General features: G+C 73.7%; 56 protein-coding genes, 1 tRNA gene and 1 pseudogene (1 of these 58 only partly in view). 34 read left to right on the top strand and 24 right to left on the bottom strand.

Annotation, left to right across the window (positions count from 1 at the left end; translation table 11 throughout):
- A protein-coding gene (locus ACZ37P_RS12275; RefSeq protein ID WP_467346317.1) for an MFS transporter crosses the window boundary here: on the bottom strand, nucleotides 1–887 show its 5' portion. It extends 517 nt beyond the left edge of the window; the window shows 887 of its 1404 coding nt (coding positions 1–887); it begins with the start codon at nucleotides 885–887; its stop codon lies beyond the left edge, outside the window.
- A 379-nt stretch (nucleotides 888–1266) separates the two neighbouring features.
- On the opposite strand from ACZ37P_RS12275, the gene ACZ37P_RS12270 reads away from it, so the two are divergent.
- On the top strand, nucleotides 1267–2208 hold the full coding sequence (locus ACZ37P_RS12270) for a helix-turn-helix transcriptional regulator (RefSeq protein WP_467346316.1): 942 nt from the start codon (nucleotides 1267–1269) through the stop codon (nucleotides 2206–2208).
- Nucleotides 2209–2276: 68 nt separating this feature from the next.
- Nucleotides 2277–2534 carry a lipopolysaccharide assembly protein LapA domain-containing protein gene (locus ACZ37P_RS12265; protein WP_391049575.1) on the top strand — a complete coding sequence of 86 codons (258 nt, stop codon included), beginning with the start codon at nucleotides 2277–2279 and terminating at the stop codon, nucleotides 2532–2534.
- Between the two features lie 130 nt (nucleotides 2535–2664).
- Here ACZ37P_RS12265 and ACZ37P_RS12260 read toward each other — a convergent pair whose 3' ends face one another.
- Nucleotides 2665–3156, bottom strand: coding sequence for a GNAT family N-acetyltransferase (locus tag ACZ37P_RS12260; RefSeq protein ID WP_467346314.1), 492 nt, complete (start codon nucleotides 3154–3156; stop codon nucleotides 2665–2667).
- A gap of 89 nt (nucleotides 3157–3245) precedes the next feature.
- Here ACZ37P_RS12260 and ACZ37P_RS12255 point away from each other — a divergent pair, with 89 nt between their 5' ends.
- The 10 genes from ACZ37P_RS12255 (at nucleotide 3246) to ACZ37P_RS12210 (ending at nucleotide 11577) form a co-directional block, all read left to right on the top strand.
- Nucleotides 3246–4058: an exodeoxyribonuclease III gene (locus ACZ37P_RS12255; protein WP_467346312.1), complete on the top strand. Its 813-nt coding sequence runs from the start codon at nucleotides 3246–3248 to the stop codon at nucleotides 4056–4058.
- Between the two features lie 112 nt (nucleotides 4059–4170).
- Nucleotides 4171–4908 carry a Mut7-C RNAse domain-containing protein gene (locus tag ACZ37P_RS12250; RefSeq protein ID WP_355339223.1) on the top strand — a complete coding sequence of 246 codons (738 nt, stop codon included), beginning with the start codon at nucleotides 4171–4173 and terminating at the stop codon, nucleotides 4906–4908.
- A 245-nt stretch (nucleotides 4909–5153) separates the two neighbouring features.
- Nucleotides 5154–5831 (top strand): ArsR/SmtB family transcription factor, encoded by a 678-nt coding sequence (locus ACZ37P_RS12245; protein ID WP_467346311.1) that lies wholly within the window; start codon nucleotides 5154–5156, stop codon nucleotides 5829–5831.
- Entirely contained in the window at nucleotides 5828–6373 is a 546-nt protein-coding gene (locus ACZ37P_RS12240) for a dihydrofolate reductase family protein (protein WP_401719454.1), read from the top strand. Before ACZ37P_RS12245 ends, ACZ37P_RS12240 begins: the two co-directional genes overlap by 4 nt.
- A 72-nt stretch (nucleotides 6374–6445) precedes the next feature.
- A complete protein-coding gene (locus tag ACZ37P_RS12235; protein ID WP_355339231.1) occupies nucleotides 6446–7174 on the top strand; it encodes an SRPBCC family protein in 729 nt (242 codons plus the stop codon).
- A 178-nt stretch (nucleotides 7175–7352) separates the two neighbouring features.
- Nucleotides 7353–8387 carry a thaumatin family protein gene (locus ACZ37P_RS12230; protein WP_467346308.1) on the top strand — a complete coding sequence of 345 codons (1035 nt, stop codon included), beginning with the start codon at nucleotides 7353–7355 and terminating at the stop codon, nucleotides 8385–8387.
- 354 nt (nucleotides 8388–8741) lie between these two features.
- Nucleotides 8742–9428 (top strand): alpha/beta fold hydrolase, encoded by a 687-nt coding sequence (locus ACZ37P_RS12225; RefSeq protein ID WP_467346307.1) that lies wholly within the window; start codon nucleotides 8742–8744, stop codon nucleotides 9426–9428.
- 176 nt (nucleotides 9429–9604) lie between these two features.
- Nucleotides 9605–9967 carry a DUF1304 domain-containing protein gene (locus ACZ37P_RS12220; RefSeq protein WP_355339239.1) on the top strand — a complete coding sequence of 121 codons (363 nt, stop codon included), beginning with the start codon at nucleotides 9605–9607 and terminating at the stop codon, nucleotides 9965–9967.
- 5 nt (nucleotides 9968–9972) lie between these two features.
- The gene (locus ACZ37P_RS12215; protein ID WP_467346305.1) at nucleotides 9973–10560 is read left to right on the top strand and encodes a TetR family transcriptional regulator; all 588 of its coding nucleotides are present in this window, start codon (nucleotides 9973–9975) and stop codon (nucleotides 10558–10560) included.
- A 216-nt stretch (nucleotides 10561–10776) separates the two neighbouring features.
- On the top strand, nucleotides 10777–11577 hold the full coding sequence (locus ACZ37P_RS12210; protein WP_467346304.1) for a L,D-transpeptidase family protein: 801 nt from the start codon (nucleotides 10777–10779) through the stop codon (nucleotides 11575–11577).
- A gap of 172 nt (nucleotides 11578–11749) precedes the next feature.
- Here the strand turns inward: ACZ37P_RS12210 and ACZ37P_RS12205 are convergent, their stop codons facing one another.
- A complete protein-coding gene (locus ACZ37P_RS12205; RefSeq protein ID WP_467346302.1) occupies nucleotides 11750–12355 on the bottom strand; it encodes a DUF4291 domain-containing protein in 606 nt (201 codons plus the stop codon).
- A 284-nt stretch (nucleotides 12356–12639) separates the two neighbouring features.
- Between ACZ37P_RS12205 and ACZ37P_RS12200 the strand changes: the two genes are divergently transcribed.
- Entirely contained in the window at nucleotides 12640–13029 is a 390-nt protein-coding gene (locus ACZ37P_RS12200) for a nuclear transport factor 2 family protein (RefSeq protein WP_355339250.1), read from the top strand.
- 3 nt (nucleotides 13030–13032) lie between these two features.
- Nucleotides 13033–14031, top strand: a complete 999-nt coding sequence (locus ACZ37P_RS12195) for an LLM class flavin-dependent oxidoreductase (protein ID WP_467346300.1) — start codon at nucleotides 13033–13035, stop codon at nucleotides 14029–14031.
- Nucleotides 14032–14140: 109 nt separating this feature from the next.
- On the opposite strand, the gene ACZ37P_RS12190 is transcribed toward ACZ37P_RS12195, so the two are convergent.
- The 3 genes from ACZ37P_RS12190 to ACZ37P_RS12180 all read right to left on the bottom strand — a co-directional run bounded on the left by ACZ37P_RS12190 (nucleotide 14141) and on the right by ACZ37P_RS12180 (nucleotide 16441).
- Nucleotides 14141–15217, bottom strand: a complete 1077-nt coding sequence (locus tag ACZ37P_RS12190) for a phosphatidylinositol-specific phospholipase C domain-containing protein (protein ID WP_467346299.1) — start codon at nucleotides 15215–15217, stop codon at nucleotides 14141–14143.
- Nucleotides 15218–15407: 190 nt separating this feature from the next.
- Complete coding sequence (locus ACZ37P_RS12185) at nucleotides 15408–15731, bottom strand: AzlD domain-containing protein (RefSeq protein WP_391051310.1); 324 nt, start codon at nucleotides 15729–15731, stop codon at nucleotides 15408–15410.
- On the bottom strand, nucleotides 15728–16441 hold the full coding sequence (locus ACZ37P_RS12180; RefSeq protein ID WP_401855964.1) for an AzlC family ABC transporter permease: 714 nt from the start codon (nucleotides 16439–16441) through the stop codon (nucleotides 15728–15730). The genes ACZ37P_RS12185 and ACZ37P_RS12180 overlap by 4 nt, the downstream gene beginning before the upstream one ends.
- A gap of 79 nt (nucleotides 16442–16520) precedes the next feature.
- On the opposite strand from ACZ37P_RS12180, the gene ACZ37P_RS12175 reads away from it, so the two are divergent.
- Nucleotides 16521–17156 (top strand): helix-turn-helix domain-containing protein, encoded by a 636-nt coding sequence (locus ACZ37P_RS12175; protein ID WP_355339265.1) that lies wholly within the window; start codon nucleotides 16521–16523, stop codon nucleotides 17154–17156.
- Nucleotides 17157–17203: 47 nt separating this feature from the next.
- Here the strand turns inward: ACZ37P_RS12175 and ACZ37P_RS12170 are convergent, their stop codons facing one another.
- Both ACZ37P_RS12170 and ACZ37P_RS12165 read right to left on the bottom strand, forming a co-directional pair.
- Entirely contained in the window at nucleotides 17204–18172 is a 969-nt protein-coding gene (locus ACZ37P_RS12170) for a hypothetical protein (protein WP_467346296.1), read from the bottom strand.
- Nucleotides 18173–18280: 108 nt separating this feature from the next.
- Nucleotides 18281–18748 (bottom strand): hypothetical protein, encoded by a 468-nt coding sequence (locus ACZ37P_RS12165; protein WP_467346295.1) that lies wholly within the window; start codon nucleotides 18746–18748, stop codon nucleotides 18281–18283.
- A 148-nt stretch (nucleotides 18749–18896) separates the two neighbouring features.
- Between ACZ37P_RS12165 and ACZ37P_RS12160 the strand changes: the two genes are divergently transcribed.
- Together ACZ37P_RS12160 and ACZ37P_RS12155 are read left to right on the top strand one after the other, a co-directional pair.
- Nucleotides 18897–19655 carry a crotonase/enoyl-CoA hydratase family protein gene (locus ACZ37P_RS12160; protein ID WP_467346293.1) on the top strand — a complete coding sequence of 253 codons (759 nt, stop codon included), beginning with the start codon at nucleotides 18897–18899 and terminating at the stop codon, nucleotides 19653–19655.
- A 92-nt stretch (nucleotides 19656–19747) separates the two neighbouring features.
- A pseudogene (locus ACZ37P_RS12155) lies at nucleotides 19748–20251 on the top strand (P-loop nucleotide/nucleoside kinase family protein); the annotation flags it as partial.
- 251 nt (nucleotides 20252–20502) lie between these two features.
- On the opposite strand, the gene ACZ37P_RS12150 reads toward ACZ37P_RS12155, so the two are convergent.
- Nucleotides 20503–20997 (bottom strand): anthrone oxygenase family protein, encoded by a 495-nt coding sequence (locus tag ACZ37P_RS12150; RefSeq protein ID WP_401855952.1) that lies wholly within the window; start codon nucleotides 20995–20997, stop codon nucleotides 20503–20505.
- Nucleotides 20998–21369: 372 nt separating this feature from the next.
- Here ACZ37P_RS12150 and ACZ37P_RS12145 point away from each other — a divergent pair, with 372 nt between their 5' ends.
- The 3 genes from ACZ37P_RS12145 (at nucleotide 21370) to alc (ending at nucleotide 24752) form a co-directional block, all read left to right on the top strand.
- A complete protein-coding gene (locus ACZ37P_RS12145; protein WP_467346291.1) occupies nucleotides 21370–22416 on the top strand; it encodes an AraC family transcriptional regulator in 1047 nt (348 codons plus the stop codon).
- A 123-nt stretch (nucleotides 22417–22539) separates the two neighbouring features.
- Nucleotides 22540–23463, top strand: a complete 924-nt coding sequence (locus ACZ37P_RS12140) for a LysR substrate-binding domain-containing protein (RefSeq protein ID WP_355339283.1) — start codon at nucleotides 22540–22542, stop codon at nucleotides 23461–23463.
- A gap of 59 nt (nucleotides 23464–23522) precedes the next feature.
- Complete coding sequence (gene alc / locus ACZ37P_RS12135; protein WP_391163705.1) at nucleotides 23523–24752, top strand: allantoicase; 1230 nt, start codon at nucleotides 23523–23525, stop codon at nucleotides 24750–24752.
- A gap of 73 nt (nucleotides 24753–24825) precedes the next feature.
- Here alc and ACZ37P_RS12130 read toward each other — a convergent pair whose 3' ends face one another.
- The 4 genes from ACZ37P_RS12130 to ACZ37P_RS12115 are packed head-to-tail and all read right to left on the bottom strand — an operon-like array spanning nucleotide 24826 to nucleotide 27935.
- On the bottom strand, nucleotides 24826–25950 hold the full coding sequence (locus tag ACZ37P_RS12130; protein WP_467346290.1) for an aminoglycoside phosphotransferase: 1125 nt from the start codon (nucleotides 25948–25950) through the stop codon (nucleotides 24826–24828).
- A complete protein-coding gene (locus ACZ37P_RS12125) occupies nucleotides 25947–26372 on the bottom strand; it encodes an ankyrin repeat domain-containing protein (RefSeq protein ID WP_355339292.1) in 426 nt (141 codons plus the stop codon). The genes ACZ37P_RS12130 and ACZ37P_RS12125 overlap by 4 nt, the downstream gene beginning before the upstream one ends.
- A 9-nt stretch (nucleotides 26373–26381) precedes the next feature.
- On the bottom strand, nucleotides 26382–27101 hold the full coding sequence (locus ACZ37P_RS12120; RefSeq protein WP_391163708.1) for a hypothetical protein: 720 nt from the start codon (nucleotides 27099–27101) through the stop codon (nucleotides 26382–26384).
- A 33-nt stretch (nucleotides 27102–27134) separates the two neighbouring features.
- A complete protein-coding gene (locus tag ACZ37P_RS12115) occupies nucleotides 27135–27935 on the bottom strand; it encodes a maleylpyruvate isomerase family mycothiol-dependent enzyme (protein ID WP_391051331.1) in 801 nt (266 codons plus the stop codon).
- 274 nt (nucleotides 27936–28209) lie between these two features.
- On the opposite strand from ACZ37P_RS12115, the gene ACZ37P_RS12110 reads away from it, so the two are divergent.
- Nucleotides 28210–30273: a DUF5107 domain-containing protein gene (locus tag ACZ37P_RS12110; RefSeq protein WP_467346288.1), complete on the top strand. Its 2064-nt coding sequence runs from the start codon at nucleotides 28210–28212 to the stop codon at nucleotides 30271–30273.
- Between the two features lie 60 nt (nucleotides 30274–30333).
- Here ACZ37P_RS12110 and ACZ37P_RS12105 read toward each other — a convergent pair whose 3' ends face one another.
- The gene (locus ACZ37P_RS12105) at nucleotides 30334–31329 is read right to left on the bottom strand and encodes a ketopantoate reductase family protein (protein ID WP_467346286.1); all 996 of its coding nucleotides are present in this window, start codon (nucleotides 31327–31329) and stop codon (nucleotides 30334–30336) included.
- Nucleotides 31330–31476: 147 nt separating this feature from the next.
- Here ACZ37P_RS12105 and ACZ37P_RS12100 point away from each other — a divergent pair, with 147 nt between their 5' ends.
- On the top strand, nucleotides 31477–32547 hold the full coding sequence (locus ACZ37P_RS12100) for an RNA ligase (ATP) (RefSeq protein WP_467346284.1): 1071 nt from the start codon (nucleotides 31477–31479) through the stop codon (nucleotides 32545–32547).
- Nucleotides 32548–32667: 120 nt separating this feature from the next.
- Here ACZ37P_RS12100 and ACZ37P_RS12095 read toward each other — a convergent pair whose 3' ends face one another.
- Complete coding sequence (locus ACZ37P_RS12095) at nucleotides 32668–33306, bottom strand: GNAT family N-acetyltransferase (protein ID WP_391051339.1); 639 nt, start codon at nucleotides 33304–33306, stop codon at nucleotides 32668–32670.
- A gap of 138 nt (nucleotides 33307–33444) precedes the next feature.
- Between ACZ37P_RS12095 and ACZ37P_RS12090 the strand changes: the two genes are divergently transcribed.
- Nucleotides 33445–33876, top strand: coding sequence for an SseB family protein (locus tag ACZ37P_RS12090; protein ID WP_355339313.1), 432 nt, complete (start codon nucleotides 33445–33447; stop codon nucleotides 33874–33876).
- 80 nt (nucleotides 33877–33956) lie between these two features.
- Here the strand turns inward: ACZ37P_RS12090 and ACZ37P_RS12085 are convergent, their stop codons facing one another.
- On the bottom strand, nucleotides 33957–35423 hold the full coding sequence (locus ACZ37P_RS12085; RefSeq protein WP_467346283.1) for a phosphatase PAP2 family protein: 1467 nt from the start codon (nucleotides 35421–35423) through the stop codon (nucleotides 33957–33959).
- Between the two features lie 270 nt (nucleotides 35424–35693).
- Here ACZ37P_RS12085 and ACZ37P_RS12080 point away from each other — a divergent pair, with 270 nt between their 5' ends.
- The 3 genes from ACZ37P_RS12080 (at nucleotide 35694) to ACZ37P_RS12070 (ending at nucleotide 39050) form a co-directional block, all read left to right on the top strand.
- On the top strand, nucleotides 35694–36320 hold the full coding sequence (locus ACZ37P_RS12080; RefSeq protein WP_391051485.1) for an HAD family hydrolase: 627 nt from the start codon (nucleotides 35694–35696) through the stop codon (nucleotides 36318–36320).
- A gap of 163 nt (nucleotides 36321–36483) precedes the next feature.
- The gene (locus ACZ37P_RS12075) at nucleotides 36484–37761 is read left to right on the top strand and encodes a pyridoxal phosphate-dependent aminotransferase (RefSeq protein WP_467346282.1); all 1278 of its coding nucleotides are present in this window, start codon (nucleotides 36484–36486) and stop codon (nucleotides 37759–37761) included.
- Between the two features lie 272 nt (nucleotides 37762–38033).
- Entirely contained in the window at nucleotides 38034–39050 is a 1017-nt protein-coding gene (locus ACZ37P_RS12070) for an MBL fold metallo-hydrolase (protein ID WP_355339322.1), read from the top strand.
- Between the two features lie 106 nt (nucleotides 39051–39156).
- On the opposite strand, the gene ACZ37P_RS12065 is transcribed toward ACZ37P_RS12070, so the two are convergent.
- Together ACZ37P_RS12065 and ACZ37P_RS12060 are read right to left on the bottom strand one after the other, a co-directional pair.
- Nucleotides 39157–39783 carry a DedA family protein gene (locus ACZ37P_RS12065; protein ID WP_391163714.1) on the bottom strand — a complete coding sequence of 209 codons (627 nt, stop codon included), beginning with the start codon at nucleotides 39781–39783 and terminating at the stop codon, nucleotides 39157–39159.
- Nucleotides 39780–40586, bottom strand: coding sequence for an MBL fold metallo-hydrolase (locus tag ACZ37P_RS12060; protein WP_467346281.1), 807 nt, complete (start codon nucleotides 40584–40586; stop codon nucleotides 39780–39782). The genes ACZ37P_RS12065 and ACZ37P_RS12060 overlap by 4 nt, the downstream gene beginning before the upstream one ends.
- Nucleotides 40587–40861: 275 nt before the next feature.
- On the opposite strand from ACZ37P_RS12060, the gene ACZ37P_RS12055 reads away from it, so the two are divergent.
- Entirely contained in the window at nucleotides 40862–42991 is a 2130-nt protein-coding gene (locus ACZ37P_RS12055; RefSeq protein ID WP_467346549.1) for a phage holin family protein, read from the top strand.
- A gap of 22 nt (nucleotides 42992–43013) precedes the next feature.
- Here ACZ37P_RS12055 and ACZ37P_RS12050 read toward each other — a convergent pair whose 3' ends face one another.
- Complete coding sequence (locus ACZ37P_RS12050) at nucleotides 43014–43778, bottom strand: SDR family NAD(P)-dependent oxidoreductase (RefSeq protein ID WP_355339331.1); 765 nt, start codon at nucleotides 43776–43778, stop codon at nucleotides 43014–43016.
- 77 nt (nucleotides 43779–43855) lie between these two features.
- Nucleotides 43856–44437 carry a TetR/AcrR family transcriptional regulator gene (locus ACZ37P_RS12045; protein WP_391163718.1) on the bottom strand — a complete coding sequence of 194 codons (582 nt, stop codon included), beginning with the start codon at nucleotides 44435–44437 and terminating at the stop codon, nucleotides 43856–43858.
- A 98-nt stretch (nucleotides 44438–44535) separates the two neighbouring features.
- On the opposite strand from ACZ37P_RS12045, the gene ACZ37P_RS12040 reads away from it, so the two are divergent.
- Complete coding sequence (locus ACZ37P_RS12040) at nucleotides 44536–45258, top strand: Clp protease N-terminal domain-containing protein (protein WP_467346279.1); 723 nt, start codon at nucleotides 44536–44538, stop codon at nucleotides 45256–45258.
- A gap of 55 nt (nucleotides 45259–45313) precedes the next feature.
- Here the strand turns inward: ACZ37P_RS12040 and ACZ37P_RS12035 are convergent, their stop codons facing one another.
- The gene (locus tag ACZ37P_RS12035) at nucleotides 45314–46045 is read right to left on the bottom strand and encodes a class I SAM-dependent methyltransferase (protein WP_391163720.1); all 732 of its coding nucleotides are present in this window, start codon (nucleotides 46043–46045) and stop codon (nucleotides 45314–45316) included.
- 464 nt (nucleotides 46046–46509) lie between these two features.
- Between ACZ37P_RS12035 and ACZ37P_RS12030 the strand changes: the two genes are divergently transcribed.
- Entirely contained in the window at nucleotides 46510–47235 is a 726-nt protein-coding gene (locus tag ACZ37P_RS12030; protein WP_467346277.1) for an SLATT domain-containing protein, read from the top strand.
- Nucleotides 47236–47290: 55 nt separating this feature from the next.
- Here the strand turns inward: ACZ37P_RS12030 and ACZ37P_RS12025 are convergent, their stop codons facing one another.
- A complete protein-coding gene (locus tag ACZ37P_RS12025; protein WP_401311415.1) occupies nucleotides 47291–49117 on the bottom strand; it encodes an AMP-dependent synthetase/ligase in 1827 nt (608 codons plus the stop codon).
- Between the two features lie 344 nt (nucleotides 49118–49461).
- On the bottom strand, nucleotides 49462–50331 hold the full coding sequence (locus ACZ37P_RS12020; RefSeq protein ID WP_467346275.1) for a LysR substrate-binding domain-containing protein: 870 nt from the start codon (nucleotides 50329–50331) through the stop codon (nucleotides 49462–49464).
- Nucleotides 50332–50541: 210 nt separating this feature from the next.
- On the opposite strand from ACZ37P_RS12020, the gene ACZ37P_RS12015 reads away from it, so the two are divergent.
- The gene (locus ACZ37P_RS12015; RefSeq protein ID WP_467346547.1) at nucleotides 50542–51597 is read left to right on the top strand and encodes a bile acid:sodium symporter family protein; all 1056 of its coding nucleotides are present in this window, start codon (nucleotides 50542–50544) and stop codon (nucleotides 51595–51597) included.
- A complete protein-coding gene (locus tag ACZ37P_RS12010; protein WP_401719362.1) occupies nucleotides 51512–52045 on the top strand; it encodes a DinB family protein in 534 nt (177 codons plus the stop codon). The genes ACZ37P_RS12015 and ACZ37P_RS12010 overlap by 86 nt, the downstream gene beginning before the upstream one ends.
- A gap of 65 nt (nucleotides 52046–52110) precedes the next feature.
- On the opposite strand, the gene fdhD is transcribed toward ACZ37P_RS12010, so the two are convergent.
- On the bottom strand, nucleotides 52111–52956 hold the full coding sequence (gene fdhD / locus ACZ37P_RS12005; protein WP_355339355.1) for a formate dehydrogenase accessory sulfurtransferase FdhD: 846 nt from the start codon (nucleotides 52954–52956) through the stop codon (nucleotides 52111–52113).
- A gap of 77 nt (nucleotides 52957–53033) precedes the next feature.
- On the opposite strand from fdhD, the gene ACZ37P_RS12000 reads away from it, so the two are divergent.
- The 3 genes from ACZ37P_RS12000 to ACZ37P_RS11990 all read left to right on the top strand — a co-directional run bounded on the left by ACZ37P_RS12000 (nucleotide 53034) and on the right by ACZ37P_RS11990 (nucleotide 54410).
- Entirely contained in the window at nucleotides 53034–53387 is a 354-nt protein-coding gene (locus tag ACZ37P_RS12000) for a chorismate mutase (RefSeq protein WP_391119403.1), read from the top strand.
- Nucleotides 53388–53509: 122 nt separating this feature from the next.
- Nucleotides 53510–54175, top strand: a complete 666-nt coding sequence (locus ACZ37P_RS11995; RefSeq protein WP_401719356.1) for an NAD(P)-dependent oxidoreductase — start codon at nucleotides 53510–53512, stop codon at nucleotides 54173–54175.
- 150 nt (nucleotides 54176–54325) lie between these two features.
- Nucleotides 54326–54410: transfer RNA gene (locus ACZ37P_RS11990), tRNA-Leu, on the top strand.
- Nucleotides 54411–54514 lie beyond the last annotated feature (104 nt).

The raw sequence follows: 54514 nt of genomic DNA, 5'->3' as shown, positions 1-54514 counted from the left end.
AGCGCCGAGAACCCCAGCACCTTCTGGAGGTAGAGCGTCATCAGGAAGACCAGCGACGTCTCCGTCACGAAGGCGATCAGCCCGGCCGCGTTCCCCCACACCACCGACCGGCGGCGCAGGAACCGTACCGGCACCAGCGGCGCCGGGGCCCGCCGCTCCACCGCGACGAAGGCGGCCAGCAGCGCCGCGCCCACCGGCAGGGCGGTCAGCGTCACCGGGGAGAGCCAGCCGCGCTCGCCCGCCGACGTGAAGCCGTAGACGACGGCGAGCAGCCCGCCGGTGACGGTCACCGCGCCGGGCACGTCGAGCCGGGGCCGTGCGGCGGGGCGGCTCTCGGCGATCAGCGCGGGCGCGGCGAGCAGCACCACGGCGGCCACCGGCACATTGACGAAGAACGCCCAGCGCCAGCTCAGCAGGTCGGTCAGCACCCCGCCGAGCACCGCGCCCGCCGTGAAACCGGCCGACATCAGCGCCCCGTTCAGACCGAGCGCCCGGTCCCGCAGCGGCCCCTGCGGGAACGACGTGGTCAGCAGCGCCATCCCGGCCGGGGTCACGGCCGCCGTCGCGAGACCCTGGGCGACCCGCGCCGCCAGCAGCATCGCCGGACCCGTCGCCAGCCCGCCCGCCAGCGACGACACCCCGAGCACCGCCATCCCGGCCAGGAACACCCGGCGCCGCCCGAACAGGTCCGCGACCCGGCCGAACAGCAGCGTGAATCCGGCGGCGGCCAGCGCGAACGCCGTCGCGATCCACTGGAGATTCGCCAGCGAGAAGCCGAGACCGCGGCCGACCACCGGCAGCGCCACGTTCAGGATCGAGAAGTCCACCGCGATCATGAACTGCGCGCCCAGCAGCAGCATCAGCGTCCAGCGCTGCCGCGCGCTCATCGGCGGCGGGCCGGACCTCGGGGCGGTGTCCGGTGCGCCGGTCCCGTCCGTCCGCGCGCTCCCCGTCCCGGCCGCGCGGCCCGCACCCGTCGTCGGTGCGGGTGCGGATGCCGGTGTGGGTGTGGGTGTGGGTGTGGGTGCCGGTGCGGATGTCGGCGTGGGCGCGGGTGTGGGTGCTGGTGTCGGTGTCGGTGGCGTCATCCTGCGGCCCTCCATAGCGGTGGTGCGGTCACCACGGAAGGCTCGTCGGCGGCGCGGCCCGTACCCAGACCCCCGTTCTTCGTACGCGGGCGGTGCCTACGCGGGCCGTACGTACGTCGGCGGTGCCTACCACCGGCAGGGTCAGGCTCCGCGCCGGGCGCCGGGGCAGACTGGACGCATGGACGGCACCGCGCGCACCCCCTCCGCACTGGGCGAATTCCTCCGCACCCGGCGGGCGCGGCTGCGCCCCGAGGACGTCGGCGTCGTCCCGTACGGTGCCCGGCGCCGCGTACCGGGCCTGCGCCGCGAGGAACTGGCCCAGCTCGCGGGCGTCAGCGTCGCGTACTACACACGGCTCGAACAGGGCCAGAGCGCCAACGCCTCGCAGGCCGTGCTCGACGCGCTCGCCACCGCGCTGCGGCTCACCGACGACGAGCGCGCCCACCTGCGCCACCTCGCGCGCCCCGGCCGCGCGGGACGCCGCGCCCCGCAGCGGGCCGAGACCGTACGGCCCGCCACGCGGCAGCTCATCGCCGCCATGGACGCGGTGCCCGCCGTCGTGATGGGCCGCCGCTACGACGTCCTGGCCTGGAACGCGCTCGGCCACGCCCTCACCGCGGGCCACCTCGACCCCGACGCGCCCGACCGCCCGGCCGACCGCCCCAACGCCCAGCGGATGCTCTTCCTCGACCCGCACACCAGGGAACTGCACCCGCACTGGGACGAGGAGGCCCGGCGCGCCGTCGCCTCCCTGCGGCTGGCGGCGGGCGAGGCGGCCGACGACCGCGGATTCGCCGAACTCGTCGGCGAGCTGTCCATGAAGAGTCCGGAATTCGCCGCCCTGTGGTCCCGCCACCCGGTCAGCAACTGCACCACCGGCACCAAGACCTTCCACCACCCCGTGGTGGGCCGCTTCGACCTCGCCTTCGAGATGCTGCGGACCGCCGACGGCTCGGGCCACCGGCTGCTGCTGTTCAGCGCGGCACCCGGCACCCCGGACGAGGCGGCGCTGCGCCTGCTGGCGGCGAGCGCTCAGGCGAGTACACAGGGAAGCCCGTACGCGAGCACGCAGGTGAGCGCACAGGCGCGCACATCGGACGCGCTCACCCGTTCGGAGTAGTCCGCAGCCCGCCCCGGCGCCCCCGCACCGATCATGAACGCAAGGGGACAGCGCCGAACCGGGAGCAGGTGAGCGTGGTGAGCACCGAGAAGCCGCCGAGCGACAGCAGGTTCGGTTCGCTGGTGACCCCGGGCCGGGTGACCGTGGCCGTGCTCGCGGTCCTCGCCCTGATCTTCATCTTCGAGAACACCCGCGACGTCAAGATCCGGCTGCTGATCCCCGAGGTCACGATGCCGCTGTGGATGGCGCTGCTCGGCTGCTTCATCGTCGGCGCGCTGGCCGGGATGTACCTGCGGCGCGGCGGCCGCAACAGGGGCGGGCGCTGACGCCGGGACCTCGTGCGGGGCGCCGCGATCCGTGGGGTACGCGCGGGTGCGGTGCGATCAGCGGCTTAGACCGGCGTTTTGGATCAGAGGCTTGGACCGGCGGCTTGGACCGGCGGCTTGGACCGGCGGCTTACGGGCCCGGCGGCGCGACCAGCGGCTTGCCGAGGCACACGCTCAGCTCGTCGTGCCGGTAGTAGCCGAATTTCGGCACCGGCAGGTAGCCGCACGAGCGGTACAGCGCGATGGCCTCCGGCTGCCGCTGACCGGTCTCCAGCACCATCCGGGTCCGGCCCCCCGCCGCGGCCGTCCGCTCCAACTCGGCCAGGATCGCGCGGGCGAGACCGCGCCCGCGCGCCCGCGCCACCACGAACATCCGCTTGATCTCCGCGTCGCCGTCCGTGTGCCCGTCGGGCGAGTCGTCCTGGGCGCGCCAGCCGCCACTGGCCACGGCGTGCCCGTCCTCGTCGTAGGCCAGCAGGTACAGCCCGCGCGGCGGGTCGAAATGGGCCGCGTCCATGAAGGTCGAGTCCCCGTCGCCGTACCGCTCCACGTACTCCTGCTGCACCAGGTCGTTGAGCTTCACCGCGTCGGGGTGGTCGTAACGCGTCGTTCTGATCTCCACGCCCGATATCGTACGTGCGCGGTCGTACGCACGTGCGGACGGGGGATACCGAAGCGGTCCCGCCGACCGGCCCCGGTATCGTCCAGCGCATGTCGACCACCGTCACCACCGTGAACGTCAACGGACTCCGCGCCGCCGCCAAGAAAGGCTTCCTGACCTGGCTGGAGGAGACCGAAGCCGACGTGGTCTGCCTCCAGGAGGTCCGCGCGGAGCCCGACCAGCTCACCGTCGAGCTGCGCGACCCGGCGGGCTGGCACGCCTTCCACGCGCCCTCCTCCGCCAAGGGCCGGGCCGGTGTCTCGCTGTACACCCGCGAGGAGCCCAGCGCCGTCCGCGTCGGCTTCGGCGCCACCGAATTCGCCGCCGCCGGGCGCTACCTGGAGGTCGACCTGCCCGGCGCCGGACCCGGTCTGACCGTCGGCAGCCTCTACCTCCCCTCCGGCGAGGTCGGCACCGAGCGCCAGGCGGAGAAGGAGCGCTTCATGAAGGACTTCGCCGTCCACCTCGGCGCGCTCCGCGACCACGCCGCCGAAACCGGCACCCATGCCCTGGTCTGCGGCGACTGGAACATCGCGCACCAGGAAGCGGATCTGAAGAACTGGCGCGGCAACCGCAAATCCGCCGGCTTCCTCCCCGAGGAACGCGCCTGGCTCACCGAACTCTTCGGCCCCGCGGGCTGGACCGACGTCGTCCGCCGCCTCCACCCCGACGTCGAGGGCCCCTACTCCTGGTGGTCCATGCGCGGCCAGGCGTTCGACAACAACACCGGCTGGCGCATCGACCTCCAGGTCGCCACCGAAGCCCTCGCCGCCGCGGCCACCACCGCCGTCGTCGAGCGCGCCGCGAGCTACGACCAGCGCTGGAGCGACCACGCCCCGGTGACGGTGACCTACGACATCTAGGCCACGGCGGCGCGGCGCGCGCGTCACACCCCCGGCTCCACCGTCTCCAAGGCACTGACGAGCGGCGCGGAACTCCGTGGCCGGGCCCGGTGGGCGATGGCATGCTGAGTCCGTGAACGGACCGCACATCACCGTCAGTATCCCGGCTGAGCTGCACCTCTTCGTGGCCGCCGACCGGCGCCGCGAGGAACCCGGCGCCGTGGTCACCGACGGCACGTCGTCACTCGGGCACGTCGTGGAGTCGCTGGGCGTGCCGCTCACCGAGGTCGGCGGGCTGTCCGTCGACGGCCGCGCGGTCCCGAACGCGCACGTCCCGGCGCCGGGCGAGGCGGTACGGGTCCACGCGGTCGTACGGCCGCAGGAGGTGCCGGGCGCGCCGCTGCGCTTTCTGCTCGACGTCCATCTCGGCACGCTGGCACGGCGGTTGCGGCTGCTCGGGGTCGACGCGGCGTACGAGAACGAGGACATCGGCGACCCGGCGCTCGCCGCGCTCTCGGCGAGCGACCGCAGGGTCATGCTCACGCGCGACCGGGGCTTGCTGCGCCGCCGCGAACTGTGGGCGGGCGCGTACGTCTACAGCGACCGCCCGGCCGACCAACTGCGCGACATCCTCCAGCGGTTCGCGCCCGACCTCGCGCCCTGGACCCGCTGCGTCGCCTGCAACGGCCTGCTGACCCCCGCCGACAAGGAGTCCGTCCGCGACCGCCTGGAGGGCGGCACCGAACGCTCCTACGACGTCTTCGCCGCGTGCGCCTCCTGCGGCCGCGTCTACTGGCGCGGCGCCCACCACACCCGCCTCGAAGCCGTCGTCGCCGAAGCACTCCGCGACGCCGCCCCCACCCGGCACTGATCCCGCGCGGCACTGACCCCACCCGCCACTGACCCCGCGCGGACCGGCTCCGCGCGGACCGGCAGCGCGCGCCGGAGCCGCTGGTGGGACCGTCCGGCGCCTCCCATGGGACCGGGCAGTGCCCTGCCCCCATGGGACCGGCCAGTGCCTGCATCAGCCCGACCGATACCCGCGCCGAAGGCCGCTCGCCCACCGACAAGAGAATGCGTCTGGACAAAAAAAGTTTTCGGTGAGACGCTGAAGCCATGTTGGACGTGAGCGTGATCGAGAACCCCGAAGCGGCGGCGACGTCGCTGGACCCGATACGGTCCCGGCTGCTGGCCGAGCTGGCGGCTGGCCCGGCATCGGCGACGATGCTCGCGGCGAGGGTGGGGCTGCCGCGGCAGAAGGTGAACTACCACCTCAAGGCGTTGGAGAAGCACGGCCTGGTCGAGCTGTCGGGCGAGCGCAAGAAGGGCAATGTCACCGAGCGGCTGATGCGGGCGACCGCGGCCTCGTACGTGATCTCGCCGATGGCGCTGGCCGCCGTGCAGCCCGATCCGGCCCGCTTCCGCGACCAGCTCTCGGCGCGCTGGCTGCTGGCTGTCGCCGCCCGGCTGGTGCGGGACGTCGGCACGCTGATCACGGGCGCGGACCGGGCACGGCAGCGGATCGCGACCTTCGCGCTCGACGGCGAGGTCCGCTTCGGCTCGGCGGCGGACCGCGCGGCGTTCGTGGACGAACTGACCCGCGGCATCGCCGCGCTGGTCGCCAAGTACCACGACGAGGAGGCCGAGGGCGGGCGTCCGCACCGGATCGTCGTCGCCCTGCACCCCACGGTGAAGACCCCCGAGGCCCCGGCCGTCACGAGCGGTTGCACCGATACCGCCGCTGTCGAACCGGCCGTCGGCCGGCCCACCACACCCCCTGAGGAAGCGTCATGAGGAAGCTTGTCGTCAGTGAGTTCCTGTCCGCCGACGGAGTCATGGAGGCGCCCCACGAGTGGCACGGGCCGTACTTCGACGACGACATGGCCGGTGCCGTGTCCGCCCAAATGGACGCGTCCGATGCCCTGTTGCTCGGCCGCACCACCTACGACGGCTTCGCCGCCGCTTGGCCCGCGATGGCCGGCCAGCCCGGCGGCGACCACATGAACGGCATCGCCAAATTCGTCGTCTCCAGCACGCTGGAGAAGGCCGAATGGAACAACTCCACCGTCCTCAGCGGAGATCCGGCCGCCGCCGTCCGCGAGCTGAAGCAGCGGGACGGCGCGAACATCACCGTGATGGGCAGCGCGACGCTCGTGCGGTTGCTGCTCGGGCAGGGCCTGGTGGACGAGTTCGACCTGCTGGTGCACCCGATCGTGGTCGGCCGCGGCAAGCGGCTGTTCCAGGACGGCCTGCCGCAGACCCCGTTCACCGTCGTCTCCTCCGAGATGTTCGCGTCCGGCGTCCATCACGTCGTCTACGCGCCGCGGAAGGCGTAGGGCCCGTCCGCCCTCCCGCACCCGCACGGCCCCCATCCGCGTATCCCCTGGAGCAAGGAGCTCTGAACAACCATGTCCAAGCACTTCGAGATCGTCCGTGAATTCGAGGTCGACGCCAGCCCGTCGCAGGTCTGGGACGCCATCACCACCGGTACCGGGGGCTGGTTGTGGCCCATGGAGTACGAGCCCAAGGAGGGCGGCGCGGCGCCGTTCGGCGGGACCGTGGTCGCGTGGGACCCGCCGCACCGGCTGACCGGGCGCACCGAGGACGCCGAGGGCATCTCGGTGCAGACCTTCAACCAGGTCGACCACCTCATCGAGCCCCGCGAGGGCGGCGGTTCATGGGTGCGGTACGTGCACAGCGGCATCCTCGTCGAGGACTGGGACAACCAGTACGACGGCGCGAACAAGCACACCGACTTCTACATGCACACCCTGCGGGAGTACCTGCGGTACTTCACCGGCCGCATCGCCGTCTTCGGCGGCGCGGAAGGCCCGAAGGCGTCCGGCGCGCCCGACGCCTTCGAGACGGCGGCCCGCGCGCTCGGGCTGGCGGACGACGCGGCCGAGGGCGCGACCGTACAGGTCGAACTGCCGGGCGCTGGACGGGTGGAGGCCGTGCTCGACTTCCGCAACCCGTACTTCATCGGGCTCCGCACCGACCAGGCGATGTACCGCTTCTTCGGCCGCAACCACTTCGGCGCGACGGTCGGCGTGAGCGTGCACGACTTCGCGCCGGGCGCCGACGCCGAGCGGATCGGCGCGGACTGGACGCGCTGGCTCGCCGGGGTCTACGCGTAACGCCCCCTCCCGCGGCCGGAGTCGGGCCTTCGCCGTACCGGAAATCCGTTATCCCCGCCGCTCACCGGCCGTCTCCTGATCGCCGGTGAGTCGGCATGTGCGGGACGTACGGGATGCGCTGGCCACAGGCATCAACGGTATTGACGGCGGCCACGGCGGCCACGGCGCGGAGGAAGCGATGGGACGCAGAGCTCGGCACGGCGGACGATCACGGCGCGGTGCCGTGTCGGCGGCGGTGGCGCTGGCCGTCGCGGCCCTGTGCGTGGCGGTCTGGGTGGTCTCCGGCCAACGGCCTGGCGGCGGTTCGGCCGACACCTCGGCCACGGCGGGCGCCGCGCCCGTATCGGCGGGGCAGGTCACGACCACGGCCGCGCCGTCCGTGACACCGACCGTCACCGCCTCCGCGACGACCGCCGCCAAGAAGCCGAAGCCGACCGCTTCCCGGCAGCCCCCGCGGCCGACCGCGTCGCGCACCGCCGCGCCGCCCGCCGGTACGAAGCTCCCACCGCGTTCCGGCACCCGGGTGTTCACCTTCGTCAACGACGTGGACCAGACGATCTGGCTCGCCTCGGGCGAGCAGACCGCCCGGCCCGCGCTCACCACCACCGGCTGGGTCCTGCGCCCTGGGCAGACCCTCGGCGTCCGCGTGCCCGACCACTGGAACGGCCGCTTCTGGGGCCGTACCGGCTGCTCCTTCGACGCCTCGGGCCGCGGCCACTGCGAGACCGGCGACTGCGACGGCCGCTTCCAGTGCCCCGGTTACGGGGTGATCCCGGCGACGCTGGCGGAGTTCAACCTCAACTCGTGGGACGGGATGGACTTCTACGACGTCAGCCTCGTCGACGGCTCCAACCTCCCGATGTACATCAACCTCGTCGGCGGTACGACGAAGGACCCGATCTCGGCGAACGGCTGCTCGGCCGCGGGCTGCACCCACGCCGTGGACTGTCCGGCCGCCCTCCAGGTGACGTCCGGTGGCCGGGTGGTCGGTTGCGAGTCGCCCTGCGGGGTCTTCGACACCGACCAGTACTGCTGCCGCGGCACGTGGGCGCCGCGCTCGATGTGCCTGCCCGACCAGTGGCCGGTGAGGTACGCGGACGTGTTCAAGAGGGCCGAGCCGTTCGCGTACTCGTACGGGGACGACGACGCGACCAGCACCTTCACCAGCCGGGGCGAGGCCGGGTACCGGATCACTTTCGGGCTGAGCCGCTGATGCGCTGATGCGGTGATGCGGTGATGCGGTGATGCGGTGATGCGGTGATGCGGTGATGCGGTGAGCCGCTGAGCCGCTGAGCCGGTGAGCCCGTGAGGCACCCGAAGGGCCCGACCGGCCGGTCGGGGAGGACGTACCGACGCCGTATGTCAGGGCGGAGTCGGGGGCGGGAAGGGCGGCGGCCGTGACCGGCGCCGGGACGACGACGCGGGCGGCGCGGAAACCGCCGTCGTCGGCCCGGCCGACCGGGGACGGCCGCCGCCGATCCGCGATGAGTTTCGGCCGCGCCCGCGGTCCTATGGGGAGCAGCGGGCCCGTGTCCCGGGCGCGCCCCGACGAAAGCAGGCGTGAACGATGGCGACCTTCGTACTCGTCCCCGGCGCGGACGGCCGCGCCTGGGGCTGGCACCGGCTCGTACCGGAACTGCGCGCCCGCGGGCACGAGGCGGTGACGCTCGACCTGCCCGAGGACAGCGCCGCCGACCTCGACGCCTACGCGGACGCGATCGTGGCGGCGTGCGGCGACGTCGACCGGCTGGCCCGGCCGCTGGTCCTCGTGGCGCTGTCGCTCGCCGGATTCTCCGCGCCGCTGGCCTGCGAGCGGCTGCGCGCCGACCGGCTCGTACTCCTCAACGCGATGGTGCCGCTGCCCGGCGAGACGGCGGGGGAGTGGTGGGACCACACCGGCCAGCAGGCCGCGCGCGAGGCGTACGCGCGGGAGGAGGGACGCGACACCGCGTTCGACGTGCGCGTCGACTTCTTCCACGACGTGCCGCGGGAGATCACCGAGGAGGCCATGAACTCCGCCCCGTCGGGCGGCGCGCCGGAACGGGTCTTCACGCAGCCGTGGCCGCTGACGGCGTGGCCCGATGTGCCGACCCGCTTCCTCCAGGGCGCGCAGGACCGCTTCTTCCCGCTGGAATTCCAGCGGCGGCTGGGCAAGGAGCGGATCGGCGTGGACGTCGAGCAACTGCCCGGCGGGCATCTGCTCGCGCTGAGCCGGCCGCGCGAGCTGGCGCAGGCGCTGGTGCGGGACGTGTGAGCCGCGTGCGGTCGGCCGCGTAACGGCGACTTCCCCCCGGCCTGGGGGACTTCCTGGCGCAGAGGCCACTGCCCGGCGGGCTTCCCGGCAGGGAGGGGGCTTTCCGACTTCCTGTACAGTTGTCCAGGAAGTCGGGGAGTGGGAAGTCCGGTCAACGGAAGGCGTGGTGCACGGTCGTGAAGGTCGTCGCGGGAATCCTGGTCGGCGCGGTCGCCGCCTTCCATGTGTACGCGCTCGTGCTGGAGATGTTCCTGTGGCGCGGTCCGCGCGGCCGGGCGCTGCACGGGCTCGACGACGAGGGCGCCAGGATCACCGCGCCGCTCGCCGCCAACCAGGGCCTCTACAACGGCTTCCTGGCCGCCGGACTCGTCTGGGGCCTGATCGCCTCCGACCCGGTGGGCTTCCAGGCGCGGGTGTTCTTCCTGTGCTGTGTGATCCTGGCGGGTGCGTACGGCGCGGCGACCGCGTCCCGCAAGATTCTCTTTGTGCAGTTCGCGCCCGCGGTCGTGGCGCTGGCGGCGGTGCTTGTGGCTGGATGAGGGGTGTGATCGCTACGGGTGAGGTGAGCGGGGGGCGCGCGACGTCCGATCCCCGTACGCTCAGGACCCGCGCCCGGCTGCGGGCCGCGCTGCTCGACGAGTGCGCGCAGCGCCCGCTGGAGCAGGTCAGCCTGTCGGCGGTGGCGCGCCGCGCGGGGGTCGGCCGGGCGACCCTGTATCTGCACTACGACGGTCTCCAGGCGCTCGCGGTCGACGCCTGCGCCGACGTCGTACGGGAAGCGGTCGACGCGCTGCACGCCTGGACCGCGCCGCCGGGGCCCGACGCGCCGCCCGCGCCGCTGGCCGAATTCCTCGCCGTCGTGGCCGGGCGGGCCGACCTCTACCGCGGTCTGATCGCGGAAGGCGGCGGCGGCCCGCTCGGCGCGCTCCTCCACGACGAACTCCGCGCTCGTTCGTTCGCCGACCGCACCCGCGCGGGCGCCCCGTCGCCCGCGCTCGCCGCCTCCGCCACCGCGGCCGTGTTCACCGGCCTGCTCGCCGACTGGCTGCACGGCCGTCTGGACCTTTCGCCGGACGCCTTCGCCGCTCACGTCTGGCGGCTGCTGGTCGCGATCCACCGCGCCGTCCGCTGATCCTTCGCTGACGCCCGGTCAGGGCGTACGGTGTGCGCGGCGGGTGCGGACGGTGGGGGATATGCGGGGCAAATCGGGCGAGAGGTCACCCTGGGTGGTGCATATGGGTCTGAGTTTGCGAGGATCGCCGGGATGACTTCCGCTCCCGCGGGCTCCTTCGCTGAGAGCCGCTCCACAGAAGGCCGTGGCCGAAACCGCCACCGGCGTCGGAAACATGTGCTGCGACGGAGGGCCGGGATCGGCGCCGCCGCGTTCGTCGTGCTGGCGGTCGTCGGCGCCGGATATGTGGTGATGGACCGGCACGGCGCGGGTTCCGCCGCCGCGGACAGCGGCAGGAACGGCGGCTCCGGGCACGGTCAGGCCGCGGTGCCCGGCGCGTCCGCCAAGGCCGCGGGCCCCGGCACCCTGAGCGTCAAGGACGAGGCGCCCACCGTGATCCCGGGCCTCGGCCCCAAGACCCGCTCCGCGATCCCCGCCGCCACCCGGCAGGTGCTGGTGGCCTCGGGCAAGGCCAAGAACTCCGCCGACTCCACCGTCACCCTGTGGTCCCGTACCGCCGACGGCCACTGGAGCGCGGGCGCGGCCTGGCCCGCGCACAACGCGCTGCGCGGCTGGACCGAAAAGCACCACTCGGGCGATCTGCACAGCCCCATCGGCGTGTTCACCCTCAGCGACGCGGGCGGCTTCGACGCCGATCCGGGCGCCAAGCTGCCCTACCACCACTCGTCCGCCTTCCGCGCGGGCGGCGTCGGCTTCGACGGCGAGCCGCTGGACGCCGCCTTCGACTACGTCATCGCCATCGACTACAACCGCGTGCCCGGTACGTCCCCGCTCGACGGCACCCAGCCGCTCGGTGCCAACCGCGGCGGCGGCATCTGGGTCCACGTCGACCACGGCGGCCCGACGCACGGCTGCGTCAGCGTCTCCGCGGCGCACATGGTCGACCTCCTGCACACGCTCGTCCCGGCCGACCACCCGGTGATCGTGATGGGCGACCACGCCTCGCTGTCGGCGTAGTCCTCTCCCGGTCTCCGCGCCCGCTGACGGATCGCCGAGGCCGCGCATCCGCACGCCCGCCAGCGCACCGCGAATTGCGCCACCATGCCGACGGTGACCCGCCCGAACACGACCGAGAAGACCCACAGGGCGACACCCTCGCCCCGGGCCCCCGCCCACCGCCGCCCACGGGTCAGACACCCGAACTCCCGCCCACCCGCTCCGGCAGCCCGCCCACGACGTCATACGCCCGCTCCTCCGGCACCAGCCGCTCCGCCCCCTCGACGTCCCCGGCCCCGACCAAGCGGTGCACCTCCCGCGCCAGCGGCGTCACATCCCTGATCCCCACGATCCACGTGTCCGCGTACTCCCGCACCGCCTCGCCCGACAGCCCGAGTTGCAGCGACCGGTACGGCAACGGCCGCAGCCGCACGTCCCGTTCGGGGTCCCACTGCACCCGCGCGGGAGCGCGCTTGAGCTGCCGACGCCACGCGTCCCGGTCGGCGTGCACGTCGGGGGAGTAGTGGGACAGACACGCGTGCCGAAGCGCCCACTCGAATCCGTCACGGGTGATCTCCACCGCGAGCACCGTCTCCTGCCCCGCCTTGGCGGCCCAACCGCAGCGGTACATCATCCACAGGAACGACGGCTTGATCCACGTCATGCGGTCCCGGCTCCAAGCGGCGGGGAAGCGGCCGTCGCGGGCGGCGGGGAGGCCGATCGCGGGGGCGTACGCCTGGTAGACGGTGATCGTGGTGGGGGTGTGGAGGGCGCGGACGCGCCGGGCGGGTTCTCGCATGCGGACACAGTGCCGTCGAGGCGGTGGGGGCGGCCAGCGAATTGCGGGGCGGGAACGCCCGGCGAAGGGGGTGAGGGGAGGGCGGGGGCGGGGCGTTACTCCCCGGGGAGTACGGGTGGGGGCGGGGCGGGTTGACCGGGGGAGTACGGCAGAGGCATACCGCCGGGCGATGCGGCGCGGCGGCGTACGCGGGAGTCTGGTGAGGCACCCCGGACCGGCACACGGGTGGCCGGGAGTCCGGCCTCCGCCGGGGCTTTCGCACCCGCTCGCGAGGAGGCACGGCCATGGAAGACGAGCAGGAGCTGACGGACTTCGCGCGCCGATGGACCGAGGCGGAACGGCGCGGTGACGTGACCGCGCTGGACGCGCTGCTGACCGACGACTTCAGCGCGGTGGGACCGCGCGGCTTCGTCCTCGACAAGAAGCAGTGGCTCGACCGCTACGCCTCCGGCGCGCTCGTCCACGACGCCTTCACCTGGGCCGAGGTGACGATCCGTCAGTACGGGCGGGCGGCCGTCGCCACCGGAGTGCAGGGCCAGCAGAGCATCTTCGACGGGCGGGACGCGGACGGGTACTTCCGGGTGACGCAGACGATCGTCGAGACCGACGGCGTATGGCGGTTGGCCGCGCTCCACCTCAGTCCGACCGGCGACCGCCCGGGACCGGAGGCGTAGACGATGCGGATCAGTATCAGTGTCGCCCACGACGCCTGGCCCGAGGGACCGCGCGGCTCCGCACGGCAGTTGGAGCGGGTCGTCGCCACCGCCGACGAGATCGGGCTCGACACGGTGTGGGTCACGGACCATCTGACGCGGACGGACCTGACGCGGACGGACCTGACGCGGACGGACCCGACGCGGACGGACCCGACGCGCTCACCGGACGAGGCGGTCCTGGAGGCGTACGCGACGCTGGGACTCCTCGCGTCGCGCAGTGAACGGGTGCGGCTCGGCGCCATGGCGAGCCCGGTCGGCAACGGCGCGGCCGGCCCGCTGATCACGGCGGTCACGACGCTCGACGTCCTGTCCGGCGGCCGGGCCTGGCTCGGCATCGGCGCCGGATACGCCGACCACCAGGCCGCCGCGCTGGGCCCGCCCGCGCCCGGCGCCCCCGAACGCTTCGAGCGGATGGAGGACGTGCTGCGGCTCGCGCACCGGATGTGGTCGGGCGACGACAGCCCCTTCCGCGGCGCGCACTGCGACCTGGCCAGGCCGTACCCCAGTCCGCTGCCGCTCAGCGGCCCGCACCCGCCGGTGCTGATCGGCGGAAACGGCGAGGCCCGGATGCTGCCGCTGGTCGCGCGGTACGCCGACGCCTGCAATCTGCTCGACGTGCCGAACGGCGGCGCCACCATCCGCCGCAAGCTCGACATCCTCGCCGTGCACTGCCGCAAGATCGGCCGCCCGCTCGGCGACATCGACACATCCGTCAGCGTCAGGCTGCGGCCGCAGGAGTCGGCGGACGAACTCGTCGCGCACTGCCGCCACTTCGCCGGTCTGGGCATCGGGCACGTGGTGCTGGTGCCGGGCGGCCCGTGGACGGAGGCGTCGACGCGGACGCTGGCGGCGGCGCTGCCCGCGGTCCGCGGCCTGCACCGGGAGGAGGCGGCCGGGCCGGAGGCCGCCCGCCTCGACACCTACCGGGCGCCCGCGTTCGGCGGCGCCGTCCCCGTCTGAGCGGGACCGGAAAGGTCGGCGGAGAAGGAGCGGCACCCCACGGCCGGCGGTCGCCGTGGGGTGCCGTGCTGCGCGGCCGAGGCCGCGGCCGGCCCTGGAACCAGGACCGTCAGCCGTTGCCGCGCGGCAGGACGAGCGACTGGATCTGGGGAAGCCCCTTCCAGTCGTTCGAGGCGATCGTCGCGTGCGCCGCGGCGAGTTGGGCGATCCGCGCCTGAGCGTCGGCCGGGGACGGATTCGCGTCGTCCAGGGCGGGCGCGACATTCTGCGAGTCGGTCATCACGAGCAGGTAATGACGCGCGTCGTACCAGTTCGTGTCGACGTTGAGGAACGCCGAGGCGTCACCGTCGAAAATCACGAACCACGGGCGCAGCGAGGCGTCGGAGTAGCGCGAACGCGGGTCGCCCGACTGCACGTTGTGCACGGTCGGGAAGACCTGGGCGGTCGAGACGTGCCCCTTGAGGTAGCTCGCGTACTCGACGTCCGTCCACAGCGTGTCGGTCGGGTTGTTCTCCTCGACGGTGCCGGGGATGATCTCCAGGATCACCTTGCCCGCGAGTTGCTGCCGCGTCGGCCAGTTGCCCGCCTGGGCGGCCTCGTCGAGCGTGCTGTAGCTGCCGCCGCCGGGCTTGGCCAGCAGGTCGGACGGCTTGAACACCAGGCTGCCGAGGTGCGCGCTGATCGACTGGTCCAACTTGGCAGGGCTCATGCCGAGGTTGGCCTGGAAGCCCGCCTTCATCTCCAGCTTGATCATCAGCGGCGCGTGGCCGGGGTGCGCGCCGAGCCAGACGCGTACGTCGTCCAGGCAGCTCTCCAGGTCCTTGTTCGCGCCGCCCGTGTAGAGCTGCGACGGCGATGACGCGTCCACGCAGTTGTTGCCGTTGCTGGTCGGGCTGGAGTGGCTGACCTTCCACTCCTGGGTGAAGAAGTCGTCCCACACGTCCAGTTCGATCAGCGACGTGCCCGTGTCCAACGCCTGGGCGAGGTACGGGAAGGCGGCGGGGTCGTAGGTGTTGTGCAGGCCGGACGTCGTGGCGCCCGAGAACGGCAGGGAGCCGGTGTCAGCGGCGGACGCGGATGCGCCGCCTCCGGCTCCGGCGACGGTGAACGCCAGGCATGTGGTGAGCACGCCGAGCAGCGCCGTGCGCAGTCGTAGGGAAACTCGTCGGGACAGCGGACCGGTCACGTGTCCTCCAGTGGGGGGGTGTCTCTCCGTCCGGACGGTGACTGCCGAGCGTGAATCGACGGAGACATGTCACGTAACACGATCTGGATTCCGGCTGTCAGCTACGAATCGAGCCGATCTTCAACGGAATTGACGCCACGTCAGGGGCGGTTCGGTGGGTTGTGGGGCCCGCGTCACGTCCGTACCGCTTTCAGCTCGCGCCCAGCAGCCGCAGCGCCGCCGTGGTGGCCGCGGCGGCGAGCACCACCACGAGGAAGGGTGCCCGGCGCCACGCGCACAGACCGCCGACGGCGACCCCGGCCGGGCGGGCGGCTCCGGCGAAGCCGTGGCCCTCGGTGAGGGTGGAGGTGGCGACCAGGGCGGCGAGCAGCACGACGACGCAGAGCGCCATCAGCCGTTCCAGGCGCGGCGAGAGGGTGACGCGGGCGCGCAGCACGGGCCCGGCGAAACGGAAGGCGAAGGTGCCCGCGCCCAGGGCGACGGTGGCGAGCAGCAGGCTCGTCCCCGTACTCATCGTCCCGCTCCGGTCCGCGCGGCGGGGTCCGGCTCCTCGCGACGACCGCCCGCCCGCGCCGCTCCGACCCCGGCCAAGGCGAGCAACACCGGCAGTCCGGCGGGCAGATACGGCGTCGCGACGAGCGCGAGCACCACTCCGGCCAGCGCTGCCCCGCGCGTCGCGGAGTCGCCGAGGGACGGCAGTACCAGGGCCAGCAGCACGGCGGGGAAGGCCGCGTCCAGCCCGAAGGCGTCGGTGTCGCCGACCGCGCCGCCGCCCAGGGCGCCCAGGACGACACCGGCGTTCCAGCAGACGAACAGGCCGATGCCGCACGCCCAGTACGCCGCCCGCCGCCGTTCGGGTTCGCGCTGGGCGAGGGTGAAGGCCACGGTCTCGTCCGCCATCAGATGGCTGCCCGCGATGCGGCGGAGCGGCCCGGTGCCGAAGACGTCGCCGACCGCGAAGCCGAACGGTACGTGCCGCGCGTTCACGAGCAGGCCCGCGACGACCGCCGCCACCGGATTGCCGCCCGCCGCGACGATGCCGATGAACATGAACTGCGACGCGCCCGCGAAGACCACCACCGACAGCAGCATCGGCAGCCACACCGGCAGGCCGAGCCCCACGGCGATGGCGCCGAACGACACCCCGACGACGGCATCGGCGACGCAGACCAGGGCGATGTCCCGCACCAGGTCCTTCTCCGGAGTTCGCCATATCGAACGCATCGCCGTCTATAATGAACAGAGTGGGGATCGTTCGTCAAGGCGAACGAGTGGACTTGTTTGACGAACGAAGGGTGCGGCGATGGCGGCGGACAAGGGGGCGCACGCGTCAGGAGAGTCGGGGGAGCCGGGACGCGGCGCGGACGAGGGTGGACGGGAGCGGCAGAGCGGGCGGGCACCGCTGGCGGCCATCGCGGAATCCCTCCAGCGCGAGCGCCGCCGCGCGGGCCTGTCCCTCGCCGAGGTCGCCCGCCGTGCGGGCATCGCGAAATCCACGCTCTCCCAGCTCGAATCGGGCACCGGCAACCCCAGCGTCGAGACCCTGTGGGCGCTGAGCGTCACCCTGAACGTGGCCTTCGCCCAGCTCGTCGACCCGCCCCGCCCCCGCGTCCGCGTCGTCCGCGCGGGCGAGGGCGTCGCCTTCGCCGCCGAGCGCGCGGATTACGTGGCCACACTCCTCGCCTCCTGCCCGCCGCACGCGCGCCGTGACATCTACCTGGTGTCCGTACAGCCCGGCACCGCCCGCGAGTCCGACCCGCACGCGCCCGGCATGATCGAGCACGTGGTGCTCAGTACCGGCCGCGCGCTGGTCGGCCTCACGGACGATCCCGTCGAACTCCACCCCGGCGACTACATCGCCTATCCGGGCGACGAGCCGCACATCTTCCGCGCGTTGGAGCCGGACACCCTCGCGGTGCTCGTCCAGGAACACCACTGACGCCGCCCTGAGTCAACTCCGCGTGCAGTGCCCGTGGTGGCGGTGCGTCAGCCCGCGCGGAGCGTCAACGCGGCCGTGTGCAGGGTGCCTTGCGTGCGGAACTGGAGGAACAGCCGCCAGTCGCCCGCCGTCGGAAGCTCGGCGTGGAAGGCCAGTTCGGGGCCGCCGTGATCGCCGTTCACGGCCGTCGTCGGATGCAGGTGCGCGAACGCCAGATCACCGGCGTGGAACGCCGTCAGGTGCGCGTACGTCCCCAGGTACGGCTGGAGATCGGTCACCGGGCGGCCGTTCCTGGTCACGGTCACGGCCAGCGGATGCGCCATGCCCGACATGCCCGCCATGATGTCGCCCTTCACCGTCACCGTGTAACCGTCCACCGTGGCGCTGGTCTTGGGCGCGGGCAGCGGCACGGGCGACGAGGCGGCGCCGGGGACCGTGACCGTACGGCTCAGGACGACGTCCGTCCCCTTGCCGGGGCCCGCGTCCGGCGTGAAGGACGCGAAGAACCGCCACGCGCCGGGTGTGAGCGCCGCCAGCCGCGCCGTCCAGGTGCCGTCCTTCGCCATCCCCGGATGCACGTGCTGGAAGCCGGTGAGATCGGACCGGACGGCGTAGAAGTGCATCCGCTGCGTCTGGTCGAGCGCGAAGGCGGTCAACGGCCTGCCGTCGGGCGCGGTGACGGAGAAGCGGTACGTGGCGGGCGCACCGGAAGGCAGCCGCGCGTCGGGGGAGACGAGGCGGTAGCCGTCGCGGTCGGCGGACAGGCCGTTGGCGGAGGCTGGGGCGTCCATGCCGTCCATGCCGTCCATGCCGTCCATGCCGTTCGTGGAGGGCGTGGAGGGCGTGGAGGGCGTGGACGCGGGGGGCGACGTGGGGGACTCGGGTGACGACGCCGGGGCGTGGCCGTGTGCCTGGCCGGCGGTCGTGGAGGAGCCGCCGCCGCAGGCGGTCAGGCCGAGCAGCAGAGCGCAGGTCGCGGCGGTGGCCGCGAGGAGAGCGGGCCGGAGTGTTCGCATGATGCTCTTTCGGGTGAGCGCGCGGAAAACGGCGCGCGTATGGATGCGATGCGGACGGATGTGGGGGCGCGACACCGCACCGGGAACTCCCCGGCGCGGCGGGCCTCTTCACGTCCGCGCGACGCACACCCGCAGCAATATCGCCCGCCCGCCCGGCGGCGGAGCGCGCCGCCGGTCCCGAGACGGCGCGGTGCCGGAGGCGGCCAACCCCGCCCCCAGCAACGGCGGTACGGCGGAGGCGACCTGCGCCCAGCCGGTGAGCGGTGCCCGCGCGCGTACGGGCGTGGCCCAACACGAACCGCCGGAGCCGGTCTTGGCGACGTGGGGGGCGGGGGCCTGCGGCCGTACGTGCGGAGTCGAGTGGGTGGTGGCGGCGACGGGTGCGGTAGCGGACATCCGCGCGATACCCATGTCCGTGCCCATGTTCATGGCCATGGGCGCGCCGTGGCAGCCCTCGCTCGCGGAAGCCGGTGCGCCGTGCATGAAGAACAGCCCGAGCAGGACCGCGCACACCGCCAACAGCCGGGGCGTACGCGGCCGGTGCGCGTGTGCCGTACCGTCGCCGTCCGCTGTCACCCGGTTGACGATATACCCCCAGGGGGTGTCTTGTTCAGGCGGGTGCCCGCGTGTTAACGCTGCGGGTACACGGTCCATGTGCGATGCCCGCGACACATGGACACATGGACACGTAAACACGCAGACGGCCGACCGGAAGGCGCGAGAGATGTCCGTACGCAGCGAGCGCGAAGGCGCCGTCACCACCGTGGTGCTGTCCAGGCCGGAGGTGCGCAACGCGGTGGACGGGCCCACGGCCGCCGCGCTCGCGGACGCCTTCCGCGCCTTCGACGCGGACGAGGAGGCGGCCGTCGCCGTCCTCTGGGGCGAGGGCGGCACCTTCTGCGCGGGCGCGGACCTCAAGGCGATCGGCACCGCACGCGGCAACGCGGTCGCCGACGACGGCGACGGCCCGATGGGGCCGACCCGTATGCGGCTCGGGAAACCGGTGATCGCCGCCGTCTCCGGGCACGCCGTCGCGGGCGGTCTCGAACTCGCGCTCTGGTGCGACCTCCGCGTCGCCGAGGAGGACGCCGTGTTCGGCGTCTTCTGCCGCCGCTGGGGCGTGCCACTGATCGACGGCGGCACCGTACGGCTGCCCCGGCTGATCGGCGCGGGCCGGGCGATGGACCTCGTCCTCACCGGCCGTCCGGTCGACGCGGCGGAAGCCCTCGCCATCGGCCTCGTCGACCGCGTCGTCTCGCCCGGCACCGCCCGCGCCGCCGCCGAGCGACTCGCGGCCGAGATCGCCGCCTTCCCTCAGACCTGCCTGCGCGAGGACCGGCTCTCCCTGCTGGAGCAGGAAGGTCTGCCCGAAGAGGCCGCCCTGGCCGTGGAGTTGGCGCACGGCCGGACCTCCCTGACCGAGGCGGCGGCGGGCGCCTCCCGCTTCGCCTCCGGCGAGGGCCGCCACGGATCATTCACCTGATGCCGTAGGCCCGCTGTCGGCCGTACGCGCCGGCCCCGTAGTCCTGTCGGGGTCCCCGGACGGCCGCCCACGTGCCCGTTGTGCTCGCGGGCATGATCGTCTGGCTCAACGGCACCTTCGGCGTCGGCAAGACCACGACGTCCCGGCTGCTCACCGAACTCCGCCCCGACGCGCGGATCTTCGACTCCGAGACGGTCGGCTCCATGCTGCGCCCCGTCCTCGCCTCGGTCCCCGTCGCCGACTTCCAGGACCATCCGCCGTGGCGCGCCCTCGTGGTCGAGACGGCCGCGCAGATCCTCGGTTACGTCGGCGGGACGCTGGTCGTACCGCAGTCGGTGCTGGTGCGGGCGTACTGGACCGAACTGCGGGACGGGTTCGCGAAGTCCGGCATTCCGCTGCGGCACTTCGTGCTGCACGCCGACCCGTTGACGCTCGCCGCGCGGATCGACAACGACCCCGAGGGCACCGGCATCCGACGCTGGCGGCACGACCACGTCGCCCCGTACGCCGCCGCCCTCCCCTGGCTGCGCGAGGAGGCCGAGATCGTCGAGACGGCGGACGTCGCCCCCGACGAGGTGGCGCGGCGGATCGCGGCCGCAGTGACCGCCCAGGGCGTGTCCGTGAAGTCGCCTCTGGCTGGCGGCGCCTGGCACGCACGCCTGCCGCGTCGCCGGAACACCCGAATAGCTCCGCTTTGAGGCCACCCCGGCGCCTTGCGCTCAAGGGCCCCCGGACGGAGGCCGGGGGAACACCACACGCCGCCTGGACCGCCCATGATCCGCCGGACACGCCTTAGGGCGTAACGGCCGCGAAGCCGCGTGCCGTTCGCCCGTCGGCCCGGCGGGGGTCATCCCCGGCCCAGCCGCAGGGCCCAGGCGAGGCAGCCGAGCGCGGCGGTCGTGGTCAGGACGCGGGCGACGTTCCAGCGCAGCCAGGCGGACTCGAACTGCTCCCGGACGGCGGCGAGATCGCGGATCTTCGACGGGTCGCCCGCGGCGGCGAGCTTGTCGTTGAGCGGGACGTTGAAGCCCATGGTGACGACGAGCGAGGCGGCGTAGAGGACCACGCCCGCGATGATCCACGGCAGCGCGGGCCGTCCGTCGCCGCGCCAGTGCAGCGCCGCCGCGATCCCGCCCAGGACCAGGGCGCCGCCGAAGGCGAGGCTGAACCAGCCGTTGAGTATAGCCACGTTGACGCGTTGCATGGCCTCCACGAACGTCCGGTCGTCGGAGGCGGCGAGGCCCGGCATGACGGCGACGGAGAAGGCGAAGTACAGGCCCGCCATCAGGCCGGTGGCGAGCGTGGCGGCGAGCAGCACGAGACTGCGGATGTCGCCGGACATGGCAACTCCTCTGGGTCCTCGGGGACGAGCGGTCGGATTCCGGCCCGACTCGGGCCGCTGGTAGGCGGGTTGGCGGTCCCGACCGGAGCGGTCCTGCGGGAGCGGCCGCTCCCGGCGCGGCCGCCGCTCCGGGTCCGCCGCGCCGCCGCCGGACATCGGCTGAGGCGGCGGCGTACCGTACGGCCACGCCGCGTACCGCTGCTGGTGCGGAGCCTGTTGAGGTGGCTGTCGAGGTGCCCGCTGAGGTGTCCGGTCGCGGGGCGCGGTATGCGCGTTCGGTGTCATGGCCTCAGTGAAACGGCGGCGAGGGCGGCGGGACCATCGTCGAAAAGCTCACCCCCATGCGCGGGCGTCCAGTCCTAGGCTGGGCGCATGGACGCACTGGCGAATCTGCTGGACGGGCCGCGGGCCCGAGGCGCCTTCCTGCTGCGGTCGATCCTCACCCCGCCCTGGTCGCTGCGGATCGAGGACCGGGCGCCGCTGACGCTGGCCCTGATGGTGCGCGGCGACGGCTGGGTGGTGCCGGACAAGGGCGACCCCGTACGGTTGTGCCCCGGTGACATCGCGGTGATCCGCGGCCCGGAGCCGTACACGGTCGCGGACGCGCCGGCCACCGAGCCGCAGATCGTCATCCATCCCGGACAGGTCTCCGCGACCCCGCAGGGCGTCGAGCTGTGCGAGGAGATGGACCTGGGGGTCAGGACGTGGGGTGATGTGCCGCCCGAGGCGGTGGGTACGGTCGGCGCGCCGGGACCGGTGCGGTCCGTGTCGGGAGTCGTCGGCGCAGGTCAGAGGGGTGCCGGGACCGCCGAGGACTCCGTCGTGATGATCACCGGGACGTATCAGATGCGCGGCGAGATCAGCCAGCGGCTGCTCTCCGCCCTGCCGCACGTCCTGGTCATGCCGGGCGACGCCTGGGCCAGCCCGCTGCCCGCACTGCTCTGCGAGGAGATCGTCAGGGACGAGCCGGGGCAGGAGGTCGTCCTCGACCGGCTCCTCGACCTGCTGCTGATCGCGGTGCTGCGCGCCTGGTTCTCCCGCCCGGAGGCCGGCGCGCCCGCCTGGTACGTCGCCCAGAGCGACCCGGTCGTCGGCCCCGCGCTGCGCCTGCTGCACGACGACCCCGCGCACCCGTGGACGGTCGCGGCGCTGGCCGCCAGGACCGGCGTCTCCCGCGCCGCCCTCGGCCGCCGCTTCACCGATCTCGTCGGCGAACCGCCCATGTCGTACCTGGCCAACTGGCGGCTCTCCCTCGCCGCCGACCTGCTGCGCGAGCCGGACGCCACCATTGGCGCCGTGGCCCGCAAGGTGGGATACGGCAGCCCCTTCGCGCTCAGCGCCGCCTTCAAGCGCGTCCGCGGCATCAGCCCGCAGCAGCACCGCGAGGGTGTGGTGGCGGAGGGGAGCGCGGCGTCCTGATCCGTCCGGCGGGCGCGCGGGGGCCTTCGGGGGGCGCGTACGGGCGCCTCGTACGATTCCTGCGTCCCATGCACCGTTCGGTTTGAGCCGGGGTATCGGGTCGGAATTGTTTAGGCTGGCTGCATGAAGGACTGGGATCTCCGCAAGCTGCAAATCCTCCGCGCGCTGCGCGACACCGGTACGGTCACGGCCGCCGCGGGCGCGCTGCGGATGACCCCGTCGGCCGTCTCGCAGCAACTGGCCGCGCTCTCCAAGCAGATCGGCACGCCGGTGTTGGAGGCGCGCGGTCGCGGCGTACGGCTGACCGGCGCCGCGCACGTCCTGCTCAGACACGCCGAGGTCGTCTTCGCGCAACTCGAACGCGCGGGCGCCGAACTCGACGGGTACGCACAGGGCGAGGTCGGCGTCGTGAAGGTCGGCGCCATCGCCACGTCCATCACGCGCCTGGTGGTGCCCGCCGCCCGGCTGCTGCGCCGCGACGCGCCCGGCATCACCTTGTCGGTGCGCGAGGCGGAGGCCGCCGAGGTGTACGAGGAGCTGGCCGCCGGAGACGTGGATCTCGCGCTGTCGCTGGCCGTGGACGCGCCGACGGCCCGCGACACGCGCTTCGTGATCGCCCCGCTGCTCACCGACCCGCTGGACATCGCGCTGCCCGCGACGCATCCGCTGGCCGCCGCGCCGGGGCTGCGACTGGCCCAGCTCGCCGAGGACCCGTGGATCTTCGGCAGTCGCGGACCGTGGCGCGAGATCACCCTGGCGGCCTGCGCCGAGGCCGGATTCGTGCCGGAGCAGGCGCACGCCGCCGCCGACTGGCCCGCGATCTTCGCCCTGGTCGCGGCCGGAATGGGGATCGCGCTGGTGCCGCGGATGTCCGCGTCCGGCGCCCTGACCCAGGACTTGGCGGTACGCCCGCTGGACGTGGACCGGCCGCGGCGCCGGATCGTGGGCGCGGTGCGCGGCGGCTCGCAGGACGCCCCGCTGCTGCGGCGGACGCTGGGGGCGCTGCGGCGGGCCGCGGAGCTGGACCCGACCATGCAGTTGGACTGAACAATGGCTTCAGTAAGTTTCGATGGACGTGAAGGGTCGGGTCGGCCGAGAGTAGAGACATGACGACGACAGAGACGCATGAGACGACGGCAGCGGGATCGGCGCCGGGGACGGCACCGGCGGGGGGAACGGCTGGGGGAGCGGCGGCAGGCGCGGCGGCCGGAACCGGGGCCGGCACTTTCACGGACCTGACCTCCTTCACGGGTGACGCGCTTCCTTACGGCGGCGGCAACCCCTTCGCGGACTACCGCCGCGTGGAGCTTCCCTTCGCGGGACTCGCGGACCTGGCCGACCGCAGGCTGGGCGCGGGGGTGGTCGCCGCCAATGACGAGTTCTTCGCCGAGCGGGAGAATCTGCTGGTGGCCGGGCCCGCGGTCTTCGACCCCGAGCGCTTCGGGCACAAGGGCAAGATCATGGACGGCTGGGAGACGCGGCGCAGGCGGGGGGCGTCCGCGCAGGTCCCGCACCCCGATCCGGCCGACCACGACTGGGCGCTGATACGGCTGGGGGCGCCGGGCGTGATCCGCGGCCTGGTGATCGACACCGCGCACTTCCGGGGCAATTACCCGCAGGCGGTGTCGGTGGAGGCCACCGCGCACTCGATGTCGGCGGCGCCCGAGGATCTGCTCGACCCGGCGGTGGAGTGGACCGAGCTGGTCCCGCGCACGGCGGTCGGCGGGCACGCGGAGAACGCGTTCGCGGTGCATGTGGAGCGGCGCTTCACCCACCTGCGCCTGCGGCAGCACCCCGACGGGGGGATCGCCCGGCTGCGGGTCTACGGCGAGGTGGCGCCCGACCCGGGGTGGCTGGCCGAACTGGGCACCTTCGACCTGGTGGCGCTGGAGAACGGCGGCACAGTGGAGGACGCCTCCGACCGCTTCTACTCCCCGCCCGAGCACACCATCCTGCCCGGCCGCTCCCGGAAGATGGACGACGGCTGGGAGACCCGCCGCCGCCGTGACACCGGGAACGACTGGATCCAGTACCGGCTCGTGGACCAGGGCGTGATCCGCGCCATCGAGATCGACACGGCCTATCTCAAGGGCAACGCGGCGGGCTGGGCGACGCTGTCGGTCCGCGACGGGGAGGACGGCGAGTGGATCCCGCTGCTGCCGCGGGTCAAGCTCCAGCCGGACAGCGTGCACCGCTTCCTGGTCAACCCGATACCGGCCACCCACGTCCGGATCGAGATCTTCCCCGACGGCGGCATATCCCGGCTGCGGCTGCACGGCTCGCTGACCGAGCGCGGCGCGACCAGCCTGGCCGAGCGGACGGAAGCCATCAGCTAGCGCGAGGCCGACATCGGGCAGGCCCCCGTGGGGGAGGGGGCCCCGTTCGTCAGGGTCTTCTGCGGGAGGGTCCTCAGCGGGCGGGGCTGAGGATCTGTTCCGACCAGGAGACCAGGTGCTCGAAGAGGTCGGTCCTGCGGCGGAGTACGGCCAGGGGGTCGTGGTCCACGTCGTAGGCGGCGGAGCCGACCCGGCCGCCGACGGCGAGGCGGGTGAGCATCAAAGGGGCGAGCCAGCAGTATTTGGCGGCGCCCGCGGCGGCCACCGAGCGGCGCAGCTCGTCCTCGCCCAGGGCGGCCCCGGCATCGCGGGCACCGGCCAGATAGCCCTCGATGACGGCGGCGGAGATCTCCGGCAGCAACTCCCCTGGTATCAGGCCGTCGGCGACGCAGTCCGGGATGAGGTTGGCGATGTCCTCGCCCACGGCGCCCTCCCCGACGAAGGCCCAGTCGAGCAGGACGGTACGGCCGCCGGCCGGTCGGGCGGCCGGGGCGCCGGGGGAGTGCGCGGGGGAGTCGTCCTGGGCGATCAGGTTGAGCGGCCAGACATCGAGGTGGCACAGGGTGCGGGGGCCGGACTCGGCGGCGGCGAGCAGGGTGTCGCGCCGCTCCCACATACGGTGCAGTCCGGTGCGCAGGGCGGCGGGCCAGACGGCGGCGGCGTCGGGCAGGTCCCAGGGGAGTTCAGCGGGCAGGGACTTGCTCTCCACGTACTGGCGGAGCCAGCCCCGGGAGAGCCAGGGCTCCGCAGGGAGCCGCCCGGTCCAGCGGGCCTGCGCGAAGCCGAGACCATGGGCGAAGGCGGCCAGGCGCTCCACCGGCCACTGTGAGCCGGGCACCCCGGTGACGTCCTCCAGCCACAGGGCGAAGGAGCCGTCCGCCCGCTCGTCCGCGGCGAGCAGGCGGGGGCCGTCGATCCCGGCGTCGGCGAAGACGGTCGCGGTCAGGCCGTCGCGGTAGGCGAGCGGCTCACGGCGCCAGTGGTTCCAGTGCCGCGGCTCGGGGCTGGTCTGCCAACTGCCCGAGCCCGTGGGGACGCACACCTTGAGAACCGCGCTGCCGTCGGGGCCGGTCACCCGCCAGATGCCGTCGGTGGCCTGGTTGTCCTGATTGTGGGTGAGTTCGGTGTAGGACCAGGTGGGTGCCGCACCGCCGAGGGCCGAGGCCACGCAGGAGGGGACGAGCGTCGCGGGGGTCACTGGGCGCCGAAGAGCTTCAGCAACTCGTCCTTGCCGAACATCCGGGCCGTGTCGACCGCGGACGGCACGCCCGCGGCCGGGTCGGCGCCGCCGTCGACCAAGGCGGTGATGACGTCCTGCTCGCCCTTGAAGACGGCGCCGGCCAACGGGGTCTGGCCCCGGTCGTTGGCACGGTCCGGCTCCGCGCCGCGGGCCAGCAGCGCCCGCACGGTCTGCCCGTGACCGTGGTAGGCGGCGAGCATCAGCAGGGTGTCACCGCGGTCGTTGGTGAGATTCGCGGGGACTCCCGCGTCGATGTAGGCGGCCAGTTTGTCGGTGTCGCCCTGCCGGGCGAGGTCGAAGACCTGGGCGGCGAGCTGAAGCAGCTCGGGGTCGTGAGCGGGCTCGCTCTCGGCGGCGGGATCGGGCGTCGGCTCGGTCATGATCCCAGCCTACGCAGCGGGGCACTGTCCGTTGAAGAAGGAGATCACCACGCGTCGCGGCGCGCCCTGGCCGACCTGGACGTCCACCGGGACGCAGGCGTGGCCGTCACCGGCGACGAAGAAGCCGCCGATGAAGACGACGGGCTGGGCCGGGCAGGCGTCGAAGGTGATCGCGGGGGCCGGGGTGGACCCGAAGGCACGGCCGTACTCCAGTCCGGCCTTGGCCCGCTGCTCGGCGCCGATGGTCAAGGTGACCGTCGACCCGGTCCGTATGGAGGCGGCGACCTTGTAATGCCAGCCGTCGGAGTTGTGGTAGCCGTGGCCGGTCTGGTCGCCGTCGGCCAGGGCGCGCAGACCGGTCCAGGTGAGGGGACCCACCGTCACATCGTTCTTCGCGGTGGCCGGTGCGGCGGAAGACGAAGCGGAAGCATCGGAAGAAGAGGAAGTAGAGGAAGGGGAGGTGGGTGCGATGGTGGTCGAACCGGTGGATCTCGCGGGGCTGTTGCCCGTGGTCACCTCGGTGGCGGAGCCGCCGGGCGAGCGCACGGCTTCGACGCACGCCACCGGGCGGGGGTGCTCGATGCTGCCGACCGGGGGCGGTGCCTCGATGGTGACGCGGGCGGAGTCGGTGACGACGGGGCGGTGCGTGGAACCGCCCGAGGAGCAGGCGGACAGCAGGGCGATCACCCCTAACGCCACACCGGACGCTCGTATCCCGCGACCAGACATGCGCATCACTCCCTCACGCAGGACGGTACGTGGTCAGCCGAGCGGCGGCCAGACCACCAACTGCCGTACCAGCGCGGGGTCTCCGGTCAGCCGCAGCGCGTCGGCCCCGTCCCAGGGGGCCCTGCGGTACAGCGCCAGCAGCAGATCGCTGGCGGGGCCGGAAAGGGTGGCACCGGGCTCCGGGCCGTCGCCGGGGCCGCCGCGGACCGCCGAGGCACCGGTGGTGTCGAGGATCAGGGTCCAGGCCGGGCCCTCGTCGGCGACCAGCGCGACACGGGCCGGTGCGTGCGGCCAGCCGTCCATCGAGCCGAAGCCGACGTGCAGGAATTCATCCAGGGCGTCGGCGGCGAGGGCGGGCGGCAGCGGTTCGGTGACCCCCGCGGCCTCCTGCGCGTCGCGGGCGTGGACGGCCGCCTCCTGGACCTGGTGGCGGGCGACGGAGCCCGAGGTCGCCGCGTTGCCCGACTCCGCCCACCAGGTCCAACAGCCGGTGTCGGGACCGGCCGCACGCAGGGCGTCGAGCAGCAGCACCGTCGAGGCCGCCGACCAGGACGGCAGGTCGTCACCCGGCATGCGGTCGCCGAGCACCCCGTCCGACGGCGGCCGGACGGCGGGGCCCGCGGCGACCGTCGCCGCCCAGAAGCGCTGCACCTGGCCGACATGCGTCAGCAGATCCCGGACGGTCCAGTCGGGGCAGCCCGGAATCCGGGCCTCGACGGGTGCGGCCCGCGCGGCCTCGCGCAGGACCGCGGACCGCTCCTCGATGAGTTCGAGCCAGTCGGTGAACCGGAGTTCGGGCGAGGCCGGCGTCTGCGAGGAGCGCGAAGTCGTCATGGCCACCGTTGTAGCAGCGACCACCGACAATGCCCCCGGTCCGGCGGCCGGGACAGCCCGCGGGCTCCCTGTCCGGTGCGGTGCGCGGAAGATCGAGAAGGCCGCGCCCGGCCGGTCCCGCGGCCGAATTTATGGCCGGATTTCTGACCGATTCCACAGGTTTTGCCCAACCCTGACCACGGCGGGCTCTGTTCACCGCGACGGGAAACCTGTTCCATGGTCATCAGACGGCCGCCGCGACCGAAGGCGGCCACGTGTGCCAGAAGAGGTGGCCTTGCCTACGACCGTGCGGCGTACCGCTGTGAGCATTCCGGCCGCGGCCCTCGGCCCGGAGAACCCGCTGCCCGCATTGCGCCCGCTCGACGAGCTGCACCGACTGGACCTCAAGGACCGCGAGGGACTGCCCGCCGACATGGCCAGGCAGCTCGGCTACGCGCCACTGCGCTCGGTGCTGCCGGTCCGCGTCCTCGACGGCTACGGCCGGGACCGCGCCCCGGCCGCCCTCGACGCACTCGTCATCGAGAACGACCGCATCCGCGCCACCGTGCTGCCCGGCCTCGGCGGCAGGCTGTACTCGCTGGTCCACAAGGCGACCGGGCGTGAACTGCTCTACCGCAACCCGGTGTTCCAGCCCGCCGCGTTCGCGCTGGCCGGTGCCTGGTTCTCCGGCGGCGTGGAGTGGAATCTCGGCGCCACCGGCCACGCCGCCCACACCTGCGCCCCGCTGCACGCCGCCCGCGTCCCCGCCCCGGACGGCGGCGAGATGCTGCGCCTGTGGGAGTGGGAGCGGCTGCGCGACCTGCCCTTCCAGATCGACATGTGGCTGCCCGCCGACTCCGACTTCCTCTACGTCGGCATCCGGGTCCGCAATCCGCACGAGCGCACCGTGCCCGCCTACTGGTGGTCCAACATCGCCGTTCCCGAGACCGACCGCACCCGGGTGCTCGCCCCCGCCGACGCCGCCTGGCACTTCGGCTACAGCCGCACCCTCAGCCATGTGCCGGTCCCCGCGCCCGACGGCGCCACCGACATCACCTACACCACCCGCTCCGAGCACGCCGCCGACTACTTCTTCGACGTGGCCGACACCGACCGCCGCTGGATCACCGCGCTCGACGGCGAAGGACACGGCCTCGTCCAGACCTCCACCGACCTGCTGCGCGGACGCAAGCTCTTCCTGTGGGGCCACGGCCGCGGCGGGCGGCGCTGGCAGGAGTGGCTGACCGAGCCCGGCACCGGCGGCTACCTGGAGATCCAGGCCGGTCTCGCCAGGACACAGCTCGAACACATCCCCATGGCCGCGGATTCGGAATTCTCCTGGCTGGAGGCGTACGGACCGCTCGCCGCCGACCCCGCGCTCGTGCACGGCGACGACTGGTCCGCCGCGCGCGCCGAGGCCGGGGGACGACTCGAGGCCGCACTCCCGCGCGCCACCGTCGACGCCGCCTACACCGCGTGGCTGGCGCACGCCGACACCGACCCCAAGGACCTGCTCGCCACCGGCTCCGGCTGGGGCGCCCTCGAAAGCGAGCGCGGCCACTTCCACCTGCCCGGCACCCCGTTCCCCGCCACCACGCTCGGCGACCCGCAGAAGCCCTGGCTGGAACTGCTGCTCGCCGGGATCTTCCCGAGACCCGCCGCCGACGCGCCGCCGGGACCCGCGCTCGTCTCCCCGGAGTGGCGCGAACTGCTGGAGTCCGCCGACACCTATCCCGGCAACGAGTGGTTCCGCGACTACTACCTCGGCATCGCCCAGTGGGCCGCGGGCGACCGCGCGCAGGCCGTGCGCAGTTGGGAACGGTCGGTCGCCGCCCACCCCTCGCCGTGGGGCCTGCGCGCCCTGGCCGTCGCCGAGGCCGACGCGGGTCAGACCGACCGCGCCGCCGACCGCTACCTGGCCGCGTACGACAGCCTGCGCGAGACGTTCACCGCGCTCCCGGACCGCCCGGACGTCCGGCGCGCCCTGATCGTCGAGGCCGTGCCCGTCCTGCTCGCCGCGGGCCGCGCCGCCGACGCCGAACGCGTCCTCGCCGATCCGGACCAGGCCCCGGAGGGCGACCGGCACGGCCCCGACTGCGGGCGGCTTCGGCTGCTGCGCGCGCAGACCGCGCTCGCCCGCGGCCAAGTCGCCGAGGCCCGCGCGCTGTTCGACGAGGGCTTCGTCGTGGAGGATCTGTACGAGGGCGCCGAGGCGCTGACCGACACCTGGTACGCCATAGCCGAGCGCCTTGTCGCGGGCGACGGCCCCGTCACCGACGACATCAGGACCCGCGCGCGGGCGGAACACCCGCTGCCCGCCGCGTACGACTTCCGGATGCGGCCGGAGACGGTGCCGTAGGGAGCGGGCGGTCCCGGGCGCACAGCCGCTGCGGCCGACGTCCGTTGGCCGCCGCGCCGCCTACGCCCGGCTCGCGGCGACCAGCGCCGCCGTCTCGTCCGCCGTCAGGTCACCGGGGCGGCGGCCGTCGCGGGCAAAGGAGTTGGCGGTACGGCGCAGCGCCTCGTTGACGGGCGTCGGCACGCCGAAGCGGCGGCCGAGCAGCACGATCTCGCCGTTGAGGTAGTCGGCCTCGATGGAGCCGGTGCCCCGGGTGAGGCTCTGCCAGGACGAACCGCCGCCGCGTTCACCGCCGTTGACGGGCAGCAGCTCCACCCGGTCGCCGCGCACGCGGGCCTGCTCCTCCTGGCTGACGTGCGCGACACCGGCCGCGTCCAGCACCGCGACTCCTTCCGCGCGGGCCCGCTGATACACCTCGAACAGCGGCCCCTCACCGATCGGACCGGACACCGCCTCCAGGGAGTTGCCCAGATTCGAGAGCAATTTGCCGTACTTCCACGCCATCACGTCCTGCGAGACCGGCGCCGCGAAGCCCGAGCCCTCAAGGTCGGCGGCGATCCGCCGCGTGGTGTCGTCCGCGCCCGACGGATAGCGGCCCAAGGTCAGAATCCCGGACAGCGGCGCACCCGGCGCCTGCACGACACCCGGCTCCAGGTGGGAGGCCGGCAGCCAGACGCACATCCCGTGCACGTTCGGGAAGCGGCGCAGTGCCAGCCGCTCGTTCTCGACCCCGTTCTGCGCGCACACCACGGCGGGACCGGCACCGTCCGACCCGACCCCGTACCCGTCCCACCGCGTCAGCACCGACGCCGTGTCCTGCGTCTTGACGCCCAGCACCAGCACGTCGTCGGGCCGCGCCCGCAGCGCCTCCGGCCCGTCCGCGACGGGCACGGGCAACGTCATCGTGCGGTCCGGCAGTTCGAGCCGCAGGCCCCGCTCGCGCAGCGCGTCGAGATGGCCGCCGCGCGCCACCAGGACGACCTCGTGACCGCCGTCGAACAGCCGCCCGCCGATCGTGCCGCCGACCGCTCCCGCTCCGATGATGATGTATCGCACACCAAGAGACTCGCACACGCCCGCCCCGGTCCCTCCACCGCACCGCGCCGAAAACCGGTGGCCGGGCGCCCGCGCCCCCCGCCACAGTGATCGTCGGGGAGAACACCCGACCACCACCATCCGACCACCACATACGGGGGGACCGTCATGTCCACATTGCGCGTGACCGCGGAGCGGCTCACCATCCTCGACCACCCCAACGCCGACGCGCTCGAACTGGCGCAGGTCGGCCTCTACCGCGCCGTGGTCGCCAAAGGCGCCTACCGCAGCGGCGACTTCGCCGTCTACATCCCCGAACAGGCCGTGCTGCCCGAGCCGTTGATCACGGAGCTGGGCCTGACCGGCAGGCTGGCCGGAAGCGCCGCGAACCGCGTCAGGGCGGTCCGGCTGCGCGGCGAGCTGTCGCAGGGCATCGTCTGCCGCCCGGCCGCGCTCGACGGTACGGACCTGGAGCGGGCCGCCGCCGGGGGAGCGGACTTCGCCGAACGGCTCGGCATCGTCAAATGGGTGCCTCCGGTGCCGGTGTCGATGAGCGGCGACGTGGAGTCGGCGCCCGACCTGCTGCCCTGGATCGACATCGAGAACCTCAAGCGCTACCCGGACATCTTCGCGCCCGGCGACCCGGTCACCGTCACCGAGAAGCTGCACGGCACGGCCTGCTGCCTCACCTACTACGCGGACAGCGGCGCCGTGCACGTCACGTCCAAGGGCCTCGGCGGACAGCGCCTCGCCCTCACCGAGACCGACCGCAATCTCTACTGGCGCGCCGTCCTCGGCCACGACCTGCCCGCCGTCGCGGCCCGGCTCGCCGAGCGGCTGGGCGCCGACCGGATCGGCGTCTACGGCGAGGTGTACGGCAGCGGTGTGCAGGATCTCGGCTACGGCGCCGACGCCCGCGCGCAGGGTGCGCCCGGTTACGCGGCGTTCGACGTGTGCGCGGACATCGGCGGGCGGGTGCGCTGGCTGGACGCCTTCGCGCTGCTGGCGGGCGAAGTGCCGCTGGTGCCCAAGCTGTTCGAGGGCCCCTTCGACCAGGAGGCGGTGCTGGCGCTGGCCCAGGGCACGGAGACGGTCTCCGGCCGCGGCCTGCACCTGCGCGAGGGCGTCGTGGTGCGCACGGCCGACGACCGCTACAGCGACGTGCTCGGCGGCCGGGCCATCGCCAAGGTCGTCAGCGACGCCTACCTGACCCGCAAAGGCGGCACGGAGTACGAGTGAGACCGGCCCCCGCGAGACCGCCGACCGCGCGACCGCCGACCGCGTGACCGCCAGCCGCCGACCGTGGGCCGACGCCCTTCCCCGAACAGCGTCGGCCCACGGTCGGCCCACCCCGGACCGTCAGCCCGCCCCGACCCGTCCGGCCCCCGCCTCCGCGCCGCCCTCCAGCCGCGCCCGCAACCGCCGCTTCGCCTCCGGCCACTCCTCGGCCAGCATCGAGAAGAAGACGCTGTCGCGCCACGTCACACCGTCCGAGCGCAGCCGGTGGCGGCGCCAGACCCCCTCGCGGACCGCGCCGAGCCGCGCGATGGCCCGCTGCGACCTGATGTTGAGATGATCCGTCTTCCAGCAGATCCGCCCCATGCCCAGCTCCTCGAAGGCATGGCCCATCAGCAGCAGCTTGGCCTCGGTGTTGACCGGGGTCCGCCAATGGGCGCGGCCGTACCAGGTCCAGCCGATCTCCAGCCGCTCGTCCCTGGCGCTCACGTCGTGGTACGTCGTCCAGCCGACGGCCCGGCCGCCCGCCCGCTCCACGACGGCGAAGGCGAGACCGCCCGCGGCCTCCGCGTCGGCGGCGACCCGTACCGCGAGATCGCGCAGCTCGTCCTCGGTGCGCGGCGGCTCCACCGGCAGCCAGCGCCACACCTCCTCGTCACCGCCGCCCGCGGCGAACAGATCGGGCACATGGCCGGGAGCGAGCGGTTCGAGGCGGACGAAACGGCCTTCGAGCACCGTGTGAGCGGGGGTTCTGGCAACCATGGACGCACCGTAACCAGCGGCCAGCGGGTCCTGGCAACGCGATTTCACCTCGTGGACCGCATGCTCTCGGCTCAGCCGGGTACGTGCGGGGGATCCGAGCACCGTTGACGCCAGAAGCGGCGAGAGGAACCAGAAGCGATGACCGACATCACCCCCGACGGCCTCGACCCGGACAGCGGCCTGCCCCCGGCGCAGCGCGCGCTGCGCGAGATCGCCCACGGCAGCGAGAACGTCGTCGCCCTCAGCACGCTCGCGGTCAGCGAAGTCCTGCTGCCGGTGCCGGGCGTGGACGAGGACCCCAACGGCGGCGAGCCTCCCCGGCAGATCCAGCTCCCGGTGTACGAACAGGAGGACGGCCGCCAGCTCGTGCCCGTCTTCACCTCCGAGACCCGGATGGCCGAAGCGCTGCCCACGACCAGTCGCTACCGGCTGGTCCAGCTCGCCGTGCTCAGCGGCGCCTGGCCCTCCGACGAACTGATCCTGTCCATCGACACCGGCAGCCCCGACTCGCTGAGCATCTCGGGCGAAGGCGTCCGCGCCCTGGCCGGGCTGGTCGGCGGCCAGAACTGACCGCCGACCGCGCCGTCAACCCCGCCCGAGCCGCCTGAGGCGGCTCCGAGCAGGCCCCGGCACGCCCCCCCCGGAACCGGTCAGCCCCGGTACACCACCAGGCCGCCGGGCACCTTGTCGAGCAGCAGCTCACCGGGCGCGGGTGCCACCTCACCGTCGTAGGCGAGGTGGACGCCCTCGCCGGGCAGCCGCAGCCGCAGCCGCCGTACGGTCGCCGACGTGTACACCGGCGACCGGGTCAGCACCCCGGTGAGGGCCGCGCCCAGCAGCCGGGTACGGGCGAAGGGCCCGCCGTCCACGATGCGCACGTCCAGGACGCCGTCGTTGAGGTCGCGGCGGCGCACCGGGGCGAGCCCGACACTGGAGTAGCGGCAGTTCCCCGCGAAGATCAGCCACACCGAGCGCGGCCGTCCGTTCACCTCGATGTCCACCGGCTCGCAGGTCCGCAGGACGTGCACGGCGGCCAGCACACTGGCGGGCCAGCTCCCCACCCGCCGCGACCAGCGCTCCCGTACCCGTACCAGCTCCGGGTACGACCCGATGCTGAAGGTGTTGAGGAAGGGCGCCGACTCGCTGTACGGCGAGTCCAGGCTGGTGTGCCGGGCCACGTCCACATTGGCCGCCCGGCCCGCCGCGACCGCCTTCGCGGTGTCCTCGACGGTCTCCAGGCCGAGGTCGAGCGCGAAGTGGTTACGGGTGCCGCCGGGGAAGACCGCCAGCGGCAGCCGGTGGCGCAGGGCGACGGCCGTGGCCAGGCACACCGTGCCGTCACCGCCGCACACCCCGAGCGCGCCGCCCTGCTCCACGGCCGTGCGCGCCGCCTTCTCCAGCATCTCCAGCAGGTCGTCGTCCTCGGTGCACTCGCCGACCGACGCCTCGGGCAGCGCGGCGGCGATCCGGTCGACGGGCGCCGACAGCAGCGGCGGCGGCCCCGACGCGGAGTTCACCACCACGTGCAGCCCGCGGCCCTCGGGCAGCGACGGCACCTGCGCGTCGGCGCCCGGCTCCGGCTTTCCCGGAGCGGGCGGCACCAGGGCGCGTACGACGACGGCGGCGCCAAGGCCCAGGGCCGCGCCCGCCACCACGTCACTCGGATAGTGCACTCCGGTGTAGATCCGTGAGAAGGCCACGCTCGCGGCGAGCGGCGCGATCACCAGGCCCCAGCGCGGCGACTCGATCGCCATGCCCGCGGCGAAGGCGGCGGCCGAGGCCGCGTGGCCCGAGGGGAACGACGAGGTGATCGGCTGGCGGTGCAGCCGCCGTATGACCGGGACGGTGTCGAGTATCGGCCGCGACCGCCGTACCGCGCCCTTGCCCGCGGTGTTGACCGTCAGCGACGCCAGTGCCAGCGAGCCCAGTCCGCGCGCCGCCGCCCGGCGTCCGGTCCTGCCGCCGGTGGCCGCGACGCCCGCGGCGACGGCGAACCACAGCCGGCCGTGGTTCGCGGCACTGCTCAGCCGGGGCAGCACCGGCTCCGCGCCCGGCCAGTGGCGCTCCGCCACCTCGGCGAACAGTGCCTTGTCCCAGTTCTTCCAGGGATACGTCATGCGGGCCGGTTACCCACGCCCGGCCGCGGCACACCGCCTGATCAAGGCCGTTGCCGTTCCGTCACGGACGGCCGACCGCGTATCCGCCGGTAACGCACTCGCGTACCCGCTCGCGGACCCACCGGGACCGCACCCGCGTACCCGCCCACGGACCCACCGGGACCGCACCCGCGCCGCCGCCCCCGTGTCCGTCGTCCACCGGCGCCGCCGCTGTAGTCTCACCGGGTGAACGAAGCTCACCCGCACGCCCCTTGGCCAGAGCCGGAACTCGTGATCTTCGACTGCGACGGTGTGCTGGTCGACAGCGAGAAGATCGCGGTGAAGGTGGACGCGTTCGTGCTCGCCGCGGTCGGCTGGCCGCTGAGCGAGGCCGAGATCGTGGAACGGTTCGTGGGCCGCTCCTACCGCGACATGACCACCGCCATCGAGAAACACCTGGGCCGCTCCCTGCCCGAGGACTGGGACGCCCCCTACCGGCACCTCTACCAGGAGGCGTTCGACGCCGACCTGACCGAGGTCGACGGCATCACGCAGGCCCTGGACGCGCTCACCCTGCCGAGCTGTGTCGCGTCGAGCACCAGCCACGAGGGGCTGCGCCACACGCTTGGCCTCACCGGGCTCTACGAGCGTTTCGAGGGCCGGATCTTCAGCGCGAGCGAGGTCGAGCACGGCAAGCCCGCCCCCGACCTCTTCCTGCACGCGGCCCGCAGCCTCGGCGTCGAGCCCGCGCGCTGCGTGGTCGTCGAGGACAGCCGGTACGGGGTGGCCGCCGCCCGCGCGGCGGGCATGCGCGCGTACGGCTACTGCGGCGGACTCACCCCCGCGGGCTGGCTCGAAGGCCCCGGCACGACGGTCTTCGACGACATGCGCGACCTGCCCGCACTGCTGCTGCGCTGAACGCGGGGCGCGCCGCCGCCTCCTCACCCGCGCACTCGGCCGTCGGCCGCCCCACCGGCCGTTCCGTCGGATGCGGACCGCGCCGTTGCGTCGGATGCGGACCGCGCCGCCGCGGGAGAAAGTGGGCCCCAGGGGTGCCCACCTACGCAGCGGAGGTAACCGGATGCGGCTCGGCCCGCGGTACGACCTGCGACCCGACTCGGGACTGCCGCTGCCCGCGTACTGGCGGGAACGGACCGCCGACGCCCGGCCCGGCGCCGAGGTCCCGGGCGGCGGCCCGCGGCTGCTCGACGCCGCCTGCGGCTACTGGGCCCGGCGCGGCCTGCCCTGCCGCGCGGACCACGTGCTCGCCGCGCCCGGCGCGGAGCCGCTGCTGTTCGCGCTGCTCGCCGCCGTCGACGGCGACCCGGTGCTGGCCCGCCCCGCCCCCGCGTGGCAGGCCCCGGTGGCCCGGCTGCTCGGCCGCGGGGTGCACACCGCGCCCACCCCGCCCGAGGGCGGCGTGCCCGACCCCTTCGCGCTGCTGGAGACCGTACGGCGGGCGCGCGCCGCGGGCGCCGACCCGCGGCTGCTGGTGCTGTCCGCCGCCGACGACCCGACCGGCACCGTCACCGCGCCCGAGCTGCTGCACGAGACGTGCGAGGCCGCGGCGGAGGCGGGGCTGCTGATCGTCTCCGACGAGACGTACTCCGACACGCTCCACCACCGCGACACGGTGCTGCTCAGCCCGGCCGAGATGCTGCCCGACCACACCGTCGTCCTGGCCGACCTGGGCGCCACGCTGGTCCCGGCCGCGGTGCCCGCCGCGCTCGCCCGCTTCCCCGCCACCGCCCACGGCGCGGCCTGGCGGGAGCGGGCCCTCGACGTACTCGCCGCGCTGCGCGCCGTGCTGCCGTATCCGGTCGCCGCCGCCACCGGATACGTCCTCACCGAGCCCGCGGAGGTCACCGACCGCACCGCCGCGGCCAACCGGCTGCACGCGCGTACCGCCGCTGCCGCCTTCCGCGCGATCACCGGCGCGGGGGCGACCTGCCGTCCGCCGCGCGCCGGTTTCCAGCTCTATCCGACGCTGCCCGCGCCCGGCCTGGACGCCGCCGCGCTGGAGGAGCGGCTGACCGCGGCCCTCGGCTACCCCGTACTCGGCGGCCACCGCTTCGGCGACGACCCGGACGAGCCGCGCGTGCGGATCAGCACGGGTCACCTGCACGGCGCCACCGAGGACGAGCGCCGTGTCGCGCTGGCCGCGCCCGACCCGCTCGCCGTCCCGCATGTCGTCGCCGCGCTGGCCGCGTTGGCCGTCGCCGTCAGCGGCCACGCCACCGGGTACCCGGAGGGCGGGTCGGGCCCCGCGGGCGGGGCGGTCGGCGAATCCGCGCGCATCGGTGAATCCGCCGACATCGGCGAATCGGCGGACACCGGATCGCGGGGGCGTGGGACCTGACCTATTTTTTGGGTAGGTCGATGAACGATGATCGGGGATCCGGTGGGTGCGAGCGGTGTTCGGGACGGCCGGGCGGGCCACACGTGCCTCGCCCGCCCTCCCCACACCCTGTGCCGCGGCCACGGGTCCCGCCGGTCCCGTCGGGCTTCCCGGCCCGGCCGGAACCGCCGGGGCCGCCGCCCCGGCTCGAACCGCCGGGGCCGCCGCCCCGGCCCGCTGTTGCCCGGCGAGTGTCGCCGACGGCGCCGAGACCGTGACGGATGGGAGTCCCGATGACCGATCAGAGCGAGCGCACCCTCGCCGAGAGCGAGAGCACCCTCGCCGGTCCGCGTCCGCTGGGCGAGCTGAGGACCTGGCCCAAGTCGTTCGCCGACCGGCTGACGGACCCGCTGCCGGGGCTGCGCGACGTCCTGCGCTCGGTACGAGAACGCAGCATGCGCCCGCCGGCCGCCGCGCTCGCGCAGGTGCCGTCGCTGCCGGTCGAGCAGGGACCGCTGCCCGCGACGACGGCGGGCACGGTCAGCCTCACCTGGGTGGGACACGCGAGCTGGGTGATCGGCATCGGCGGGCTGACCGTGCTCACCGACCCCGTGTGGTCCCGCCGGATCCCCGGCACCCCGGCCAGGGTCACCCCGGTGGGCGTGCCCTGGGAGACGCTGCCCCCCGTGGACGCCGTCGTCATCAGCCACAACCACTACGACCACCTCGACGCGCCGACGTTGAAGCGGCTGCCGCGCGACACCGCGCTGTTCGTGCCCGCGGGCCTGGCCGCCTGGTGCCGCCGCCGAGGCTTCACGCGGGTCACCGAGCTCGACTGGTGGGAGGCGGCGGAACTGGGCGGTGTCCGCTTCGACTTCGTCCCCGCGCACCACTGGAGCAAGCGCACGCTCACCGACACCTGCCGCTCGCTGTGGGGCGGCTGGGTGCTGACCGACGGCTCGGGGCGGCGCGTCTACTTCGCCGGGGACACCGGCTACGGCCACTGGTTCCGCGAGATCGGCCGCGCCCACCCCGGCATCGACCTCGCGCTGCTGCCGATCGGCGCCTACTCGCCGCGCTGGATGCTCAGCACCGTGCACACCGACCCGGAAGAGGCCGTACGCGCCTGCCTCGACGTGGGCGCGACCGCGATGGCGCCCATGCACTGGGCGACGTTCCTGCTCTCCGCCGAGCCGCCGCTTGAACCGCTCACCCGGCTGCACGCCGCGTGGGCCGCGACCGGCCGCCCCCGCGACGACCTGTGGGACCTGCCGATCGGCGGCTCACGGGTGCTGTCCGGCACGCCGTGAGGGCACGCCACGCCGAGGCACGGCACGCCGTAAGGGCAAGCACGGCGGCCTGATCGCGGGACGGCCGCCCCCGCTTGCGGCGCGCGGCCTACTTGCGGCGCGCGGCCTACTTGCGGCGCAGCCGCCGCACGACCATGGGCCCCGCCGCGAAGGCGAACGTCAGCCCCACCGCGAGCGCCACCCCCTGCCACGGCTCGGGGAACAGCGACCCGCCCAGGATGCCGACCAGTTGATACGCCGCCGCCCACACCAGACAGGCCGGGATGTCGCCGCGGACGAACCGCCGCAGCGACATCTCGCCCAGCAGGCACGCCACCATCACCGGGATACGGCCCGCCGGGATCAGCCGGGACAGCACCAGGACGGCCGCGCCGTGCGCGTCCAGCCGGTTCTGCGCCTTCTCCAGCGTCGTGTTGTCCACCCGGTCCTGGAGCCGGTGCAGCCAGCGCGAGCCGTTGCGGGACCGCACCCCGCGCAGGCCGAGCCAGTACAGCGCCACGTCCCCGAGGAAGGCGGCGAAGGACGACACGAGGAACACCCCGAGCAGCGCGAGCGGGGGTTGCGACTGGTGGAAGGCGACGACGGCCGCGCTGGAGACCACCGCGCCGGTCGGCACCACCGGCACCAGCGAGCCGAGCGACACCAGCAAAAACAGCGACGGATAACCTATGGCCTGCTGCGTGGTCTCGGACGCGGGGGAATTGGCGGCGGCCGACGCCAGGAAACCGATCACCCGCGGCTCTCCCGCCCGGCGTCCTCGACCAGCACCGACTGCCCGTGGTCGAGCCGGTGCACCGACACCCGCGGGGCCAGCCGGGCGGCGATCCGCACGAACTCCTCGCCGGGCGTGTGGAATTCGTGCGGCCGTACCGCGTCCATGCCGATCGGCCAGAATGTGCCGTAGTGCACCGGCACCGCGGCTCGGGGCGCCAGATCGGCCAGCACCCGCGCGGCCCGCGCCGCGTCCAGATGCCCGTGCCCGAGGAAGGGGCCCCAGCCGCCGACCGGCAGCAGCGCCACGTCGCAGGGGCCGACCGCGTCGGCCAGCCCGTCGAACAGCCCGGTGTCCCCGGCGAAGTACGTGCGCGCGGCCCCCTCCATCACATAGCCGAGCGCGGGGGAGCGCTCAGGCCCGTACGGCAGCCGCCGTCCGTCGTGCGCGGCGGGCACCGCCCTGACCGTCAGCTCCCCGCCGTCCGCGCCGCGTACCAGGAGCGAGTCGCCCGCGCCGACCTCCACCAGCCGCAGCCGGTCACGCAGCCGCCGCAGCCCCGGCACCGCGGCGACCGCGCCGCGCGGCAGGACCACGGTGGTGCCCGCCGCCAGCCGCCGCACCGAGTCCAGGTGCAGGTGGTCGGCGTGCAGATGAGAGATGAGTACGGCGTCGGCCGCGGTCGCCGACGCGGGCGGTACGGCGCCGCGCCGCCTGCGCAGATGGGCGAGCCGCCGGGTGAACAGCGGGTCGGTGAGCACCCGTACCCCGGAGTCCCGCACGGTCACCGTGGCATGACCCCACCACGTGATCTCCACCGCCACCGCGCCCGTCCTTTCCCGGCATCCGTCCAGGGCGCCCGTATCGCACACACGCGTCGCACCTCCCCGGTCAGGGGACTCGTACCGTGCCCGCGCACACCCTCGCAGGCCCGAGCGTATGCCCTGCCGAGGGCCGGGCCCGGCGCGCGCCCCGACGGGGCGCCGGGACGCCGCGGGCGGTATGGCACTGTGGAGGTGTGCCGCAGCCTGCGAAGAGACGGGAACGGGCCGTCGGCCGGAGCGTGGTGAGGGCCGTCGGCCGGGTGCTCGCTGTGTGGATGGTCTCCAGCGCGACCCTGGCCGTACTCGCCTGGGTGCTCCCCGACTTCCGCCTCGAGGCTCCCAACGGCGACAGCCCCACCCAGATCGCGGTGACCTCGGCGATCGGCGCGGGCGCCTTCGGCGTACTGAGCGCGCTCGTGTGGCCGCTGCTGGTCCGCGCCCTGCTGCTCGTGCCCGCCCTCGTGCTCGGCGCCCTGGTCTTCTTCCTCAACGGCTCGCTGCTGCTCGTCGCCCTGCGCTTCACCCCCGACGGCCGCGGCCAGGTCGCCCCGGCCACCGCCGTGGTGATCGCCGCCGTGATGTCCGCGACGTCCTCCGCCACCAGCACCGCCCTCGCGGTACGGGACGACGCCGCGTACGGCCGCAGGCTCGCCCGGCTCGCGGGCCGCAGAACCCGCGCGAGCGACCCGCCGCTGCCGACCACGCCCGGCACGGTCTTCCTGCAACTCGACGGCGTCGGCCACGACGTGCTGCGCGACGCCCTCACCTCCGCGCCGCCCGCGATGCCGACCCTGGCCGGCTGGCTCGGCACCACCCACCGGCTCACCCCGTGGCGCACCGACTGGAGCAGCCAGACCGGCGCGAGCCAGCTCGCCATCCTGCACGGCACGAACCACGACGTGCCCGCCTTCCGCTGGTTCGAGAAGGAGACCGGCCAGCTGATGGTCTGCAACCGGCCCTCCAGCGCCGCGGAACTGGAGCGCCGCGCGGTGGCCCGTACCGGCTTTCGCGGCCTGCTCGCCGAGGACGGCGCCAGCCGCGGCAATCTGTTCACCGGCGGCGCGGAACAGTCCGCGCTGGTGATGTCGGTGGCGGCCCGCCGCGACAAGTTCAGCCGCTCCAGATCCGGCTACTTCGCCTACTTCTCCGACCCGGCGAACGCGGTGCGCACCGCCTGGTCGTTCAGCGCCGAGGTGTGCCGCGAGATCGGGGAGTCGACGGCGTCGCGGCTGCGCCGGGACCGGCCCCGGATCAAGCGCGGCGGCCTCTACCCGCTGCTGCGCGCCTTCGCCACCGTCGTGGAACGGGACGTGGCCGTGGCCGCCGTCATCGGCGACATGCTGGCCGGAAGGACCGCCGTCTACGCGGACCTCGTGGCGTACGACGAGGTCGCCCACCACTCGGGCCCGCGCAGCAAGGACGCGCGCAAGGTGCTGGGCCGGCTCGACCGCTCGGTGGCGCTGATCGCCGACGCCTCGCGGTACGCGCCCCGGCCGTACCGCATCGTCCTGCTGTCCGACCACGGGCAGAGCGAGGGCGAGACCTTCGAGAGCGCGTACGGGGTGACCTTCCGCGAACTGGTGCGGGCCGGTTGCGGGCTGGCCGGGACCGAACGGCAGGCCAGGCGGCGGGCGGCGCGCGGCGCCGAGGCACGGGCGGCGGCCCGCACCGCGCTGCGCCGCCCCGAGCAGGAGCGGCGGGCGCAGGAGGAGGCCGAGTGCGCGGGGCCCGCGTCGCAGCCGGTCGTGCTGGCCTCGGGCAACCTCGGGCTCGTCGCCTTCCCCGAGATCGAGGGGCGGGCCACGCTGGAGGAGATCGACCGCCGCTCGCCCGCGCTCCTCGACGCGCTCACCGGGCACCCCGGTATCGGCTTCGTGCTCGTGCACAGCGCCGAGCGCGGCCCGCTCGTGCTGGGCCCCGACGGCTCGCAGCGCGAGCTGGCCACCGGGCGGATCAAGGGCGACGACCCGCTCGCGCCCTTCGGCGAGGGCGCCGCGGACGCCGTGCTGCGGGCGGACGGCTTCCCCCACATCGCCGACCTCATGGTCAACTCCGCCTGCGATCCGCGCTCCGGAGCCGTGCACGCCTTCGAGGAACAGGCCGGTTCCCACGGGGGCCTGGGCGGCCCGCAGAGCCACCCCTTCCTCCTGACCCCCGTCGAACTCCCCGTGCCGCCCGCCCCCCTCGTCGGAGCCGAGGCCCTGCACTCCCTGCTGCGCACATGGCTCACCCCGCCGCGCCCCGCCTCACCTCAGGAGAAGCGGCCCGGCGAGGAGCGATCCCGCGAGGAATCCACCCACCAGGAACCCACCCACCAGGAACCCATCCACCAGGAACCCATCCACCAGGAACCCATCCACCAGGAACCGGTTCGCGAGGAACCGACCCGCGCGACGACGGCGTGAACCGACCTGACGCCGCCGCCGGTCAGGCCGTGGCGCCGCCGTCGATCACCAGGTCGGTGCCCACGGTGGAGGTGGCCGCGGGGGAGGCGAGGTGGAGGACGGCGGCGGCGATCTCGGCGACGCTGGACGCGCGGCCGAGGGGGATCTGGGCGCGCAGGCGGGCGGCCTTGGCGGCGGGGGTCTCGCCGGGGCGCGAGGACATGGGGGTGTCGACGGCGCCGGGGCTGACGGCGTTGATCCGGACGCCGTCGCCGATGTGGTCGAGGGCGGCGGCGCGGGTGAGGGCGCTGACGGCGGCCTTGGCCGCGGTGTACGCGCCGAGGCCGGGAACGCGGCGGTGGGCGCCGATGTTGGAGGCGACGTTGACGACGGCGCCGCCGCCGTGCGCCCGCATGTAGCCGATCTCGTACTTCATGGAGAGCCACAGCCCGGTCAGGTTGGTGTCGAGGCTGTGCCGCCAGTCGGCCTCGGATATGTCGGCGACCGGGGCGGGAGGGGTGATGACGCCGACGTTGTTCACGGCCACGTCGAGGCCGCCGAAGCGGGCCGTCACGGCGTCGACCAGGCGCTCGACGTCCGGCGCGACGGTGATGTCGGCGGGTACGGCGGCGGCCTCGCCGACGCCCTCGGCCGCGATGAGGGCGACCGTCTCCTCGAGGGTCCGCTCACTCCGCCCGGCGACGGCGACGCGGGCGCCCGCACGGGCGAAGGCGAGCGCGACGGCCCGCCCGATACCGCTGCCGCCGCCGGTGACGAGGACGGCCCTGCCGGTGAAGGTGTCGGACATGACGGCTCTCCAGATGCCTTGGGTGCCTACGGGAATGAGAACGATCGGTCGCGAAAAGAGGGCTCGGACCCGTCCGGTCAGTCGAGCAGGGCCAGCGCCTGCGCCGCGGCGTCGCGCGGGCGTTCCGGGTCGCCGCCGGCCTTGCCGACCACGCGGATCCCCTGGAGCAGCACCAGGAGCATGCGGGCCAGCGCCCGCGGGTCCCGCCCGGCGGGCAGCTCGCCCTGGGCGCGGGCCCGCAGCAGCGCCGAGGTCAGCCCGGCCTCCAGCAGGTCCCAGCTCGCCTCCACCCGGCGGGCCGCGGCCCGGTCGTGCGGGGCCAGCTCCACCGCGGTGTTGGTCATGAAGCAGCCGCGCCGCAGTTCGTCGCGCGCGGACTCCTCGGCGAAGCGGGTCACCACCGCCCGTACCCCCGGCAGCGCGGGCCCCGGCTGTGACAACTCCTCCAGCAGCCGCGGGTCGCACAGCTCGCCGTAGCGGCGCAGCGCCAGCAGATACAGCTCGTGCTTGCTGCCGAAGGTGGCGTAGACGCTCGCCCGCGCGATGCCCAGCGCCTCGACGAGGTCGGCCATCGACGTGGCCTCGTAACCGCGCCGCCAGAACAGCTCAAGTGCCGCCTGGAGCGCCGTGTCCGGGTCGAATTCCTTGCTCCTCGCCATGCCGATGACCCTAGATTCAATGAGAACGGTCGGTCAAGAAAGAGCCGATCGTCAACTAAAGGTTGACGACCGAGGAATCGTCAACCTAAAGTTGACGCATGACCCAACACCCGGTACGACTCGACGACCTCATCGACTACGTCAAGGAACAGCACCCCGGCAGCGAACCGCTCGAAGACCTCCAGCACGCGGTGGCCGTCGCCACCCACGTCGGCGAAATCGCCGACCACCTCATCGGCCACTTCGTGGACCAGGCCCGCAGGGCGGGCGCCTCCTGGACCGACATCGGCCAGCACATGGGGGTGAGCAAGCAGGCCGCGCAGAAGCGGTTCGTGCCCAAGGTCCCCGAGGACCTGGAGTATCTGAGCGTGGAGGCGGGCTTCAACCGCTTCACCGCGCGCGCCCGCAAGACCGTCGCCGCCGGACAGGAGGAGGCCCGCGGCGCCAGGCACAGCGCCGTGGCACCCGAGCACCTGGTCCTCGGCCTGCTGGACGAGCCCCACGGCCTCGCCGCCCTGTGCTTCGGCGCCCTCGGCGTCAACGCGGAAGCCGTCCGCGCCGCCGTTTCCACCCCCGGCACCGAGGAAGAGCCCCTCAAGGGCAACCTCCCGGTCAGCCCCGCCGCCAAGAAGACCCTCCACCTGGCGCTGCGCGAGGCCCTGCGGCTCGGCCACAACTACATCGGCACCGAACACATCCTGCTCGGCGTCCTCAGCGACGACCAGGAACCTGCCGCCAGAGCGCTCGCCGGCCTCGGCGTCACGCACGAGGCGGCGGAGGCGTGGACCCTCGCGAGCCTGGCCGACCTCGCCAAGGAGTGACCGGCACGGCCGCCCGGCGCCGGCCGGCCCTCCCCGGCCGGTCCGGCGTCGCCCCTCAGCTCTCCTTGCGCAGCGCCAGCAGCCGGTACACCGGGTCGGGGCGCGGCACCTGCTGGCCGGGAAGGAGCGCCAGCCGCCGCACCAGCGCGCCGGCCTGCTCGTCGTCCAGCGCCAGCGCCGACGCGTAGTACCCGCGCTCCAGATCCCCGGCGGTCCGCTCGGGGGAGCGGCCCTGCCCATGGCCGGTGAAGCGCGCCTCGCCCGCCCTGCGCAGCCCGTGCTCCGAGGCGACGGCCAGGATCCGCGGGGCCGCGTCGTACGCCTTCCGCACCCGGTAGGGCGCCAGCAGTTCGTCCACGTCGCTGTTCATGTCGTGGCCCGAGTCCTTGTCGACCGTCGTCACGAACACCCCGCCGGGCCGCAGTACGCGGGCGCACTCGGCGACCACCGCGGGTGCGTCCGGCAGCAGGTGCAGCAGCCACACCGCGCTCACCGCGTCCAAGGACGCGTCGGCGAAGGGCAGCCGATGGCAGTTGCCCAGCACCACCGAGGCGCCGAGGCGCTCGGCGGCCACCTGGGCCATGCCCTCGGAGGAGTCGACGCCGAACACCCGCAGTCCCGGCCGGTCGAGCAGCCCGGTGACCAGACCCGTACCGCAGCCGATGTCCAGCAGTGTGCCCGCGCGTTCGGGCACCAGGGCGAGGATCGCGCGGGCCGCTGACCGGGCCCGCGGCACACCCCCGCGCGTGGCGTCGTAACGCGCCGCCTCCACGTCGTAGTCCAGCATGTGCGAAATGCTAGAGGCCCCAGGTGAACAGGGGTTCACCCGGGACCTTGCGCGCCGGTTACGTGGTGAGGCCAGTGTTACGTCTGGCCGAAGGGTCCGGATCCGGCCCGAGGCGGGTGCCGTTGTCCGGATTCACCGGTTCCGCGCGGCCGGGCCCGACCGGCCCGAGCGCGGCGCGGTCCAGCGCACCGCAGGTGCCGCCGACCGCCCGTCCCCCGCACGGCGCGGACGGGCGCGGCGGGAACCGGACACCGCGATGGCTCGCGCACGCCCTTCGGCCCCACGTCCCGTCAGCGCGCCGCACGTTTCCGTATACGCGTCACACGGCGCCCCTCGGGCTCGGTGGGGGTCCTGCGGGGCTTGTGGGTGCGGAATCCCACGGCTCGGCGGTGAACCCGCCCTGAGAAACGGCGCGTTACCGCGACCGGACGTGACGGCGGCGCGGTAGCCGATAGCCTCGCCGGATGACTGAGCTGGACGGCGGCGGTACGCCGACGGGCGCGTCCGGGACCGGGCGGCGGCAACGGCAGGCCCGCGATCTGGGCGGCAGGCCCTTCCCCGACATCGCGGTCGAAGGACCGGACGGGCAGCGCGAGGCGCTGGCGCGGCTGCGCGCCTGGGCCGAGCAGGAGGCGCAGGACGCCATCGACTGGTACCAGCGCGACAAGCGGCGCAAGCGCACCGCCTCCCGCACGCTCCAGGCGCTGGCCATCGCCCTCGCGGTGGCCGGTACGGCCGTGCCGCTGGCCACCGCGGCGAGCGGTGGCTCCGGGCAGGGCTGGGGATACGTCCTGCTCGCCGTCGCCGCGGGCTGCAAGGGATTCGACCACTTCTTCGGGCTGTCCGCGGGCTGGATGCGGGACATCACCGTCGCCCACGCGCTGCGCGGCGAGCTGAACGCCGTACGCCTCGAATGGGCCGCCGACGTGCTGCGGGCCGGGCCGGGAGGAGCCGCCGCCCGTACCTCGGGACCGCTCGAACCGGCCGAGGTCGAGCGCCAGTTGGCCCTCATCGCCCGGCTCGTCACGACGGTGCGCGGCCACGTCGAGTCCGAGACCGTCGACTGGCGTACGGACCTGAGCGCGCGCATCCGGCAGCTCAACGAGGCGGACGGCGGCCTGTCAGGCGCTGCGGTACCGGCCGCACCAGGCGGCCCGGCCGCATCCGGCGACCGGCAGCCCCTGGCGTAGGGCCAGCCCCTGACGTGGGCTTCCTGACGCAGGCCCGGCGGGCCGGGCTCCCGTCTCAGCCCCGGTAGAGCGCCTCGATCTCCCGCGCGTACGCGTTCTCTATCGCCCGCCGCTTCAGCTTCAGCGACGGCGTCAAGGTGCCGCGCTCCTCCGAGAACGGCGCCGCCAGGATGCGGAAGGTGCGGATCGACTCGGACTGCGAGACAAGGGTGTTCGCGGCGACCACGGCCCGCCGGATCTCCGCCTCCAGGTCCGGGTCGTGCACCAGCTCGGTGGCGGGCAGATTCGGCTTGCCGCGCATCCGCAGCCAGTGCTCGACGGCCTCCCGGTCGTAGGTGATCAGCGCGGCGACGAAGGGCCGGTTGTTGCCCACGGCCACGCACTGCGCGACCAGCGGGTGCGCCCGGACCCGCTCCTCCAGCGCGACCGGCGACACGCTCTTGCCGCCGCTGGTCACCAGGATCTCCTTCTTGCGGCCGGTGATCGTCAGATAACCGTCCTCGTCGAGCGCGCCCAGGTCCCCGGTGGCGAGCCAGCCGTCCCGCAGCACTTCCTCGGTGGCCTTTGCGTTGTTGAGGTAGCCGTGGAAGACCTGGCCGCCGCTCAGCCAGATCTCGCCGTCGTCGGCGATGGCCACGGTGGTGCCGGGCACCGGCTGGCCGACGGTGCCGAAACGCGTCTGCTCCGGCGGGTTCGCGGTCGCGGCGGCCGTCGTCTCGGTCAGGCCGTAGCCCTCGTAGATCGTGACGCCCGCGCCGGAGAAGAACAGGCCGAGCCGCCGGTCCATCGCCGAGCCGCCCGAGATACCGTGCCGCACCCGGCCGCCGAGCGCGTCGCGGACCTTGCTGTAGACCAGCTTCTCGTAGAGCTGGTGCTGCATCCGCAGACCCGTGCTCGGACCTGGCCCGGTGCCGAAGGCCCGCGCCTCCACCGCCTCCGCGTACCGCACCGCGACGTCGACCGCCTTCTCGAACGGCCCGAGCCTGCCGCCCGCCTCCGCCTTGCGGCGCGCGCCCTGGTAGACCTTCTCGAAGACGTACGGCACGGCCAGGACGAACGTCGGCCGGAAGGCGGCGAGGCTCGGGATGAGTTCGGCGGCCGTCATGCTCGGCTGGTGGCCGAGGCGGATCCGGTGCCGTACCGCGGCGACCTCCACCATGCGGCCGAAGACGTGCGCCAGCGGCAGGAAGAGCAGTGTGGACGGCTCCTCGCCCGGCTTGCTCCGGAAGACCGGCTCCCAGCGGGCCACCACGTTCTCGGTCTCCGCCATGAAGTTGGCGTGCGTGAGGACACAGCCCTTGGGCCGCCCGGTGGTGCCCGAGGTGTAGATGACGGTGGCGACGGCGTCGGGCGTGACGGCGAGACGGTGCCGCTCCACGACGTCGTCGCCGATCTGCCGCCCGGCCTCCGACAGTTCGGTCACGCAGTCGGAGTCGAGCTGCCACAGCCGGGTCAGCGCGGGCAGTTCGTCCACGGCCGCGCCGATCGTCATGGCGTGGTCCTCGTGCTCCACGACCGCCGCCACCGCGCCCGAGTCGTGCAGCATCCACCGCACCTGCTCGGAGGAGGAGGTCGGATAGACCGGTACGGACTGGGCGCCGATCGCCCACAGCGCGAAGTCGAACAGCGTCCACTCGTACCGGGTACGGGACATGATCGCGACCCGGTCGCCGAACCGTACGCCCTCGGCCAGCAGCCCCTTGGCCACCGCGAGCACCTGGTCGCGGAATTCGCTCGTCGTCACGTCCTGCCAGACGCCGTCCTCGTCCGCGCGGCCGAACACCACCTTGTCGGGGGCCTGCCGTGCGTTGCCGAACACGGCATCCGCCAAACCTCCGGCCTGTGGCGTCGTGGCCATGGGGGGGACGGTGAACTCGCGCAACGGGTGCTCTCCTCATACCGCACAGTGCGGGGCCCGTAAGCTATCCGATCCGCCGCACGGGCGGGAGGGCCGTGGCAGACCCGTGTTATCGGACATCTGTGCTGGTGGCGGGCGTATGACCGCGTCTCACAAGGGAGTCGTGCCCACGCGGCCGTTTCCGATGCTTCCGCCGCCGTACTTTTATCTCCACCAAATCTGCGCCGACCGGTCACTGGCGCTCCACTGTCCCAGGGGCCACGTGCGCCCCGCGCCCGGCCCCGCCCGCGGCTCCGCGTCGTTCGGCCCCGCGCCCGGCCCCGCGTCATCCGCCCCGCGTCCGGCCCCGCGTCCGGCCCCGCGCCTGGTCAGGGCAGCGGCTTGTGCAGCCGGTCGCCGCCCGCGAGGATCGCCGCGGCCAGCGCGTCGGCCGCGTCCTGGGCGCGGGCCTGCCGCCGCCCGTGCAGCAGGACGAAGTCCACCGCGCCCAGTTCCGGCAGCCCGGACCGGGCGGGCAGCCGTACCAGCCCGGCGGGCACCAGGCCCTGCGCGTGCGCCATCACGCCGAGGCCCGCGCGGGCCGCCGCGACCAGACCGCTGAGCGAGGCGCTGGTGCACGCCACCCGCCAGGCCCGCCCGTCGCGCTCCAGCACCTCCAGCGCGCGGGCGCGGGTGATGCCGGGCGGAGGGAAGGCGATCAGCGGCACCGGACGGTCCGGGTCCAGGCGCAGCCGCTCGCCGCCGATCCACACCAGCTTGTCGCGCCACACGAGCCGTCCGGGGCCGTTCGGCCCCTGCCGCTTGGCCAGGCACAGGTCGAGCCGTCCCGCGTCGAGCCACTGGTGGAGGGTGCCGGACAGTTCGACGGTCAGCTCCAGGTCGACCTCGGGGTGCTCGCGCCTGAAGCCTTCCAGGATCTCCGGCAGCCGGGTCAGCACGAAGTCCTCCGAGACGCCGAAGCGCAGCCGTCCGCGCAGCCGGGTGCCGGTGAAGAAACCGGCCGCGCGCTCGTTCGCCTCCAGGATCGTCCGGGCGAAGCCGAGCATGGCCTCGCCGTCCTCGGTCAGCTCCACGCCGTGGGTGTCGCGGGCGAAGAGCCGGCAGCCCGCCGCCTCCTCCAGGCGCCGCACATGCTGGCTCACCGTGGACTGCCGCAGCCCCAGCCGCTGCGCGGCCTGCGTGAAGCTCAGCGTCTGCGCCACGGCGAGGAAGGTCCGCAGCTGCACGGGATCGAACATGCCGCAAGTCTAGTCCGGCTATCGCGTTCCGTGATGACAGTGAGTACGGCAACCGGGCTTCCCGATCGCCGACGCCCCGACGATGCTGGAGCGGTGCCATCAGATACCGCGCCGCAGGACCCGCCAGACACCGCGCCGCGGGCCGCCGTGACGGACTCCGCGCCGCAGGACCCGCCAGATACCGCGCCGCGGGCCCCGAAGCGGTCGGGGCTGCTCAGGCGGCTGCCCGTCGACCCGTACATCGCGGCCCTGCTCGCCACCGTCGCCTTCGCCGCTCTGCTGCCCGCGACCGGGACCGCCGCGCACACCGCGAGCCACGCCAGCAACGGCGCGGTCGCGCTGCTCTTCTTCCTCTACGGCGCCCGGCTGTCCACCGGCGAGGCGCTGACCGGGCTGCGCCACTGGCGGCTGCACCTCACCGTGCTCGCCGCCACCTTCGTCGCCTTCCCGTTGCTGGGCCTGGCCGCCCGCGGCCTGGTCCCGTACGTCCTGGCGCCGCAGCTCTACCCCGGCTTCCTCTTCCTGTGCCTGCTGCCGTCCACCATCCAGTCCTCGATCGCGTTCACCTCGATCGCCCGCGGCAACGTCGCCGCCGCCATCTGCGCCGGGTCCTTCTCCAGCCTCGCCGGGATCGTCCTCACCCCGCTGCTGGCCGCGGCCCTCATCGGCGGCGACTCCGGCGTCGACGCGCACGCGCTGCTCGACATCTCCCTCCAACTGCTCGCGCCCTTCGTCGCCGGGCAGGTGCTGCGCCGCTGGATCAACGGCTTCCTCATCCGGCACCGCAAGGTGCTCGGCTACGTCGACCGCGGGTCGATCCTGCTGGTCGTCTACACCGCCTTCAGCGCGGGCATGGCCGAGGGCATCTGGCACAAGGTCCCGGTGCCGCGGCTGGCGGAACTGCTCGTCCTGGAGGCGGTGCTGCTCGCCCTGATGCTCGGTCTCACCTCCTTCGGCGCGCGCCGCCTCGGCTTCGACCGGGCCGACCGGATCACCATCGTCTTCGCCGGGTCCAAGAAGAGCCTGGCGTCCGGACTGCCCATGGCCACCGTGCTGTTCGGGTCCGGCGCCGGGCTCGCCGTACTGCCGCTGATGCTCTTCCACCAGATGCAGCTCATGGTCTGCGCGGTGATCGCGAAACGCTGGGCACGCCGGCCCGACCCGGAGGTAGCGTGGCGCGATGACCAGGACGACGACGCCACGCGACCAGCCGGACCCGCCGCCGCTCCGCGGCGACCTGCGCCCGCCGGGGCTGAACGCGGATGAGCCGACGACGCTGCTGAGCTTCCTCGACTATCTGCGGGAGGCCGTCGTCGCCAAGGCGGAAGGCGTGCCGGACGAGGTCGCGAAGGCGCCGGGCGTCACCTCGGGCACCAGCCTCCTCGGCCTGGTCAAGCACCTCACGGCCGTCGAGTTCAACTGGTTCGTCTGGGCCTACGAGGGCGCCGACCTCCCGCTGCGGGACGACGAGATCCCGCCGTCCGACGACGAGAGCGGCGCCGAACTGATCGCCGCCTACCGCGCCGCCGCCCTGCGCAGCAACGAGACCGTCGCCGCCTGCGCCGACCTCGAACGCCCCGGCGCCCGCTCCCTGCGCGAGACCCCGCCGCCGTCCCTGCGCTGGGTGCTGGTCCACATGATCGAGGAGACGGCGCGGCACGCGGGCCACGCCGACATCATCCGCGAGCGGTACGACGGGGACGTCGGCCGCTGACGGCCCCGTTCAGCGGATCACCCGATGAGCCGGTGACCCGATCAGCCGGTGACCCGATGACCCGGTCACCCGGTGTGCTCCGCCGCGAGCGCGATACGGGACTCGCCCGCGTACACGTTCATGGAGTTGCCGCGCAGGAAGCCGACGAGGGTGAGACCGGACTCCGCGGCCAGATCGACGGCGAGCGAGGAGGGGGCGGAGACGGCGGCCAGTACGGGGATGCCCGCCATCACGGCCTTCTGCGCCAGTTCGAACGAGGCGCGGCCCGAGACCATGAGGATGTGTCCCGCCAGCGGCAGCCGGCCCTCGCGCAGCGCCCGGCCGACCAGCTTGTCCACCGCATTGTGCCGCCCCACGTCCTCCCGCGCGTCCAGCAGCTCGCCGTGCTCGTCGAAGAGGGCGGCGGCGTGCAGCCCGCCGGTGCGGTCGAACACGGCCTGCGCGGCGCGCAGCCGGTCGGGCAGCGAGGACAGCAGCGCCGGGGTGAGCCTGGGGGAGTCCGGATCGGTGATCGGCAGCCGCGTCGCCGTACGCACCGCGTCCAGGCTGGCCTTGCCGCACAGCCCGCAGGACGACGTCGTATAAACGTTCCGCTCCAGCGAGATGTCCGGAAGCGGGACACCGGGCGCGAGCTGGACGTCCACGACGTTGTACGTGTTCACGCCGTCCGCGGTGGCGCCCGCGCAGTACACCACCGACCTGACGTCGTCGGCCGCGGCGAGCACGCCCTCGCTGACCAGGAAGCCGGTGGCCAGCGCGAAGTCGTCGCCGGGTGTGCGCATCGTGATGGCGAGCGGCTTGCCGTTCAGCCGGATCTCCAGCGGCTCCTCGGCCACCAGCGTGTCCGCGCGGTGCCCCGCCACGCCGTCCCTGATCCGCAGTACGCGGCGCCGCTCGGTGACCCGTCCCATGCCTCAAGAGTGACATAGGTAGGGTGATCGGGAACTCGCCGCCGAGCACCACGGACCGACCAGGATGGCAGACCGAGATGAGCGACCAGCCGACCGCCGAGCACTCACTGGTGAGCGACGAGGAGGCGTTGGAAAGACTCCGCGCCCTGCGCGGCAGCATCGACAACCTGGACGCGGCGCTGGTGCACCTGCTCGCCGAGCGCTTCAAGTGCACCCAGCAGGTCGGTGAGCTGAAGGCCGCACACCACCTCCCGGCCGCCGACCCGGCCCGCGAGGCCGACCAGATCGCCCGGCTGCGCCGCCTCGCGGAGGACGCCAAGCTCGATCCGGCCTTCGCCGAGAAGTTCCTCAACTTCATCATCGACGAGGTCGTACGGCACCACCGTGCCATCGCCGCCCGTCCGAAGCAGGCCCCGAACAACGGTTCCTGACCGGCCCCCTGAACGGCCGCTCCTGACCGTGCGTCAAGTGCCCGGCGCCCGCACCCCGAAACCCGGTGGTGGGGCGCCGCGTTGAACCTGGCACAGCACACGCACACACAGGGAGCCACCACATGAAGCTCACGATCTTCGCGGCGACCGGGGGGATCGGCCGGCTCCTGGTCGATCAGGCGGTCGACGCGGGACACGACGTGACGGCCGTCGTCCGCAATCCGGCGCGACTCACCCGGGACGTCCACTCCGTCACCGCCGACCTCACCCACCCCGACGCCGACGCGCTGCGCGGCGCGGTCGAGGGCGCCGACGGCGTCCTGTCCGCGTTCGGCCCCAGCTCACGGGCCCAGACCGGCATCACCTCGGTCGGCACCCGCGCCATCGTCGAGGCCATGCAGGCCACCGGCGCCCGCCGGATCGTCGTCGTCAGCGCCGCGCCGGTCTCCACCACCCCGTCGCCCGGCCGTCCGAACCCGCCCAAGCACGACCCGGGCGAGGGCCCCCTCATGCGCTATGTCGGCGCCCCCGTGGGCAAGCTCTTCCTGGGCAAGCACTTCGCCGACCTCGCCCTCATGGAGGACATCCTCCGCGACAGCGGCCTCGACTGGACCTCCGTCCGTCCGCCCCGCCTCACCGACAAGCCGCTCTCCACCACCTACCGCACCGCCGTCGACCAGAACCTCCGGGGCGGCGCCCTCGCCTCCCGCGCCGACGTCGCCCACTTCATGCTCCACGCCCTCTCCGACCCCGCCACCGTCAAGCAGGCCATCGGCATCGCCACCTGAGCCCCCACCCGCCCCCACCTGCTCCGCAGCGTCCGTCCGGGCCCCGCACCCGGCCGGACCGCCCGCCGCAATCCCAGGTGAGAAGCACTCCGAATCCTTGGTATCGTTGACCCCGTCACCACGACCCGGCGGGTCGCGGTGCCACACCCCGTCCGGGTGGCGGAATGGCAGACGCGCTAGCTTGAGGTGCTAGTGCCCTTTATCGGGCGTGGGGGTTCAAGTCCCCCCTCGGACACCCATGGTTTTCCTGACAAGGCCGCCTTCGGGCGGCCTTTTTCAGCCCCCTGCTGACAACGATGTCGCATACGTGTGGTGTGCGGTATCAGGCAATTCGCTGAC

It is taken from the genome of Streptomyces sp. NPDC024632, assembly GCF_055559175.1.
The sequence above is the reverse complement of the archived record's forward strand: the minus strand, read 5'-3'. Positions and strand labels throughout refer to the sequence as shown.

Bases quoted from the DNA above. Each gene is read 5' to 3' on its own strand.
- ACZ37P_RS12030 (WP_467346277.1), top strand. From the start codon at position 46,510: ATGACTGAGCTGGACGGCGGCGGTACGCCGACGGGCGCGTCCGGGACC.
- ACZ37P_RS12125 (WP_355339292.1), bottom strand. From the start codon at position 26,372: ATGACCGAGCCGACGCCCGATCCCGCCGCCGAGAGCGAGCCCGCTCAC.
- ACZ37P_RS12120 (WP_391163708.1), bottom strand. From the start codon at position 27,101: ATGTCTGGTCGCGGGATACGAGCGTCCGGTGTGGCGTTAGGGGTGATC.
- ACZ37P_RS12140 (WP_355339283.1), top strand. From the start codon at position 22,540: ATGAAGGACTGGGATCTCCGCAAGCTGCAAATCCTCCGCGCGCTGCGC.
- ACZ37P_RS12095 (WP_391051339.1), bottom strand. From the start codon at position 33,306: ATGGTTGCCAGAACCCCCGCTCACACGGTGCTCGAAGGCCGTTTCGTC.
- ACZ37P_RS12235 (WP_355339231.1), top strand. From the start codon at position 6,446: ATGTCCAAGCACTTCGAGATCGTCCGTGAATTCGAGGTCGACGCCAGC.
- ACZ37P_RS12050 (WP_355339331.1), bottom strand. From the start codon at position 43,778: ATGTCCGACACCTTCACCGGCAGGGCCGTCCTCGTCACCGGCGGCGGC.
- ACZ37P_RS12205 (WP_467346302.1), bottom strand. From the start codon at position 12,355: ATGCGAGAACCCGCCCGGCGCGTCCGCGCCCTCCACACCCCCACCACG.
- ACZ37P_RS12175 (WP_355339265.1), top strand. From the start codon at position 16,521: ATGGCGGCGGACAAGGGGGCGCACGCGTCAGGAGAGTCGGGGGAGCCG.
- ACZ37P_RS12245 (WP_467346311.1), top strand. From the start codon at position 5,154: ATGTTGGACGTGAGCGTGATCGAGAACCCCGAAGCGGCGGCGACGTCG.
- ACZ37P_RS12045 (WP_391163718.1), bottom strand. From the start codon at position 44,437: ATGGCGAGGAGCAAGGAATTCGACCCGGACACGGCGCTCCAGGCGGCA.
- ACZ37P_RS12075 (WP_467346282.1), top strand. From the start codon at position 36,484: ATGCGGCTCGGCCCGCGGTACGACCTGCGACCCGACTCGGGACTGCCG.
- ACZ37P_RS12035 (WP_391163720.1), bottom strand. From the start codon at position 46,045: ATGCTGGACTACGACGTGGAGGCGGCGCGTTACGACGCCACGCGCGGG.
- ACZ37P_RS12070 (WP_355339322.1), top strand. From the start codon at position 38,034: ATGACCGATCAGAGCGAGCGCACCCTCGCCGAGAGCGAGAGCACCCTC.
- ACZ37P_RS12225 (WP_467346307.1), top strand. From the start codon at position 8,742: ATGGCGACCTTCGTACTCGTCCCCGGCGCGGACGGCCGCGCCTGGGGC.
- ACZ37P_RS12180 (WP_401855964.1), bottom strand. From the start codon at position 16,441: ATGCGTTCGATATGGCGAACTCCGGAGAAGGACCTGGTGCGGGACATC.
- ACZ37P_RS12200 (WP_355339250.1), top strand. From the start codon at position 12,640: ATGGAAGACGAGCAGGAGCTGACGGACTTCGCGCGCCGATGGACCGAG.
- ACZ37P_RS12145 (WP_467346291.1), top strand. From the start codon at position 21,370: ATGGACGCACTGGCGAATCTGCTGGACGGGCCGCGGGCCCGAGGCGCC.
- ACZ37P_RS12000 (WP_391119403.1), top strand. From the start codon at position 53,034: ATGAGCGACCAGCCGACCGCCGAGCACTCACTGGTGAGCGACGAGGAG.
- ACZ37P_RS12270 (WP_467346316.1), top strand. From the start codon at position 1,267: ATGGACGGCACCGCGCGCACCCCCTCCGCACTGGGCGAATTCCTCCGC.
- ACZ37P_RS12255 (WP_467346312.1), top strand. From the start codon at position 3,246: ATGTCGACCACCGTCACCACCGTGAACGTCAACGGACTCCGCGCCGCC.
- ACZ37P_RS12230 (WP_467346308.1), top strand. From the start codon at position 7,353: ATGGGACGCAGAGCTCGGCACGGCGGACGATCACGGCGCGGTGCCGTG.
- ACZ37P_RS12055 (WP_467346549.1), top strand. From the start codon at position 40,862: ATGGTCTCCAGCGCGACCCTGGCCGTACTCGCCTGGGTGCTCCCCGAC.
- ACZ37P_RS12150 (WP_401855952.1), bottom strand. From the start codon at position 20,997: ATGTCCGGCGACATCCGCAGTCTCGTGCTGCTCGCCGCCACGCTCGCC.
- fdhD (WP_355339355.1), bottom strand. From the start codon at position 52,956: ATGGGACGGGTCACCGAGCGGCGCCGCGTACTGCGGATCAGGGACGGC.
- ACZ37P_RS11995 (WP_401719356.1), top strand. From the start codon at position 53,510: ATGAAGCTCACGATCTTCGCGGCGACCGGGGGGATCGGCCGGCTCCTG.
- ACZ37P_RS12020 (WP_467346275.1), bottom strand. From the start codon at position 50,331: ATGTTCGATCCCGTGCAGCTGCGGACCTTCCTCGCCGTGGCGCAGACG.
- ACZ37P_RS12160 (WP_467346293.1), top strand. From the start codon at position 18,897: ATGTCCGTACGCAGCGAGCGCGAAGGCGCCGTCACCACCGTGGTGCTG.
- ACZ37P_RS12100 (WP_467346284.1), top strand. From the start codon at position 31,477: ATGTCCACATTGCGCGTGACCGCGGAGCGGCTCACCATCCTCGACCAC.
- ACZ37P_RS12170 (WP_467346296.1), bottom strand. From the start codon at position 18,172: ATGCGAACACTCCGGCCCGCTCTCCTCGCGGCCACCGCCGCGACCTGC.
- ACZ37P_RS12040 (WP_467346279.1), top strand. From the start codon at position 44,536: ATGACCCAACACCCGGTACGACTCGACGACCTCATCGACTACGTCAAG.
- ACZ37P_RS12090 (WP_355339313.1), top strand. From the start codon at position 33,445: ATGACCGACATCACCCCCGACGGCCTCGACCCGGACAGCGGCCTGCCC.
- ACZ37P_RS12115 (WP_391051331.1), bottom strand. From the start codon at position 27,935: ATGACGACTTCGCGCTCCTCGCAGACGCCGGCCTCGCCCGAACTCCGG.
- ACZ37P_RS12185 (WP_391051310.1), bottom strand. From the start codon at position 15,731: ATGAGTACGGGGACGAGCCTGCTGCTCGCCACCGTCGCCCTGGGCGCG.
- ACZ37P_RS12010 (WP_401719362.1), top strand. From the start codon at position 51,512: ATGACCAGGACGACGACGCCACGCGACCAGCCGGACCCGCCGCCGCTC.
- ACZ37P_RS12240 (WP_401719454.1), top strand. From the start codon at position 5,828: ATGAGGAAGCTTGTCGTCAGTGAGTTCCTGTCCGCCGACGGAGTCATG.
- alc (WP_391163705.1), top strand. From the start codon at position 23,523: ATGACGACGACAGAGACGCATGAGACGACGGCAGCGGGATCGGCGCCG.
- ACZ37P_RS12195 (WP_467346300.1), top strand. From the start codon at position 13,033: ATGCGGATCAGTATCAGTGTCGCCCACGACGCCTGGCCCGAGGGACCG.
- ACZ37P_RS12085 (WP_467346283.1), bottom strand. From the start codon at position 35,423: ATGACGTATCCCTGGAAGAACTGGGACAAGGCACTGTTCGCCGAGGTG.